Here is a 56859-nt window from a genome sequence, read left to right on the forward strand (position 1 = left end):
GATTACAAAAGTATTGCACGAAAAAGGATACATTCAGAATTACAAGTTTGAAGAAAACGGTCCACAAGGATCCATCAAAATTGCTCTGAAATTCAATCCTGTTACAAAGCAAAACGCAATTGTAAGCTTGAAGAGAGTTAGTACGCCAGGTTTGAGAAAATATGTGAAACATACGGAGCTGCCAAGAGTAATCAACGGGCTCGGAATAGCAATTGTTTCTACCTCTAAGGGGGTAATGACTGACAAGGAAGCCCGCACTGAGGGTGTAGGTGGAGAAGTTATTTGCTACGTATACTAATTTACTATCATGTCTAGAATAGGTAAAAAACCAATAAATATACCCAGCGGTGTTACTGTAGACGTCACAGACAAAGGTACTGTGACTGTTAAAGGTCCAAAGGGTACCCTGACTCAGGATGTGAATCCCGATATTCAGGTGAAAGTAGAGAACAACGAAATCGTTGTTGCAAGACCTACCGATTCCAAGAGACATAAGTCTATTCACGGTCTTTATAGATCTTTAATCAACAATATGGTGATTGGAGTTTCTGAAGGATACAAGAAAGACTTAGAGCTTGTTGGTGTAGGTTTTAAAGCGTCTAACCAAGGACAGATTCTTGAATTGAATCTTGGTTACTCTCACAATATCTTTATGATGCTTCCTGATGAGGTAGCTCTTAAAGCTGAGACTGCAAAAGGTAAGAATCCAATCATTACCTTAGAATCGATAGATAAAGAATTGATTGGACAAGTGGCTGCAAAAATCAGATCTCTTCGTAAGGTTGAACCTTACAAAGGAAAAGGTGTGCGCTTCGTTGGTGAACAAGTTAGACGTAAGGCTGGTAAAACTGCCGCTAAAAAATAATAGGTTATGGCATTTAATAAGAATTCCAGAAGACTTAGAATCAAGCAGGGTATCAGAAGAAAGATTTCTGGTACTGATTCCAGACCTCGTTTGTCAGTTTTCAAAAGCAATACTGGCATCTACGCTCAGCTTATCGATGACCTTAAAGGTCAGACTTTGGCTCAAGCTTCTTCCAAGGAATTGGGAGCAAAGGCTAACGCTAATGTGTCAGTTTCTAAAGAAGTAGGTAAAAAACTTGCTGAAAGAGCTGTTGCAAACGGAGTAGAATCCGTAGTATTTGACAGAAATGGCTACTTGTATCATGGGAATGTGAAAGCTTTGGCAGATGGTGCCAGAGAAGGAGGCCTTAAATTTTAATAAGCTATGTCTCAACTAAGAAGAAAGCCTATCAGGGCTACAGATACAGATTTAAAGGAAAAAGTAGTAGCTATCAACCGTGTCGCCAAAGTGGTGAAAGGCGGTAGAAGATTCTCTTTTTCAGCAATTGTTGTAGTGGGAGATGGCCAAGGTGTTGTTGGTTACGGATTGGGTAAGGCCAATGAGGTAACAGATGCAATCACTAAGGGTATCGAAGATGCTAAGAAGAATTTGGTGAAAGTGCCAATTTTGAAAGGTACTATCCCTCATGAGCAGATTGGTAAATATGGTGGAGGTTTTGTTTTGATCAAACCAGCAGCAGCAGGTACAGGCGTTATCGCAGGTGGTGCAATGCGTGCAGTTTTGGAGAGTGCCGGCGTTACCGACGTATTGGCAAAATCTAAAGGATCATCTAATCCTCATAACGTGGTAAAAGCTACTATCGAAGCTTTGACTCAGCTAAGAGATGCAATCGCTGTTTCACAACAGAGAAGCATTAAAATGTCTAAAGTTTTTAACGGATAATCGAAATGGCTAAGATCAAAATCACGCAAACCAAAAGTACCATTGATAGACCAAGTGATCAAAAAGCTACTATTACAGCTTTAGGTTTAGGTCGTATCAGCAAATCAGTGACCGTAGAGAATACGCCTCAGATTGCCGGTATGGTAAATAAAGTTAATCACCTTGTAAAAGTGGAGGAAGCTTAATTATGAAACTGCATACATTAACACCAGCTGAAGGATCTACCAAAAATCGTAAGAGAATTGGTAGAGGTACAGGTTCAGGTAGAGGTGGAACTTCTACAAGAGGTCATAAAGGAGCGAAATCTAGATCAGGCTACAAGTCTAAGTTAGGTTTTGAAGGTGGTCAAATGCCACTTCAGAGAAGAGTTCCTAAATTTGGATTCAAAAGCTTGAATAGAGTAGAGTTCAAACCAGTAAATTTGGATACATTGCAAAGCATTGCTGAGCAATACAATCTTGAAGTAGTAAACATGGAAGCGTTAGTTTCTCATGGTATTGCTTCCAAGAATGACAAAATCAAAATCCTCGGTGGAGGTGAATTGAAATCCAAATTAGACGTAACTGCTCATAAATTCTCAGCAACTGCAGCAGCAGCTATTGAGAAGTTGGGTGGAACGGTAAACACAATTTAATTTAATGAAAAAGTTTATTTCGACAGTTAAGAACATTTTCTCTATCGAAGACCTTAGAGTTAGAATCATGAATACGATCGGATTTTTGATCATATTCAGATTAGGGTCGTTCATAGTTCTTCCTGGTGTTGATCCTTCTCGTTTAGGAGAAGCTCCAGAAGGGATCTTTGGATTGATCGATACCTTCCTTGGTGGAGCGTTCAGTAACGCATCTATCTTCGGTCTAGGCATCATGCCATATATATCTGCATCTATTGTGTTGCAGTTATTGACTGTCGGAGTACCATATTTTCAAAAAATGCAAAAAGAGGGTGAATCTGGTAGAAAAAGAATCAACCAGATCACTCGAGTTTTGACTATCCTAATCACTATAGCGCAAGGTATCGGATATGTTTCCGCTACTATAATGCCTACAGGAGCTGTGATGGTTAGCTCTACTTTATTTATGTTTAGTTCTTTGGTTTTACTATCTGCTGGTACTATGTTCTGCATGTGGCTTGGAGAGAAAATCACTGAAAAAGGTATAGGTAACGGTATCTCAATGCTTATTATGATTGGTATCATATCTAGATTCCCTGGTGCGATTATCGCCGAAGGTCTGGAGAAAGGTACTTCAGGTATGTTGCTTCTTCTTATTGAAGCCGCTGTATTGTTCTTCGTGGTAGTTGGGGTGATTGCCTTGACTGAAGCGACTAGAAGAATCCCTGTACAATATGCAAAACAAGTAGTAGGTGGTAAAGTGTATGGTGGACAACGACAGTATATACCTATCAAGGTAAATGCGTCTGGTGTTATGCCAATCATCTTTGCACAGTCGTTGATGTTTGTTCCAGCTTTGATCGCTCAGATCTGGGCTTCTGAAAATGACATCGCCAACTACATTGGAGCTACGTTCAGTGATTTCACTTCTTGGCAATACAATCTGCTTTTCGCAGCAATGATCATTCTTTTCACTTTCTTCTACACTGCTATTACAGTTAACCCTGAGCAGATCGCTGAAGATATGAAGAGAAATGGAGGTTTTGTTCCAGGTATTAAGCCAGGAGCTCCTACATCGGAATTTATTGATGGAATTATTTCCAAAATTACACTTCCGGGATCTATTCTCTTAGCTGCAGTAGCTATTCTTCCTGCTCTCGCAATTATTTCCGGAGTGGGTGGAGAGTTTGCTCAGTTCTATGGTGGTACCTCTCTATTAATTATGGTAGGTGTGATCATGGATACGTTGAGACAGATTGAAAGTTACTTGTTGATGAGACACTACGAAGGCATGATGAAAAGCGGTAATGTGAAGAATAATCCTTCTAATTACCAAGTTGCCTAAGATGATCAATTACAAGACTTCGGAAGAAGTTAAGTTAATAAAAGAAAGTGCCGACATATTAGCAAAAGCCCATGGGGAAGTAGCGAAGTATGTCAAGGAAGGGGTAAAGACCTCTTATCTAGACAAAATTGCTGAGGAGTTTATCAGGGATCATGATGGAGTACCTTCATTCAAGGGCTACAACGGTTTTCCTGCTTCACTATGTATTTCTGTGAATGAAGTAGTAGTACATGGTTTTCCCAGTGAATATGAATTGAAAGATGGCGATATAATCTCAGTAGATTGTGGAGTCTTTCACCAAGGTTTTCATAGCGATTCCGCTTATACATACCCTATTGGTGAGGTCTCTCCTGCTGTAAAAGCATTATTAAAAGCCACTAAAGATTCACTTTACATTGGAATTGAGCAAGCTGTCTTTGGGAAAAGAATTGGCGATGTGGGCAATGCAATTCAGAAGTTTGTAGAAGCCAAGGGCTACACCGTAGTCAGAGAGCTTGTTGGACATGGATTAGGCAGAAGTCTACATGAAGCACCTGAAGTTCCTAATTATGGAAAAAAAGGGAGCGGTCCTTTACTTAAAGATGGAATGGTGATCGCAATTGAGCCCATGATAAATCTTGGAACACGAAATATTGTACAAGAGCGAGATGGTTGGACTATTCGCACAGCGGATAGAAAACCTTCAGCACATTATGAGCACACAGTAGCGATATTTGAAGATAGAACAGAGGTGTTAACCTCTCATAAATACATAGAAGAGAATTTTAAATTCTAATATGGCCAAGCAAACATCAATAGAGCAAGACGGTACGATTAAAGAGGCATTGTCTAATGCGATGTTCAAAGTGGAACTAGAGAATGGGCATCAACTGATTGCTCACATATCTGGTAAGATGAGGATGAATTATATCAAGATTCTTCCTGGTGATCGAGTAAAGTTGGAACTGTCTCCCTATGATTTGAGTAAAGGCAGAATTGTATATCGATATAAATAAGACTGAGATGAAAGTAAAAACATCCATCAAAAAAAGAAGTGCTGACTGCAAGCTAATCCGTAGAAAAGGGGTTTTGTATGTCATCAATAAGAAGAATCCTAAGTTTAAACAAAGACAAGGTTAAATTATGGCTAGAATTGCAGGTGTAGACATACCAGACAATAAGCGTGGTGTAATCGGACTTACCTATATCTTCGGAATAGGTAGATCTGCAGCCAAAGCTATCCTGACCAAGGCCGGTATCTCTTTCGATAAAAAAGCAGGTGAGTGGGATGACGATGAGTCAACAGCTATCCGTAACATTATCGCTGAAGAGTTCAGAACCGAAGGTGTATTAAAGTCAGAGATCCAATTGAACATCAAGCGACTACAAGATATTGGTTGCTATAGAGGTTTGAGACACAGAAAAGGACTTCCAGTTCGTGGTCAACATACCAAGAACAACGCCAGAACAAGGAAGGGTAAGAGAAAGACAGTTGCTAACAAGAAAAAAGCGACTAAATAAAACCTGATTAGATTATGGCTCAGAAAAGAAACGATAAAGCAAAAGGTAAAAAAAGAGTAGTAAAGGTTGAGGCTGTAGGCCAAGCTCACATTAGAGCATCCTTCAACAACATCATTATCTCTCTTACCAACAATGCAGGTCAAGTAATATCTTGGGCTTCTGCCGGTAAAATGGGTTTCAGAGGTTCAAAGAAAAACACTCCTTACGCAGCACAGATGGCCGCGCAAAACTGTGGACAAGTAGCATATGACTTAGGTTTGAGAAAAATCGAAGTATTTGTAAAAGGTCCGGGATCTGGTCGTGAATCAGCGATTAGAACATTGCAAAATGTAGGATTGGATGTGACTACGATCATCGATGTGACTCCAATGCCGCACAACGGTTGTCGTCCACCTAAGCGTAGAAGAGTTTAATCATAAAATTGTAATACAATGGCTAGATATACAGGTCCTAAAGCAAAGATTGCCAGAAAATTCGGCGAAGCTATAGAAGGACATAGCAAAGCACTTGCAAAGAAAAACTACCCTCCTGGCATGCACGGAAGAGGTAGAAGAAAAAAGCAGTCTGAATACGCAATCCAGCTTGCTGAGAAGCAAAAAGCAAAATACATCTACGGAGTATTGGAGAGACAATTCGCTAAGATGTTTGATATTGCTTCCAGAAAATCTGGAATCACCGGAGAGAACCTTCTTCAGCTTCTAGAAGCTAGATTGGACAACACGGTATACAGAATGGGAATCTCCCCTACCAGAAGAGGTGCTAGACAACTAGTTTCTCACAAGCATGTGCTTGTAAACGGTGAGGTAGTTAACATTCCTTCGTTTACACTTAAGCCAGGTGATGTAGTTTCTGTAAGAGAAAGATCTAAGTCTCTAGAAGCAATCACTAATAGCTTAGCAGGTAGAGGTGCTAATAAATATTCCTGGTTAGAGTGGGATGGCACATCATTGACCGGCAAATTCGTCAGTGTTCCAGGCAGAGATGATATTCCAGAGAATATCAAGGAGCAACTCATTGTCGAACTTTACTCTAAGTAATATTTTAATATTTTCAGCTTTTAAAAAAGAACGAGATATATGTCCATACTAGCATTTCAAATGCCCGAGAAAGTGGTGATGGAAAAAGCCGATGATTTTCATGGCTTATTCACTTTCAAACCACTCGAAAAAGGCTATGGAGTTACAATTGGTAACGCCCTGAGAAGAATTTTGCTTTCTTCCTTGGAAGGTTATGCCATCACTGCGATTAAGATCCCTGGTGTAGTGCATGAGTTTTCGACCATCGAAGGTGTAGTTGAAGACGTTACAGATATTATTTTGAACCTTAAGCAAGTGAGATTCAAGAAAGTGCACGAAGCATTTGACGGAAAAATCACTGTAGAGATTAAAAATCAGTCTGTCTTCACTGCAGGTGACATTGCTAAGTTTACTTCTTCTTTCGAAATCCTAAATCCAGAGTTGGTGATTTGTCACATCGACGAGACCAAAAACTTTGAGATCGAATTGACGATGGAAAAAGGAAGAGGCTATCTACCAGCTGAAGAATCCAAACCAAAAGAGCAAATCTTCGGTACTATCGCTATCGATGCTGTTTTCACACCTATTAAGAATGTGAAATATAGTGTTGAGAATACACGAGTAGAACAGAAGACTGACTTCGAAAAATTGATCATGGAAGTTTCTACTGATGGCTCTATCCACCCGGAAAAAGCACTTCAGGAATCTGCAAAAATCCTTATCCAACATTTCATGTTGTTCTCAGACCAGACTATGGTTCTTGATTCAACAGGTATCGCGGAGCCGGAGCCAATTGACGAAGAATTCTTGCACATGAGAAAGCTTCTTAAGACTTCTTTGGGTGACCTTGACCTTTCTGTTCGAGCATTCAACTGTCTTAAAGCTGCTGACGTGAAGACTTTGGGTGATCTTGCCAAACTAGAAATTTCTGATATGATGAAATTTAGAAACTTTGGTAAGAAATCCTTAGCGGAACTAGAGCAACTTATCCAAGAAAAGAGCCTAACCTTCGGAATGGATATTTCTAAGTATAAACTTGATGAAGAATAAATAATAATGAGACACGGTAAGAAATTTAACCACCTTGGAAGGAAGGCCGCTCATAGAAAAGCAATGCTTTCTAATATGGCAACTTCGCTGATTCTTCACAAGCGTATCTCAACCACGCTTGCCAAGGCAAAAGAATTGAAGAAGTACTTGGAGCCACTGGTAACAAGAGCTAAAGAAGATACTACACACAATAGACGTATGGCTTTCGCTTATTTAAAAAATAAGGAAGCTATCATCGAATTATTTGGTGAAGTAATCTCTAAAGTAGCTACTCGTCCAGGTGGATACACCAGAATTATTAAAACTGGTTTCAGATTGGGTGATAATGCAGAAATGTGTATCATCGAATTAGTGGATTTCAACGAATTAATGTTGAAAGATGCTCAGCCTGCTAAGAAAACTACTAGAAGATCTCGTAGAGGTTCTGGGAAGTCTACTGCCGCTGAGGAAACAAAAGCATCTGCTGCACCAGCTGTAGAAGAAACTCCTGCAAAGGATGTTGAGGAGCCTAAGGCACCTGAAGCTTCTGCTGACTCTGCTGAAGAAGAAACTGATAACAAATAAGTTGATCAGTGGATTCACGATATTGAAAGGATTGAACATTTGTTCAATCCTTTTTTTATACCCTTTTCATTTCTCTTCCTTCCCAATAAATATTTAACTTTGGGCAATTATTTAGCAAAATGATCAAACAAAAAGCAACTTTACTCTTGGCCGATGGTACGGTCTTTCACGGTTCATTAATAGGTAACCCAGGAACTAATGGTGGTGAGATTTGCTTCAACACTGGAATGACAGGTTATCAGGAAATCTATACCGATCCATCCTACACCGGACAAATCATTGTAACAACTACTTCCCACATTGGAAACTATGGTGTGATAGATGAAGAGGTAGAATCTGACCATCCTACAATAGGTGGAATAGTGGTAAACACATTTTCGGATGTCTACTCTCGTCTAGACGCTTCTGGTTCTTTGCAGGATTACTTGGTAAAGAATGGCATCACAGGGATTGCTGATATCGATACTAGGCAGCTGGTAAGGCATCTTCGCTCTAAGGGTGCAATGAATGCTATTATTAGCTCTGAATTTGAAGATAACCTGGATGGCTTGCAAGCTGAGCTTGAAAAGGTTCCAGATATGGATGGCCTTGAGCTTTCTTCCACCGTATCCACTCAAGAACCTTATTTCTTTGGAGATGAAAACTCTTCAATAAAAGTAGCCTGTATGGATTTTGGGATAAAAAAGAATATCCTGAGAAGCTTGGCTGATCGTGGTGCATATTGCAAGGTTTTTCCTGCCAAAACAACTCTTTCAGAAATGGAAGAATGGGCACCTAATGCATATTTCTTGTCAAATGGTCCTGGAGACCCAGCAGTAATGGAATATGCGGTAGATACTACTAAAGATATTTTAGAGACGGGAAAGCCTGTTTTCGGAATATGTTTAGGTCACCAGCTTTTGGCTGAAGCCTGCGGAATTTCAACCTATAAAATGCATCACGGGCATAGAGGATTGAACCACCCTATTAAAAACGTTTTGACCGGTAAGAGTGAAATCACCTCCCAGAATCATGGTTTTAATATCACTCGTGAGGATACGGAGAAAAACCCAGATGTTGAGATCACTCATGTTCATTTGAATGATAACACTGTTGCTGGAATTCGTCTAAAAAATAAGCCTGCATTTTCTGTGCAATACCACCCAGAATCATCTCCAGGTCCACATGATTCTCGCTACCTTTTTGACGATTTTATTTCTTTAATTAATAAAAATTAATACCATTAAACCTTTTAAAACTATGACGTTGATTCAATCAATTCATGCAAGACAAATCCTCGATTCTAGAGGTAACCCTACTATTGAAGTAGATGTGTATACAGAAAATGGAGCTTTTGGCCGTGCAGCTGTACCAAGTGGTGCATCTACAGGTATTAACGAAGCAGTAGAGCTTCGCGATGGAGACAAAGGTGCATATATGGGCAAAGGCGTAATGAAAGCTGTCGCTAATGTAAATGACATTATTGCGTCTGAACTAGTAGGTTTTGACGTGTTTGAGCAAAATATGATTGACCAGATTATGATTGATCTGGATGGTACACCTAATAAGGGGAATTTAGGAGCTAACGCTATTCTTGGTGTTTCTTTGGCAGTGGCTAAAGCAGCGGCTATGGAATCTAATCAGCCACTTTACAGATATATTGGTGGAGTAAATGCTAATACCCTTCCTGTTCCGATGATGAATATCATCAACGGTGGATCTCATTCTGATGCGCCTATCGCTTTTCAGGAGTTCATGATCCGTCCAGTTGGTGCTCCTACTTTCTCAGAAGCAATGAGAATGGGAACTGAGATCTTCCACAATTTGAAGAAAATTCTTCATGACAAAGGTCTAAGCACTGCTGTGGGTGATGAAGGTGGATTTGCACCTAATTTCTCTGGAGGAACTGAAGAAGCTCTTGGTAGTATCTTGGATGCTATCGCTAAGGCTGGATACAAAGCTGGTGATGATGTTACAATCGCATTGGATTGTGCAGCATCTGAGTTCTTTGTAGATGGCAAATATGACTATACGAAATTTGAAGGTTCTACTGGCGTAGCAAGAAGTAGAGAAGAGCAAGTTGCTTACCTAGCTGAGCTTACTGAAAAATACCCTATCGATTCTATCGAAGATGGTTGTGCTGAAGAAGATTGGGAAGGTTGGGCTATGTTGACTGCCAAAATTGGCAATAAGGTACAACTAGTTGGAGATGATCTTTTCGTTACTAACGTGAAATTCCTTAAAAGAGGAATTGAAGAGAAATCTGCCAATTCAATCTTGATCAAAGTAAACCAAATTGGTACATTGACTGAGACCATCAATGCAGTTAACCTTGCTCACAAAGCAGGTTTTACAGCTGTTATGTCTCACAGATCAGGTGAAACTGAAGATTCTACTATCGCTGACCTTGCAGTGGCATTGAATTGTGGACAGATCAAAACTGGTTCTGCTTCTAGATCTGACCGTATGGCTAAGTACAATCAGTTACTTAGAATCGAAGAACAATTAGGAGATTCAGCTGTTTTCAACGGAAAATTCTAAGAGGATCATAACATACAAGTGATTTTTGAGATAGCTCACTTCGGTGGGCTATCTTTTTTTTGCATCATTTTTGTACCTTGAATTCTAATACCACTCCTTTCCTATGAGCAAATATCTTAAGTACACCAAAAGCTTTTATTTTCTAGGCCTTGTTTTTTTTGCTGCATGGATGATTTTTATTGACTCAAACAATGTAGTGAATCAAGTGAAATTGAGCAGTAAGCTAGGTCAACTCGAAGACCAAAAGGAGTTTTATCTTGAGAGAAGAGAGAAAATTAAAGCAGAACGAGAGGAATTGATGAGTAATCCTGAACTCTTAGAGAAGTTTGCCCGTGAAAAGTACTTAATGAAGAAAAATTCTGAAGACCTCTATGTCATCGTTAAAAAGTAAATCTCTACTCCTTTTTTTTATTGCCTTTGGACTATTTCAAACTTACTCTTTTGCACAGCGTGAGATTTATGAAGGTGATTCCATACCATTTAAAGAGCGATTATATTATGGAGGGAATTTCGGGATGCAATTTGGCACGGTTACTTTAATTGATTTTTCCCCTTTGGTTGGTGTGATGATCACCCCGAAGTTCTCATCGGGTGTTGGAATTACTTACCAGTATTTCAATGACAGACGCTATATAGGTGGAGAGACGTCTTCTTATGGAGGGAGGCTTTTTAGTAGATATAATATTTTCCCAAATATTTTTGCTCATGCCGAATATGAATCCATAAATTTTGATAACTATAATCTATTGACAGACAGGTTTGAACGGATTTGGTCAAATGCACTCTTTTTGGGTGGAGGCTATTTTGCTCCTTTTGGAAGCAGGGGTGGCGCCAATTTCACATTCCTCTACAATGTGTTGCACGACAATCTTCGTTCGCCCTATGGTGAACCATACGTGATCCGTGTTGGTTTTGTGCTGTAGATATACCTAACGCATTTTTAATGGAATCTTTCATTTCAAAACTATACAAAGCTCATCAGGATTGTTCTGAATGTCCCTCACCAAAGGTGATTCAGAAGTTTTTCGAAGACATGCTTGGGCTTCTTTTTCCAGAATATACAGTAGAAAAGATTCAAGATAAGTCACAAATAGAAGCTGCTTTAATTGTCCTTCAGAACGATCTTACCTTTATCTTGGAAAGAAATCCACAGTTACATAAAGGGAAAGGATTAAAGATCGCTGATGACTTTTTTGGTAATCTAGAACAGATTTTTGATTGGATTAATCAGGATGTGGATGCCATGTTTGCTGGCGATCCAGCAGCCAAATCCAGAACAGAAATTTTAAGAAGTTATCCTGGTTTTTATGCCATTGCAGCTTATAGAATTGCCCATTTACTATTAGGGTTAGGTGTTAATCTAATTCCAAGAATGATTACGGAATTTGCGCATAGCCGAACAGGAATAGATATTCATCCTGGAGCTACGATCGGCAAGTATTTCTGCATAGATCACGGCACCGGAGTGGTGATTGGTGAGACGACCATCATAGGTGATCACGTAAAGATTTACCAAGGCGTAACTCTGGGCGCATTAAGTGTAGATAAAGCTGATGCGGATAATAAGCGACATCCTACGATAGAGGATGATGTCGTGATATACTCAGGGGCAACTATTTTGGGTGGTAATACGGTCATTGGAAAAGGTAGCGTAATTGGAGGGAATGTTTGGTTGACCAAAAGTGTAGCCCCAAAAAGCAAAGTGTATTATCAGACACAAATGTATCATGCGGATACTGCGGTGACAGATATGTATGTTTTCAAAAACGATCAAGATGAGGTTATTTGAACTAATAGGGAATACGCCACTGATACAACTGGACCATATTCCAGTAAATCCTAAGGTTAAGATTTTTTGTAAACTGGAAGGGCAGAATCCCGGTGGTAGTGTAAAGGATAGGGCTGCGTATAATATGCTCCGAAGTGCCATGGATCGGGGTGAAATCAAGAGAGGGGATAAGTTAGTAGAGGCAACTAGTGGTAACACTGGGATTGCTTTAGCGATGGTAGCGAAAGTCTTGGGATTGGATATGACCTTGATCATGCCGGATAATTCTACCAGAGAGCGTGTGCTCTCTATGGAAGCCTATGGTGCGACGGTGATCCTTACTCCGGCTGCAAAAACTATTGAGTATTCTAGGACTCTTGCGGAGCAGATGAGCAAAGAAGGGTATTTTATGCTTGATCAATTTGGGAATCCTGATAATTACCTGGCGCATTATAAGACCACAGGTCCTGAAATCTGGGAAGATACTGATGGTGAAGTCACACACTTTGTGTCTGCGATGGGAACAACGGGTACGATCATGGGAGTTTCCAAGTATTTGAAGGAAAGAAATCCGGATATTCAGATCGTAGGAACTCAGCCTACGGATGGTTCTAGCATTCCTGGTATTAGAAGATGGTCTCCCGAATTTTTACCTAAAATTTTTGAACCAAGCCGAGTAGATCAAGTAATAGATGTGAGTCAGGATCAGGCCACTGAAATGACCCGCAGAATGGCGAAAGAAGAAGGTATCCTTGCAGGAATGAGTAGTGGAGGAGCATTACATGCCGCTATTGAGCTTTCTAAAACTTTGAAAGAAGGAATAATCGTTTGCATCACTTGTGACCGTGGGGATCGTTATCTCAGCTCTGATCTTTTCGGGTGATAGGCAAGCCTAGGAATGAATTTCCCTCATTGAGGTATTATTGCAGGATAAATCTGCGCTGTGTTTTTATCGAGAGAATATTTCAGTATTCTTAAATCGAGCTCTTGCGAGCCTTAAGGCCGTTTTTGTGTAGGCTTTTGGTGTATTTAGTTTTGTGAAACCTTCTTGGGCAAAGGGTTTGCGTTATTCTTACCAAACCCTTCAGGGGTAGAAATTGATAGACTAAACCAACTATACCATGAACTCGATTGATAAAAACCAAGAAGAACACACTAGAGAAAATCTCGCAGGAAAGGAAGCCGTGGAGAAAATCCGAGAATTGATTGATAAATCAGGGTCCTGCTTTTTTGTGACTTCTACTAGCCTCAATAACTCACACAAGTCACGTCCCATGTCTGTCCAAAAGACTGACGAAGCTGGCAATATTTGGTTTCTAAGTGCTAAGGATAGCATGAAAAATATGGAGATCGCAGCAGATACTGATGTTACTCTCTACTTTCAGGGTTCATCCTATTCAGACTTTCTGGAGCTAAATGGTCATGCCTATATTACCGATGACAAAGCAAAAATTGAAGAGCTTTGGGATCCAACTGTCAAGGCTTGGTTTACAGAAGGAAAAGATGATCCAAGAATCTCGGTGATTCAATTTATCCCAGATAGCGGGTACTATTGGGACAACAAGCATGGAAATACCGTCGCAGGAATCAAGGTATTAATCAGTGCAATTTCAGGAAAAACAATGGATGATTCTATTGAAGGAACTTTGAAAGTGTAGTTGGGACACTTTAAAGTTCTAAGGTGATCCGTAATAGGATCACCTTTTTTATTGCCTACCAACTCGCTAAATTCTAAAAAATATTTTCTTTTTATAGAGAAAATAGCAGAGGTACCACATTACCCCCAAGGTCAGAAAAGCCGTAATAATGGCGATGGTAGTTTCTCTCATTCCTATGGCATTCAGTACTCCGGTGCTAAAAATATCTACAAATCCATACAACCAACGATGCCCTAAAATCTCGGCGAAAAGGTAAATGAAAATGGAATTCATCCCCACGATTACAAAAGGGAAAACCCATGAGTTTATCTTTTTAACATCTACTATCCAATAGGAAATTGCTAACGCCAGAATTGCCCACCCACCTGCCGCAAATGCAAAAGATGAGGTGCTGATTCGTTTTATGATTGGGGTGATCTCTACGAAATCCAAGCCATATCCTATGACCAAACCAATAACTCCTGCTAATACAAATAACTTTATTTTATCACTTTCTGATTTTTTAGAAAGTAGCAGATTTCCGCAGATAGCACCCCAGATCGTGTGTGCTGCAGTTGGAATGCAGTTGATAGCTACCCAGCCGCCATTATTAATCTGCCCCATCAGGATCTGATCCATATAATTCCCAAAGTTAGTTCCATGCTCATAAGGCATCTCAGGATTGTATAGTCTGTACATGATTTCTGTCAAGGCAAGAAGCCCGATTGAAACGCCTAATTGAATTTTCCACGATCGATCGAGCAGGAAATAAGTAACCAAAATGGTGAAGGATAATTGAGTCAGAACATTCCACAGCTCAAAGACTAGTTTGCCTGAGTAAACACAATGTAATCCTGTACCGAAAAGGAATAATAGTAAGCATCGCTTCAGGATGTGCCGCGTCACTTTTCCTCTGTCGCTTCCGACTGCCATTCTCTTATTCAAAGAAAATGGCATCGCAACGCCTACAATAAACATGAAAAAAGGTTGGATCAGATCCCAAAATCGAAGTCCATTCCAAGGGTGATGGGTAAACTGGAGAAAGAAGGGATGTAGAAAAGTGCCTTCTGGATTGGCCTCCAATAATGTATGATAAAAAGAAGCTGCTTCCGCGATAAGTAAAAACATCGTCAAACCACGAAATAAATCAAGGGAAGCCAATCTGTTTTGGCTAGGAATTTTTAGTTCACTCATTGGCATGGGTTTAAAGTCAGCGGTTTTCTAATATAGAAAAATCAGGAATTTAAAGTGCCCTAAACTTGACTAATGGGGAATGAAAGAATAAAAAGCACTTTCGATGTATTCGTTTATTTATTAGTATTAATCCCTAACCCATTTTTTCATTTTTGGAAATTCAGTTGGATCACATCAGATCATATAATATGACACTTTTGTCAATTTTTATTCTAGGTAGGAAGGTGCTCTCAAGCTGTTGGTGTCTTGTAGGAATACCGATTTCCCCTAGGAAATCAAGGATGATGTTAATGTGCCTGGCATCCTCTTCTGGAATAATTTGAGCTGCTTTTCATTTAATCCCTCCAAATGCTCCGAAGCACATATTTTTATGAAGGATTTCTACTTTGCTGAACCCTACAGATTTCATTAGGTCTAGCTGATAATTCATTGATCTGGGAGAATCTTCCTTCGCTACATAATCCAATACCTTTTGACGATATTCTTTTCCACCCTGTTCTTCTAGGTAATCCCCATAGCGTTCCCATGTGAACTCATTGAGCAAGTCAGTGTCCTGCGTAATTAAATCGGAAATCATCAGGCATCCTCCAGGTTTTAGAAGTGAGAAGAGCTTAGCAAATGTCTTTTCCCAGTCTTCATCATCTCTCAAGTGATGCAAAACAGCACCAGCTAAAATGATATCGAAGCTGCCTTCAGGGAGTACTATATCTCTTATGTCTCCTTGGTATATAGATACTTTACTTTGCGTTTCAGCCGAGACCCTTTCCGCTGCTTTCTCAAGCATTTTACCACTTAAATCCACTAATGTGCAGGAAAGATTAGGGACTTTGGTAAGCATTTTCAAGGTGTAATTGCCCGCTCCGCACCCCACATCCAGAACATTTTCTGCTTTAGGAACGATCCGCTTGGCTGCTTCGGTAATTAGTTCCAGAGAAATCGTAGCATCAATGGTAGCTACTTGGCCGGTATCTAGGTTTGAAAATCGTTCTACATCATTATCGAATCTTTCGCGGATTTCTGCGACACTTGACTTATTCATTTGGTAAGGTTGTGTGATATAAAATTGAAATAAGGATTTACAAAATCTATTTATAGATGCTGATCAAAAAGGATCATATTTCCATCTGGATCTTTGACCACAAAGCTGGCTGGGCCTGTTGTGTCCTCATCAGCTGGGTTGATGATTTCAATGCCGGTAGATTTAAGCTGCTGCTGGATTTTTCTCACATCCTGAAAATCTGCCACTTCCTTTGCGTTTTCATCCCAGCCTGGATTGAAAGTCAAGATATTCTCTTCAAACATACCTTGAAATAAGCCTATCAAGGTACTTTCGTTTTTCATGATCAGGTAATTACTATCCATTGCTCCACCAAACTGGGTAAAGCCTAGGTTTTCATAAAATGCTTTTGAGGCTTCAAGGTCCTTAACGCTTAGGCTAATAGAAAATGCTCCTAGTTTCATAGCTGTATAGTTTATGTTCGTAGCTGTATTTTGAGATTTGGATTCGAGAAAAGAATTTAACAAAAAACCCAGGCTAAAGGAGGTAGAGATTGCTGCTGCGAAAAGTGTAAGCCTATTCATCGTAGAGGTGGTTTAAGTTATTTAAGGAATTTAACCAGGCCAATCATTGTACCCAAATGCATGCCTTCATGGTAATTGTTGTAATTGATGGCCTCTGAAGCATTTGCCAAATGAAAACCTTTGGAAGTAGTAAGTTCATTATAACGCTCAAATTTTCCCAACTTAAAATCAGAAATGGTTTGATCTATTGAAGACATAAGAAGCTCCTTGAAAAGCGCGACAGTTTCCTGCGGTTCATTTGCTTCTGGCTTGGTTCCTGGCTTATATTTCTGAAATAGTGTGTCTGAAACATGCATTGATAGATCAGACAAACCATAGACAAGCCTTTGTTGCACGACTATGACATGGCCGATATTCCAGATCAGATTATTGCTGAAGCCTTCAGGTACTTGATTTAATTGTGCAAGTGAATACTCAGTCAGGTATTTCAAGTAGATGCTTCTATTCGTTTTCCAGATGTCGAAACTATACTTCATAAGTTGTGCAATTGGATTATTCGTCTTCAAGTTCGTATCGCTTGAGTCTTTTTTTTGCGGCAGCTAATTCGCTTTTCAATTCATCTACTTTCCGAAGTAAATTAAAAATTACGTCTATACCTTCTGGGTTTACCTGTAGATCTTGGTGGATCCGAATCATTCTTTCTAAATCTCCTACTTTGTCCTCAGGTATAAACTGTGTTTCTTCCAATGTGTGTACTTCGATTAAACCTAGACTGGAAAGCGTGTCGACAAAGGAAACTTCGATCTCATAGTGCGTACAAAGCGTTTCAATCAATATCATTTCTTGCTGTGCCATCTTATCGTAGTTTTTGGAGTTCTTCGAATAACTTTTTCTCTTCTGCTGTGAGATTTGTGGGGTTTTTAATCGAGAAGGTAAGGATCAAATCTCCGAATTCGCCTTCTTTTTTATAGACAGGAAAACCTTTTCCTTTGAGTCTCACCTTTGTGCCATTTTGTGTTTCCGGAGCTACTTTGAGTTTTACTTTTCCATCAAAGGTGTCAGCTATAATATCACCTCCTAACATGGCGGTGTATAGATCCACTTCAACAGTGGAATACAAATTGTCTCCTTCTCGAGTGAACTTCGTGTTATTTTTGATCACAAATTTGATGTATAAATCCCCGTTGGGGCCACCATTTATCCCTGGTGATCCTTTGCCTTTGATCTTGATGGTTTGCCCATCTTCTATTCCCGCAGCTATAGTAAGGCGGATATTTTCACCATTGACATTGAGCACTTGTTTGTGCGTTTTGTAAGCATCGTGAATGTCGAGTTCCAGCTGTGCATTGAAGTCCTGACCTTTGAACTTAGTACTTCTGCCACCTTGCCGAAAACCTCCTCCAGATCCACCAAACATGGATTCAAAGAAGTCCGAATAGTCAGCTCCTCCGAAGTTTTGCCCACCAAAGCCAGCTCCAGGATTTCCTTGGCTCCTTTGCTGCCTGCCAGCACCTGCCTGTTCAAATTGATCTGCATGCTTCCAGTCCTTGCCGTATTTGTCGTATTTCTTACGCTTCTCCGGGTCACTGAGAACCTCGTTCGCCTCATTGACTTCCTTGAATTTTAGCTCAGCTTCTTTGTCATCAGGATTGACATCTGGGTGGTATTTTCGCGCCTGTTTACGATAAGCTTTTTTGATGTCAGCTTGAGTAGCATTTTTATCTATGCCTAGTACGCTGTAGTAATCTATAAATGCCATATTTCTAACTGGAATTTATGTTGTATTGGAAAAATAAGAGTTGAAAAACCTAGCTGGTTTTCCATTTCATCAATATACTTAGAATGGCGCTAGAATGGAAGATGAGATAGCTATTACTCTTGAAATTCCTTGATGAAAAGCAATCCGTCTAGATTTTGAAGTAGGAATGTTTCTTCTGAAATTGTTAGTGTCAATGATGTGATCTGTAGGATTATTTCCATGTCGTCATATTTTTTTGAAATAATCAATTCCTCTGAAGGCATATTGTGATAGCCTCCTCCATATAAATTATAGTAATCTCTCAACTCCATGGAAAGGTCAATAACTTTTTGTCCTTCAGTCCATTTCAGGGTTAAATTTGATTTGTTTTCCTCGTCAATTTCTAAAAGGTACTTCTTTTCCAAAAGGAGTTCTTCTTCTTGATTCCAAATGGTACTATTGAAACTTCGGATGTAATCAAAATCTGAGATTTCGAGTTGAAAATTGCCGTCTGTTACCAAGGTCATGTCCTTCAGAACATTAACCTCAGCCAGCATTTCATAGTAAGGTACATAAGTCAGGCCCATTGATTCTATGATGACTTTACTTGGACTTATTGAGGCAAGAGAACGTTGATTTTCTTTGGCCTCACTCATCAGGCTTTTCAAATCTTGTGTAAACCACGGGTAGATCGATTCCATTCCATGATAATCTTCTAAATATTGAAGAATAGAATTTACCTCATTCAATTCATCTTTTGGAAGTGATTTCGTGCGAAGTTCACCGATAGGTTTTAGCTTTCCTTTTTGATCTATTTCCCAGTTCACTTCACCTTTGATTTGTTCATTTACCAAGATGTTGTTTTCTGTCAAAATGGAAATTAGACGCTTTCTCTGTATTAGCTCGCTCAGACTGAACATTCCCCAGGGACCAAACGAAGACAGAATCATAAATAGGGCGAGGGATATCGGAATGGTCTTGATATTTCTTTTGCCTAAAGAATAATAAATGGAAATAAAGGCCAGCCAAATCCCCATTAAGGTGATTATGTATCGATTTACTGTAAGGCCATAATCTTGGATACGAATGCCAATAGCTAAGAAAAGTAGAATGACTAATGGAATGAGGAAGACATAATATCCCCGATGAAACTTATTGATCCAGCCACTTTCTTTCCACTGCTGGTAAGGGTAAAGTAGGAGGTTAGTGAAAATCCCCAAGACCGAAATGGCTATAATCATATAACTCACTATGCCTTTTGGCCATTCTCCTGTTATGATGATTTTAGCCCCGTAGAAATACAGGATGCAGAGATAAACCAGCAGGAGCGGTATCAGGATAAACTGGGTGAAAATCTTCAGCCCTTTGGGATAATCTTCCAAAGAAAGTTCGCTTTCAAAAGTCTTAGGAATGCCAGCTAAGAAAAACCAAGTATTGAATATACCAAAGGTGATTGCAAAGATTTGGGCATATATTTTTCCTTGGATGTTGGCGTCGAAAAGTGCATTTATAGCTAGAAGTGCGAGGCTTATGCCAATAAAAATCACCAGTGAATAATACACTCCTAGGACGAGCCGGATGAATAAGTTCTTGTTGTAATTCCAAAAACCCTCCTGATTATCAGATCCGAAATAGGGTAGAAAGGCGACCATTAAGTGAATTGCCAGATTGTAAATGGCATATCGGATGTATGGTACTCGGGTATTAGTGAAAGTGTCCTCCGAAGGGAAGCTGAAATAGATTAAGCCTAAAATGACTAAGCCGACTATCCATGAAATCTGCTTTTGGAAAGAGGTGAAATTTTTCCGCTCTGCAAATACAGCAATACAGAAGTAAAGTGGAATCCCTAATGCAAAAGTGAGTAGAAGATTGAGCATTCTGAGATCTTCAATGGGATCTGCCTCAATCATCCAACAGCTTAATCCAGCAGCCAGAATCCCAAAAAGTAAACTAAAAGGAAAGCGCAATGCAGCATGGGTTCCATCTTTTTGCAGCTGAGAAATTGAAGGGAATTTCATTAACGTTTGTCAGGTAACTATGAGTTTTCCTAAGATAGTAGATAATTGGAAAACTTAAAGTTCAAGTTTCCTTTAGTTATGGAAGAGGAGATTTAGAATGGATAGCCAATCGCAAAATTGAAGATCAGGTTTTGCTTTCTCCAAGTCTTGCTACCTACATCAAAGCTGTTTCCCCAACGCTCCCCTTCCTCCAAATAAGGAATGCGAAGAGGCGTAGCCAAATCGAAGCGAATCACAAAAAACTCAATATCAACACGTAGCCCAAATCCAGTTCCTACGGCTAACTGGTTCCACCAATCAGATGTGAATTTGCCACCAGGTAAGGCTTCGTTTTCATTCATTAGCCAGATATTTCCTGCATCCATAAATAGCGCTCCTTTTAGCAAAGAGACTATAGGGAATCTATACTCGATGTTACCTTCAATGCGGACATCTCCAGATTGATCGAAGAATGAATTGACGTCGAAGTTTTCAGGTCTATACGTTCCTGGTCCTATCGATCGGATTCTGAATGCTCTGACGCTGTTTGGTCCGCCTGAGAAATACTGCTTGATATAAGGTAGGGATTGAGAATTGCCAAAAGGGAATCCGAAACCAGCAAAAAGCCGGGTTGCAATGGTTTGCTTCTTGTCTATATTCAAATGATAACGCAGATCCAGATCCATTTTGCCATATTGAGCATACTCGAGTCCTAAGAATTTGCCGTCATTTTTCCCTGTAATTTTATTGATAAGATTGATCGTGTTTCCTGCAAAATCTAGCCCCACTCCTAAGAAATAACCATGAGTTCGAAATCTGTCATTTAACTTGTTGTAATTAAAAGTGTAATTGATTCCTGCAATAAAATTCTGCTCAAAACTCCGTCTCAAGAATGGGTTATCGTCCAAAATCTGCTCAAATTCAGGAGAGGTTTTGCTGAGGTTTACCACACTTAAACTGATTGGATTGATCTCGTGGTAGGCAAACTGGTTTGCATTCCAGAAATAGCCATATTTTGCCGAAATTGAATTAAGCCGATAAAGTCCACCACGGCTTAGGTATTCTGCACTTAATCCCATTTTGGTTTTCGGGACTGAATAACTGAACTTCTCCTTGATAGGTACAAAGAAGATGACACGAGGGAAGATCAAATCTGCCCCTAAACCTAGTTCTAAGGATTGAAGTCCCTTCCGGTTTTCACCGCCCGCTATTTGAAATTCATATCCTACTTTTCCAGTCAAATTGAGTGTTTCTCCTCCCTTGAATAGATTCCTATTTCTATAAACCAAATTCAATGCTGGCCCAGCAAAATTGTTGGATTTGGATACCGCCAAAAGTTCTGCTCGCACAGATCGTTTGGTCATCGGAGATAAATAGAAGTTAGCAGTTAGGTGACCAAGTGAATCCGAAGTTTCTAACTCCTTATAGCGTAGGTTTACAAACTTATAATTACCGATTGAGCTTAACCTGTTACTTGAAAGTCGGGAAAGGGTTGGGTTATATCGTTCATTCTTTTCGATCAGGATATAGTCGTTCAAAAGCTTTGGTTTGAAGACTTTTTCATTCTGGATAAAATTTTTGCCAGCTAGAGAAACAGTATCAGTTTTCGTTTCATTTTCATCTATTGAATAATTTGGAAAAACGTTGATGGTGTCAACGGTGTATGGAATAATGCCTTTGGATGGTACATTGTTTTTTAGTCTTAGATAGAGCTTGAAGATCCTAGCGCTATCAGAGATATTGGTGTCTGCTTCGAAAATGAGGTAGTCACTGTTAAAGTTGTAATACCCCTTTTCTTTGAGCGCTGAATCAATTCTGTTTCTTTCGAAGGTCAAGATGTTAAGATCAAACCTGCTTCCAGAATCTAGCTTAGTATCCTTCATCAGTTCGATGATCTCTTTTTCCACTTCCAGGCTATCTCTATCTACGACTACCTCGGAGAGTTTATAGGGTTCCGAAATTGTAGCCGTGTAGTCAACCTTGGCATAGATGTCTTTTCGAGTCACTTCAGAGCTAGTCGTACTGTAAAAGAAGCCCCGGTTTTCTAATCTATTAATGATGAGTTCCTCCGTTCGACTTGGAGCAACTTGGCTGAAATAGACAGGCTCTTCACCGATTTTTTTATTCAAAAATCTATTGATGAATCCAGGCTTATCTTTAGTTCCCTTAAAATAAGCCCAAAGACCGACGTACATTCCTAAGAATTTTGTATTTGGTTCAGGCCGGAGAAGTCCATTCAGTTCCTCCTCTATGTCATCCAATCCTTTAATGCCTTCAACTTCTGTTTGGAGTTTAAGATCAGCGCCTTTGTATAGGAATTCATCCTCTGGTATATACTTCTTCACGCTGCAGCCAATTACAGTTGCAAGGGTAATAAAATAGATAGCCGGTATGAATCTCTTAATCCTCATTTTCTTCTTTTTTCTCCAATTCATCAACTCGGTTTTCCTTGTTTTGATCTGGATCTTTCCATAATTCTGAAAATTGATTGAACTCCCGATTGAAAATTAATCCTCCACCAGTCACTACAAGTTGACCGTCTATAATACTTTCAAATTGATTCTTACGAAAAGCGCGGATTCTCCAGCGCCCATCTTCGGTGAGGAGGTATTCAAAACTTATGTTTGCCAGAATTGAATTCGCTTGCTGGGAATTTTGAGAGCTTCCTTCCAAGTCAACCTGACTCCCGACCTGCACCACTAACCGGTCATCAAAAAGAGTCTGCTGGGCATTGATGTTCAGGTCAGTTCTGTTTTGCGCACTGCCGGACTGATAGTCTTGGTAGCTGTCTACATCGAATCCTACTTGAAATCCACTATCACCAAATAGTTTGCTTGAAAGTGCATTCATCTGGTCCGAAAGCACCTGGCTTACTGAATTTCTCGCAATAGCTTCTGCTCCTCCATTGGATCCATCGCTACCAGATGAAGGGAAAAATCTATTGAGTACAAGTAAAGAGAAAACTTGTTTGTTCAGTTCATCTTCCTGCTCATTGATTTGTAGCACGCGGGAGTAGACATTTCCTCCAAAAGCGCCTCTTTGATTTTCAGGCATATCAAGGGTAAAGGATATTTCCGGCCGTAGCAATTCACCACTTACATTCAGATAAACCAGGAAGGGCAACTGTTGCTTGTACTGAGTTTGTGTTTCATTAGTGCTTCCAGTAAGCTGAGCAGACATCAGTTCTGAAGCTGCAGTCTCTACTTCATAGATAGCGCGGATGTCCAAATTAGCGTCCATCGGATCACCATTCCATGATATTCTGCTTCCAGGATTTATGTCAAATTTCCTACTTACGAGATTATAAAGAGACATTTCATAATGCCCGTCTGAGATTTCGTAGTTACCACTTAGTGTAATTCTTCCATTAGGATTGATGTCCATTTGTAGATCGGCATCCCCTGCGATCTGAAGATTGTCCCCCGTAGCAGGATCGATTACAATCGTGAACAATGCATCTGGGTCAGCTCTTAGGATTGCTTGAATGTCAAAGCCTGCAAATGCACTCGTCGTTTCCTCCGACTGGCGGGTCAATATATCATCAGGATTGTCTTTGTTTACGAACAAGACTACTCCTTGTCTTTCTACTAAGTCTAGCTCGGACTCTGGGATTATCACGGTCAAGTCTGTACTTTCCTTAATGCTTAAGGTAGCTTTCACAATCGGCAGCACCAGATCTCCTTGTACTCTTACATCTGCATCAATGCTTCCTTTTCCATAGATCAAATCATTTTCCCCGTCGGTGGAATTTACCGCCATAAAATTTTTGGCTGTAAGAGATAGGTCAAAGGTGGGGTTGAGATAGCTTTCAGTACCAACTGTCCCATCAATCTCAAAGGTGTTGCTTTCTACGTCTCGAATAGTGAATTGATCGAAATAAACTCCAGCATTATCCACCTTGATCGTTTCATTCGATAGGATATAGGTTGTGTTTAATTGAGCAGGGACAAAAGAGGTCTCATTGAACTGTATTTCACCCTTGTATTTTGGATCTGCAGTGGTGCCATTAGCTGTAATTGTACCAGTGAGGAAGCCATCTGCATTTAGGATTTGGTCTTGTGAGAGTGCGGCTATTTTATCCATTTCGATTTTATTCAGCTCGAGTTTCACGTCAAAATCACCCCCAGCTTCATTGGCCACAAAATCTCCATTAAGGTCTAAATCAAAGCCACCATCTTTAAGATTAAGCTCTAGAATATAATTTCCTAAGCTTTTGGCAGTAGCTTCAAGGTTTAAATTGCCAAGCGGTACATTCACGATTTTCAGACTATCTACTTTTAACTCACCCATCAGGCCTGTCGCTCCAAATGGATTCTCCACCACCAGTCGTCCATCCATTTTTCCTCCAGCGATGATTTCCTGTGGATTCAGCAGACTGGTAATGGTAGAAAGTCTAAAATCTCTAAATACCATCGCAATGTTCTCGTCTGTAAAGCCTTCTACATTATTTACAAAAGAGAGTTCCTGATTGCCTTTGGAGAAAACGAAATCTTTGAATTCTAGACTTTCACCTGAATATTTCACCTGATTTTTTTCAGGGACCGTCCATTTATCCCCCTTCAGAATTAAGTCTATGGATGATACATGGTAGCTCAGCGTGTCTCCATTTAATCCTATGTCCGAAGAAATATGATAGGTACGTGTCTCTTCTTCATAAGAATGAAAATCAAAATACATTCTGGAGTCGGCTAGTTGCCCGGTCATGAAAGTTTTACCGATGGCGAGTGGGCCGGATGTTAAGTCCTGAAAGCCTACATACATTCTTAGAATTTCTTTATTTGATCGGATTCTGAGCCCCAAACTATCGACTTCTGTCCCTGAATAATTGATATAAGGGAAGTCTATATCTGCTGTGAGAGAATCAATGTCCTGAATGTAATTAGCTTGGATTCTAGCTGAATCAAACTGCTCCATACCTTGAAGCAGCACTTCGGTAAGCAATGGATCGTCTGAAATCTTCATATCCATATTCATCACAATACTGCGATCACCGGTCTGATACACTGAGTCGGTTTTGTCTATGTACTGGGTGAAATGTTCGGAAAGAGCAGTAGCCAGTTCACTTGGGTTAGTGTTTGTTCGGACAAAGCCATTCAATATTTTACTGGCGATATCTAAACTGGTGGAATCTTCGCGAACATTTGCTGCTAGCGTTAATTCTCCGATAGGGTAGTTTCTATCGTCGTATAATAATATGCCTTCTTGAACCAAGGCATTGAGGTCAAATTCATCCAGATTTCCTTCAAAATTTGCATCTAGTTTAAGTCTAGCTCTGGAGTTTTTTGCCGTTAAGCCAAGTGCGTAGAAGTCGGCTCCAACTAAATCCAGCTTCAAGTCGATTTTTGAGTTTGATGAATCTAGGGTCAATTCAGAATCTAACTCAAAATCCAAATACTCTGAATCCAAGCTTGCCCGTAAATTTCCTTTTCCATCAGTTACTTTGCCTGTCAAATTCAGTCCTGAGTAATCCGAACCATACAGCCGTAAGCGCTCAAATGTGGAGGATAATTCTGCATTAAGTTCATTTAGGTTAGAACCAGAGCCATGGGCACTGATTGCGAATGTTAGTGTGTCCAGCTCTGGTTGCTTGAGAAGATTTCCAAGTTGGAGCTGATTAACAATGAGATCTGCGGAGAAAGCCAGCTGATCCTTGTCCTGGTAGGTGCCGTCGAGAAGGATATTCCCCATGTCAGTCTCCACATTCAACTTTGCTAATAGGTCATCCAGCGTTCCACTGATAGTGGCCTTTAAATCTAGTTGCTCTGGGAATTTCATCCCATAATCCTCCTCTTTTATAAATTTCAGGAGAGTTTCCCGAGTGGTGAGCAGGTTGATTTCTGGAAAGTCAAAGGAAAGTTTTTCTACATCCAATGGGCTTTCCACTGTTCCATTTGCAGAGAAATCGCTTTCTCCCCATTGAACATTCAGGCTAGGGATAGCCATGGCATTGAAACTTCCTCTCGCAATCAAATCCAACCTAATCGGATTGTTAGCGAGCTCTCTTATAAGCGTGTCTTGCGCCAGAGTAGGGTCAAAGAAATAACTGTCTTGCACATCCAGTCTGGATTCATTGACCTCCATATCAAACTTTAGACTTTCATAATTATCGATGAACGCTTGAATGGATGGATATTTCAAGGAGAATTCAGCATCGAGCTTACTACGATTGGTAGCCAATATCAAGTTTTTAACCAGTACGGATTCATTTCCTGCTTTCAGGTCAAACTGAAATTCGTTGAGGTCAAAACCACGTCCTTCCTGGAAATGAAACGCCTGAAGATTCATTCCTGCTTTTTCATCTTTTAGGAAAATATCCTTAGCATCAAATAGTAAGTTGCTGAGCACAACGGCTTCAGGATTGAATTCACCTTGTTTAATGGAGGTGTCTGCAGATTTATATTCGATGTCAGTTGAGTCAATAGCTATTTTATCAGCTTCCACTACCCAAGCTGGCCATTCAAATGGAGCAGAAGGACTTGCTGGGCTGCCCCCATTTTGCGTAGCAACCGAGAAATCATGGAAAAGAATACTGGACTTCTCTAATGCTAAAGTTTTCAGCTTTATAGTTTGAGTTTGAAGGTTCGCTTCCGGAAGTTCTATCAAGAAGTTACCGATCTTGACTTGGGCCTCCTGACTATCGGGTACATTGACATAATCTGCACTCACATTAGTTAACCTCATTTTATCCAAATTCAGAATTGGAAGAGGTGATTCCTCTGTAGATTCTTTAGATGGGGGAAATGGCTTTGTCTGATGGTATTTGATTCTGGTGTCTTGGATGGATACTTCTTTGATGTCAAACTCATACTTTTCCAAATCCAATCCGGGTATTTCTACATCCAGTTCACCCAAAACTATAGCTGCATCAATCCCCATGACTTCGTCCTGATAAGTAATATCGAAATCCCTAAGCGCTATTGGAGATAATTTAATAGATAGCGGGTCGGAGACAGTAGTGTCGGCAGCCACAGTTTGAGTGGAGTCCGCATCTTGGGAAACGAATGCCTCAATCAAAAAGTCGAAATTGAATTTCTCAGTGGTTGCGCTTCGATTTACTCTAGCTATTAGACCTTCCCATTCCAACTTCGTTACACTAATATTTCCTGTGGTCAGTAGGGGGGCAAAAGCTACTCCTGCTTCCAGATTTTTGGAATAGAGCAACGTGTCACCTTGGGTGTCTTCCAGATATAAATCTTCCAAATAGATATTTCCTGCGAATGTGATGAAAAGCCGCTTTATTGATATTTCAGTGCCTGTTTTATCAGAAACATAGGAAGTTGCTTTGTCCACAATGATCCCCTGACCCCATGGGCTGCGAATGAAAAGAATCAAGGCTCCTACGACCACCAGAAGAGTGGCAATAGTTATACCCAGAATCTTTAAAAATTTAGCTAAAAAGCGTTTAATGGAATTGAGCGTTTAAATAATGGATGTAAATGTAGATGTTCCTAAGGCTATATTTGGGCAATAAATAAGCCAGTTTACCTAACTTTTAACCTATCCGCTCTATGTTTTGTTAGGATATGGTATCCTGCACAACTTTATTCATTTCCCTTTTTATAGGTACGCATGTACTCAGCCATTTCTTCAGGAGTCATTTTCTTATCCGAGCCAGGGGTTAGCTCTATTGCTTCTTGGATTGCTTTATCAGCTCTATCAATGAATTGTTTCGGTTGAACTCCATCCTTGATAAGGTCAAATGCATCGTACAAATCTCCGGTAGCTGTGTACGCTCCATAGCTTAATCGATCTCCTTCTATGCTGATCAGTTGGTAAAGTTGTGTATTGGAAGCTGCCCGATCCATCCACTTATCGAAAGTGAGGTTGTACATCTTAGGCCCACTAACTGACACTACATAGACAGGGCCTTGAGCAGCTGGATCTTGATTAGCCACGCCAGAAGGTAGATTTCTTCCTCTTCCGTAAGAATGATCATGCCCCTGAAGCACCAAATCCACTTTGTATTTGTCAAAAATAGGCTTGAAAGCCTCTCTAAATTCTTTGTTGTCACGGCCAGTTCCCGAGGAATAAATCGGATGATGAAAAGTGATGATTGTCCATTTTTGGGTGTTTTCAGCGAGTACTTTTTCTAACCAGACTTTTTGGGTCTCCATAGATTTTTCGTTCTGTACTATCTCCTGGGAGTTCAGGGAAATCAAACGCAAATCTGAATAATCTATGTAATAAACAGTTTCCGAAAACTCATTTGGGCCATTTCTAGGAAATGTAAATTGCTTTTGCCAATGGTAATCCAAGACCAAAGTCCCATCTTCTTCGCTGTCGTATTCATGGTTACCAGGTGTGCTGACAGATGGAATCATCGCGTTGATAAATCCCCCAGCATAGTTCCACTCACCCCATTCGGAGTCGGATTGTGTACTATTGATTAGATCACCAGCGTGAACCATAAATGCCGCTTTCGGTAGGTTGGAATAAGCCTGCCGAATAATCCTTGACCACTGAGATTTGAGGTTGTTTTGCGCATCGCCAAAGTAGGCAAAAGTAAAGGGTGTTCCTTTTTTTGGTGCGGTGGTGAATTGAAACCACTCTGACCAAGTATCTTCATTTCCTACACGATAAGCATAAGTTGTTGCTGCATTGAGGTCGCGAAACGTTACGGAATGGTAGTTTGCTGCTACATTATCCACCTCGAGAGATTCAGTACTTGCAATAATAGTCTCTACACTGTCTAGATAAATCGGGGTATTCGGCGCTAAGATGAACTGAGCTTTTGAAACCGATACATCAGAAGAAGTTCTCCACGTAACAGATTGGGTGGACATAGGGTCGTCTGACCAAGTCAGAATTATCCGGTCAGGGAATTCTGAAGGTTTAAAATTTTGAGCTATAAGATTAGAGTAGGATGCTGCAAGACACAGAAAGACAAATGCGATCTTAATTGAGGTATTCATTAAGTCAGAGTTTTAGTAAAAATATATGTAAAGTAGCCCATAAAAGACATGATCTTTTCAAAAGCCGTATTAAGTAATTCTTAAATCATGATTCTTAGTCAAAATTCTGTCTACATAAAAGCTTAACCCAGATAGAACAAGCCCCATCAAAACTATCCCGCAAGCCACTATCCAATTCCAATAGGAAACTTGAATTGCAGAAATCTGGAGGGCAAGTCCTGCTAGCCAAGCGAGGTGACCGTTTACAGTGCGTGTTTTTCGAGTCTTGATATCATATTTGCTTTTGCTTTCATCGATCAAGGGTCTGAAAAAATCTCTGTATTGCCAGAGTAATATCAGGTCTAAGAATAAAAGAAATGCTAAAACAATCGGAGTTCCACTCCATTGCAAGGAGATCGTTACCATTAAAATATTGCCGATCAAAGGAATCATCATAATGCTACCAAGCAATTTGTAGCGGGTGGTGACTAAGAGGTATCCAATTATTAGTTGGCTAAAAGCTATAAACCTTCCGTAGAAGCCCAAACCATAGGGTTCCAATTCTTCGATTAGCCAAACTGGCCCAATCCATCCAAAAAACTGGTGATCGTGAAAAAGTTTTGCCATACCAGCTCCCCAAAAAGTGAAGCCTAGGAAGATAGAAATGCTGGCTATAGTCAGTTGAGGAAGTTTTTTCATAAAAATTATGCTGAGCGATTCTGCTTCAATTTAAGTATTTCCAAATAATAAGGTAAAAGATATGGAGTTGACCCGGCAATGCAATTAAAGCTAAAGGGAAGCAAAAAGCGGACTCTTAACTTTTTTTAGATTAATTCTAAATAACTGTTGTTTAGAATTAATCTAAGTAATAAGTTTGTGAAATATTTGAAAACCAAACCAACATGAATCGTAAAATTCTACTCTTATCCACCCTATTTTACCTTTGCGTTTATGGCGTTTTTGCCCAGTCTGCCAGCATCAAAGGATTTGTAAAGACATCGGATGACCAGCCGATGGAATTTGTTAATGTCGGGATCAAAGGCCTTGCGAAGGGCAATGCAACTGACAGAAATGGTTTTTTTGAAATCAAGAACATCGCTCCGGGTAGCTATACTGTTTATGCTTCGTTTGTAGGTATAGAAAAGCAGGAGAAAAATATCCAGTTAAGTGCTGGAGAAATACTTTCTGTGAATTTCACTTTGTCAGAAAGTTCTACTGATCTCAATGAAGTGATCGTTACAGATATGAGTACCAATCGCTTTTATTCTGACAGCAACTTTACTGTAGCTAAACTTCCTCTGACAGATTTGGAAAACCCGCAAGTCTACAACTCAGTTTCTTCCAAACTTCTGAAAGAGCAAGTGGTAACGAATATGAATGATGCACTGAAAAATGCGACTGGAATTACCCGACTTTGGGAATCCACAGGGCGTGGAGGTGACGGCGCAGAATACTATTCAATGAGAGGTTTTTCAGTCCAGCCAACTATGGTCAATGGCATGCCAAGCTTAAATAATGGTGGACTTGATCCTGCAAATATCGAAACTGTGGATGTGATCAAAGGTCCGTCAGGCACGCTTTTCGGTAGCTCAGTGATTTCCTATGGAGGCTTGATCAATATCACCACCAAGCGTCCCACTGATTTCTTTAAAGGAGAAGTTGGTTTTATCACAGGAAGTTATGGGTTAAATAGAATCACAGGAGATGTGAATGTTCCTTTGAATGAAAATGCTTCTATGCGTGTAAATACAGCATATCAGTCCAACAATACCTTTCAGGATGCCGGAAACAGAAATTCATTTTTCATTGCCCCTTCATTTAAGTTTCAGGCTAGCGAAAGGCTTTCCTTCCTGATCAACACCGAGTTTTTGAACACAACTTCAGTGAATGCGCCGATGATCTTTTTGAACAGATCAAATCCAATCACTTTTGATTCGATTGATCCTTTTGAACGTAATTATGAGCGTTCATTTACTGGAAATGAGCTGAGTATCAACAATGCTTCGTATGCACTTCAAGCTCAGGCTTTCTACAAACTTTCCAATAGCTGGACTTCTCAGACGGTAGTTTCCAGAAGCTCTACCAAATCTGACGGATACTATCACTACCTATTTGATGGAAGTGATGGAGACTCTTTCTACCGATATATTTCGGATAGAAATGCGCAAACGATTTCCACTGACATTCAGCAAAATTTCATCGGTAATTTCCTGCTGGGAGCTATGAAAAATAAAATGATTGTAGGTGTTGATTATTACGATCAGGATTTGATTAATAGCAGCACAGGTTGGGTTGGAAATGGCGTAGTGACACTTTCTGATGGAAATGACACAGGTGTTTTGACCCAAGCAGGAGTGGATGAATTGCTTAAAGATACGTTCGAAGGAAATACTACAGGCAATACGAGAGTTTTGAGTGCTTATGTATCTGATGTATTGGAACTGACTTCGCAGCTTTCTGTGATGGCAAGTCTACGGGTGGATAACTTCAAAAATGAAGCCTGGGGTACTGATAACAACGAAAACACGCAAACAGCTGTTTCTCCTAAATTCGGTGTGGTTTACCAGCCAATGAAAGACAAGGTTTCCATCTTTGGTAACTACATGAATGGCTTCAAAAACATAGCACCAACCACCGTGACAGATGCCGACGGCACCAATTCACGTTTTAAAACTTTTGATGCTGAGAAAGCCAACCAATATGAGTTTGGTGTGAAGACCAACTTGCTAAACGACAAAATCTCTGCAACTGCCAGCTACTACAATATCACAGTGAGCAATCGTGTCATGACTGATCCTACCAACGTGAACAATTCTATCCAAGGTGGTGAGGTAGTCAGCAAAGGATTTGAGTTTAGCGTGATTGCAAGTCCAGTGGACGGATTGAGTTTGGTGGCAGGGTTTAGCCACAATGACGCAGAGGTGACCAAGGATTATGCTGAAAGTGGGTACTTGGGACTACGCCCTGAAGAAGCAGGACCAGCAGATTTGTTCAATTTTTGGGCAAGCTATAATTTCTCAGCGGGCGCATTGAAAGGCTTTGGACTTGGCTTCGGTGGTAACACTGCCAGTGAATACCTTACTATAAACAGAGATGTGATCGGCTCATTTGAGCTTCCATCCTATCAGGTTTTTAACGCGTCACTATCTTATACAGGCTCACAATATTTCTTAGCCTTGAAGGTCAATAATCTGACAGATCAAAAGTACTATTCAGGCTGGTCCACAGTGACCCCGCAGAATCTAAGAAATGTATCACTTAGTCTCAATTATAGATTTTAATGAAACTAAAGAAGGCAATAAATAAACTTCATCTCTGGCTCGGACTTTCATCCGGGCTAGTGGTGTTTATTGTGGCAGTTACTGGTTGTATCTACGCATTTCAGGCCGAAATCAAAGAATTGACTTATCCATTTCTATTTGTGGAACCTCAGGAAACTGCCGTTTTGACACCGAGTGAGATCACTACGATTGCAGAGAAGGCTTTTCCTGAAGGGCATTTACACGCGATTCTTTATCCTACCAAAGAAAAATCTGTTCAGGCTATATTCTTCAGCTATGGGGAAGGGAATGACCACTACCAAATCGCATACATCAATCCTTATTCCGGTGAGGTTCTCAAGCTAAAGGATGAGTATGCTGACTTTTTTCGAATCGTATTAGACGGACATTTTTACCTGTGGCTTCCACCGGAAATAGGTCAGCCAGTAGTGGCATCATTTACCTTAGTATTTCTATTTATGGTGATTTCGGGTTTGATTCTTTGGTGGCCAAAGAAAAAGAACTTGAAGCAAAGCCTGAAGGTCAAGTGGTCTGCTCGATGGAGAAGAACAAATTATGATCTGCATCAAGTCTTAGGATTCTATGTAATGACTTTTGCCTTGGTTTTTGCAATTACAGGTTTGGTCTGGGGCTTCTTATGGTTCAGAGATACTTTGTATTTTGTCGCTTCGGGTGGGGAGAAATTTGTAGAGTATTACGATCCAATTTCGGATTCCACCCAGAATTATCAGGGAGAAATCCCGGCTTTGGATGCGGTGTGGGTGAAGATGAATGTGGAGTATCCGAATGCGGATTGGATAGAAGTTCATCCTCCGGGCTTCGAAGGAGCTGCAATCGCAGCCAACTCAAATCCGGACGCATCTACTTATTGGAAGTCTGACTACCGGTATTTTGATCAGAATACCTTGGAAGAACTTCCTGTGGAGCATTTTTACAACCGATTCGAAGAGGCAACTGTAGCCCAGAAAATTATGCGGATGAACTATGATGTGCACGTGGGCGCCATTGCTGGTTTGCCGGGTAAAATCTTAGCTTTTTTCCTAAGTGCGATTATCGCTTCACTTCCAGTGACTGGATTTTTGATCTGGTGGGGAAGGAGAAATAAGGCGAAGAAAGAATCTGAGGGTGAAGCTAAGGAGAAGATGGTGTTGCCGGAAGCTTGAATTTAAGTTTAGAGTTGTAAGGTAGAAAGGTTGTAAGGTTTTGCAGCCTTTCTGCATTTTAGGAAGGATTTATCATTCGCTATCACTAGTATCTGTTTGTAAGTAAAGAATGGAAGTTCCTTTTGTCAGGCTGTGGACTGTAGTTTATGGACTCTAAACTTTTACACTTACTTTTTCTTCAAAAAAAAACCTTTAAATAATTCCAGAGATCCTTGCCAGACTGGCTCTCATGGCTTAGATTTGTTTTAATTTAAAATTAATCTAAATAAAAATAAAACGAGTCAAATGATTTAAACTCACCCAGTACTAGTTGGGTTTTGAGTACTTCATAGGCCTTAAGAGATAACCTTATCTGTATAACTAAGCCCTGGGAAATTGGCTGCATTTGGAAACTAAACCGACCTTAGCTTTTATCCCAGGCACTATTTTCCTTTCATTCAAACAAGAAGCTTATGTCCTCATGTAAAACAGAAATAGTCTATCAAACGGAAGATTTTGTTTTCACTAAATGTGCCGATTGTGACAGGATGGGGCTTATGTATAAGCAAGCGATGATGAGCTTCGATGCGCTCAATTATAATGCTTTCTGCAGCTATCTGGACCGGATGGAATTTGAATTTGAAAAGTATCCCTTCTTTGATGGATTTGACCGGGTTGTGATTGAGACCTATCATCCTGATGTACAGTTTACGCTGCTTGAAGAGGAGTTTTACCGGCTCAAGGCAAATGTAATTGAAGCAAACGCCCAGCTGGAGTTGATTGAGATGATTCGCAGGTTGTGAGGAGTCTGGTCTTGGGAGCCACTTGGTGAAAGACTATAGCCGAGAGGCATATTGTCGAAGAGGAAAGACGGGGGGCTGGAAACCAGCTGAATAGGCCGGCCATCACCAAGCTAATTAATATGATCTCTGCTAATTCCTCAAGGATTTGATTGGGTTATTTTTTAAAATGCTTTTCAAGCTATGAGCTTACCTTTTTCAACTCTTATTTTTCCTGCGTCAGGGGAATTTTTCTTGCTAGATTCTCCTGACGCTTCCTTATCGGGTTTAATAGTGGGGTGGGCTAATTTTTTTTGGTGAAATACTATCAGTCATACTGCAAATGGAAAGTAAATAATCCTCTGATTATCCCGTCGATTTTTATAAATATCTGCCGAACTTGAAGAAGCGTTTGGCAAATTGTTCGACTTCTTAGGTGTCTTAACTTATGACTTACCTCATTTAATCTGAAGGAGATTCTTTATCTGCTCCTCTTCCTGGTCATTTTCCAACATGATCATAAGCTCGTCCAATTCTTCCAGCTCGGTTTGGCCATTTGGCGTGATAAATTTTCCGTTTCTTTTCACAAGTACGATTAAAGAAGTATTTGGGAATCCCAATTGCAAAATTTTCTTCCCTGCAATCATGCTGTTCCTTGGTAGCTGAACTTCCAGAATCGCATTCTTAAAATCATCAGAAAGCTCGATGTCTAACATAGATCTTCGCTTCAAGGAAGCTGGTAGAGAGAGGTGCAGGAGTTTTGCAGCTATAGGAAGAGTAGTCGCCTGAATAGCAACTGAAGCCAATACGATGAAGAAGACGATATGGAAAATCGTAGAAGCCATTTCTATATTTTCGATCAGGGGTAGTGTCGCAAATACGATAGGAACTGCTCCTCTGAGTCCCACCCAGGAGATAAAAGTCTTTTCGCGAAGCTTGTATTTGAAAAAGGAAAGTGAGATGAACACTCCTAGCGGTCGTGCAACGAAAATCAAAAAGAGTGCAGCTAAAATTGCAATTCCTGAGACAGGGAAGAGTTGCTTAGGAAAAACCAAGAGACCTAAAGTGATGAACATGATCACTTGCATCAACCATGCGATCCCATCAAAGAATTTCATGAGGCTTTTCTTGTGAGCCATATTGGCATTCCCAACAGTGATAGCACTGATGTAAACGGCGAGAAATCCGTTGCCCTTCAATAGATCCGTCGTCGTGTAGGTAATCAATACTAAAGCAAGAAGCATCACAGGGTAAAGCCCCTCAAAATCCAGTTTGATTTTATTGATTAATAATACGGTAGCTCTCCCAAACAGCCAGCCTAATAAACCGCCAACAATCATCTGAATAAAAAACAGAGGAATAATTTCCCAGATCGAACCCGTTTCTAAAGTGATCAGTCCGAGAATAGAGACCGTCAGGAAATATGCCATGGGATCATTACTTCCGCTTTCCAATTCGAGTAGCGGTCTCAAATGCCCTTTTAATCCTATGCTTTTTGCCCGTAAAACAGAGAAAACAGCAGCGGCATCTGTAGAGGAAACGATAGATCCGAGTAATAGGCTTTCAAGAAAGCTTAGCTCCGAAATCATGTAAACGAACCCACCCAGAGAAAAGCTTGTTAGCAAGACGCCTAAGGTAGAAAGTGTGATTCCGGGTTTGAGTACAGGTTTTATGCTTGGCCACTTGGTGTCTATACCTCCTGAGTATAGAATATAGGTGAGCGCTATGATTCCTAGGAACTGTGCGATGGCAGGATTGTCAAATCTAATCCCGCCAATCCCGTCTGAACCAGCCAGCATCCCAACTCCTAAGAAAATCAGAAGCATAGGAATGCCGGTCTTACCAGCAGTTTTGCTCGCCAAAACACCTGCTAAAAGTAAAAGAGAACTGATTAAAAGAATATTTTCGGCCGTTACAGACATAAGCGAGAATTGGGAATAGATCAAAACTAACGAAGATTCACTTACTTTTGTGCGGCTTTGGTGCTATAAAGAGCCTTCTTTTCGTAAAAAAATGAAAAAAATAATTTCACTTGTTTACCTCGTTTTCTATTTCCTGCTGTGGGTGGTTTTGCCCTCTACAGGATTGGGAGCGCAGGTGTACGCAAGTGAATTTGGGGATAGAGGTAATTATAGCATTACGAAAGAAGATGCAAATTTCTCTGATTTTCAGCCTTGTGTTAATCCTGATTGGAATAGGATCAGTAGGCAAAGTTCCAATGAGAATTTGGGTTCCGGAACGGGACATTGGCCAGTTCTTTTTTCGTCAATTTTAGACCCAAAATTTGGTCAGGATACTAATTCCTTATTGGATCTAATCTATTCGAGCTCGCCATTTTTAGGCTCGCTTACTGCACCAATAATAATTTTTCCCTTCCATTATTTCTGGTAAAACGGATAGCAATTCAACTTGACTTTGCTAAATCCTTCTGGCTTCTCTAAGTCAGGTAGGACAAATATTCCATTTATCCATCCAAAAATAATGAGTGAACTAACATTAATTACCTTATCGGTCGCTTTGACAGTAATGGTATGCCTGCCATTAATTCTAACAAGTTTAAAACAAAGGAATAAAAGCAATCTGCTTATGGAACAACTCAAGTCTGAAACACAAGTAAGTCATCTGAAATCAGGGGATTTTGATACCTGGCGGGAGGCTTATTGCATTGGCTTGGACCAAAAAAATGGCCAACTGCTATTTCTGAATTCCTTGGAAAAAGGGAACCAAGTTCAGAAAATAGACTTACGTCAGGTTCGACTTTGTCGTCCTATCAGAAACTTTCGTGAAATGAAGGTAGGAAAGGAGAAGAGGCAGATCATTCAAAAAGTCAGCTTAAAGCTAGATCATTATGATGAGCAAAGTAAGCCGGTTACTATAGAAATCTATGATGAGGAGAGAAGTGACTATATGATAAACGAATGGGATCTGGCACAGGCTTGGTCTCAGAAAATAAATAATCTGAAAAATTAATTTTAAGGGGGTGCTAAGTTCCCCCTTTCTTTTTAGGTAGTTTTCATTGTAGCTAATTCTCTTTTAGTAAAATTCCTTATTTTGGATCCCTAAATCTTTTTAAAAATGGCACAAGCAAGTGAACTGGCACCAGGTAGCAAATTGGTGCATCCCAAATTCGGGACAGGTATGATCCTTTCTCTCGATGAGACTTATTATAAAATCTACTTCTATACCACTGAGGAAGTGAAGACGCTCGCAAGGGACTATGAGGGATTTACTGTGGAGGAAGCCAAGGTTCCTGATTTCCCAATGCTGACAATGAAGGATGTAGAAAAGGCCATTCGAGAAGCGCTGATACAGACCTCGGAGCGCGCACCGATTGTTCCTTTAGGAGGGAAATGGATGGGTGGCAATGTGATTTTTGAACCAAACGATGAATCGCTTCAAACCAAGGAAATCCCGATGTCTGCGTTTTTTCATAAAATCGTAATGGTGAGGGAAAAACTGAGAGTGCTGGAGCAAAATATCAACAATCACCCAAAATTGGACGATGAAGACCGGATTCACTTGCAACAGTACATTACCAGAGCATATGGCTCATTGACTACTTTCAATGTACTTTTTGCTTATAAAGAAGATCAGTTTAAAGGAAGTGGGGGTAAAGATTAAGCATAAAGGCTAGCCGTTGGGAGTTAAATCTTCGCCCGAATTCTACTGAGTGTTTCTATAGTCATGTCGAGAAAGGAAGCGATTTGACCCACGGAAGCTTTGTGAATTACTTTTGGCCGGTATTGCATCAATTCGAGGTACCTTTCCCTAGCAGTTTTAAACTTGGTGAATATCTGTTGTTCCTCTAGCACTATATAATATTGCTCCAAAATCATGCGGTAAGCGCGCTCGAGTTCAGGAAATTCAAGAAAGCAGGCCTGAAGGTTATCATAGGAGATTTTGAAAACCTTACTTTTCTCCATGGTTTCAATGTTTTCATAGGAAGGTTTTCTTGTAATGAACGAGTGCATCGCGGTGACAAATTCCTCATCTAGGGTAAATGAGACCGTAATGTCACGGTTATCACGGATGTAGTAACTTCTCGCAGAACCTACAGCAACGAAGTAAAGGAATTTGCTTATTTGACCTTCCTTTTCCAATAAGTAGCCTTTTTCTACTTCAAATTCTTCTAAGTGACTTGCAAAGGCTCGTTTTGCTTCATCACTTATGGTAGGGAATTTGCTGAAAAGACTTGAGAAATTTTCCATTTGTTCGTTACTAAAAAGTTGTGGTAGCGAAAGGTTGACTATGCGCTAGCCTAAATTTTATCCAGTTAATTTAAAAAGAAGTGCCCTAAGTGTCGTAGTGATAGTAGAAATATCACTGATTTTAATTGATTATTCATCGAATTCTACTCTTAATACTCTATCAACTAATTAAAAACTTATGAAAAAACTTTTGGTTTTAGTATTCGCTCTTGGGTTGTTTGGAACAGCTCATGCTCAATTTGGTATTCGCGCAGGTTATTCCAGTGCAAATTTCTCAGACTTTGATTCTAAGGCAATCGGAGGGTTTCATGTTGGAGGTTTCTATAAAATTGGTGCCGGATTTATAGCTGTTGAGCCGGGTATTCAATATTCCCAAAAGGGTCACATTAGGACCGGCGATACTGGCACTCCTGCAGTTGATCAAGATCGTTTGAATTACATAGATGTTCCTGTACTACTTAGGGTGAATTTTCTTCCATTTTTAAATGTTTTTGCTGGACCGCAGGGCTCAGTTTTGGTCTCTAGAAAATTAGAGTACGCGGATGGCAGTACTGATACCAGCACAGAGGCTATCAAAGGATATGAAATAGCCGGTGTGGTAGGTGTTGGAGTAGATTTGCCCTTAGGATTTAATGCTCAGGCCAGTTATGATTTAGGGATACAGAGCACAAATTATTACAATCAAGACGTCAAAAATAATGTGCTTAAATTGTCTGTAGGATATACTTTTTAGAAAGTTATTTGATCAACAAAATATAAAACCCGGTTTATTCCGGGTTTTTATTTTTTGAGACGGTCTGGGTTTTCCTCTATAAAGGATTTCCATCCGGCATTTCTTCCTTTTGTTTGGATTCTTCCCTCATGAAAATGATGGCACAGCGCTACTGCCAAGGCATCAGTAGCATCCAGCATTTTTGGAAGCTCAGTTAAGCTAAAAAGCGTCTGAAGCATAGCTGCTACCTGTTCTTTGGATGCATTTCCATTTCCAGTTACTGATTGTTTTACTTTTTTTGGGGAATATTCGGTGATCGGTATATCTCTAGCCAAAGCTGCCGCCATGGCAACTCCTTGGGCCCTGCCAAGCTTCAGCATGGATTGTACGTTTACTCCAAAAAATGGAGCCTCCAAAGCAACGCTGTCAGGTAAAAATTCCTCCAGTATTCCTGTAATTCGTTCAAAAATTTTCTTGAGTTTCAACTCATGGGTTTCATATTTTTTTAGATGAATGACCCCGTATTGTAAGAGTTTGTATTTTTTGCCTTCTGTCAAAATCACCCCGTAACCCATCACGTTTGTTCCAGGATCTATACCTAAGATGATTTTTTCCTTTGGTGCTTTTTCTTGTTCTTTGCTCACCCCCGCAAGTTAGCCCAAAACATGCTAAGTTTTTACCTCATTTGGTCCCTGAGTTACTTCACATTGCTTTGGTGGATGGGTAGATTTTGGGATCCAAAATCGGATCAAGCTCTTAATCATACATTTTTTCCAGCTGTTTCATTGCTTATTCCATTCAGAAATGAGGCTAAAAATATCCCAAGTCTCTGTTTTAATTTAATGAAGCTCAGGTATCCAAACCTTCAGATTCTGCTGATTGATGACAATTCTGAAGACGACTCTTTCGAGCTTTTGCAAAGGGCTTTTAAAGAAAATCAAAAGGTCCAAGTGTTGAGAAGTAGGGATGAGGGCAAAAAGAGAGCGCTGGAACTTGGAGTGAAGGTAGCGACAGGACAAATCATATTTTGTTCTGATGCAGATTGTGAATTTTCGGAATATTGGATAGAAAGGATGGTTTTACCTTTTCAGGATCCAAAGATTCAGTTGGTAGCAGGGACTGTCATGGTGGAGGGAAAGGCAGAATTTCTACATGAGTTTCAATCATTGGATTGGGCAAGTATTTTATTGCTTACTAATTATTCCTTTTTCCAAAAGAATCCTTTAATGTGTAGCGGTGCAAATCTTGCCTACAGGAAGGCGGCTTTTGATCTAGTGAACGGATATGAAGGTAATCGAGAGTTTGCTTCAGGGGATGATGAGTTTTTGTTAAAGAAAATCCACAAAAAATTTGGCAAAGAAGCTTGTCACTATTTAGTCTCACCAGGTTCCTTGGTAAAAACTCAGCCAGAATCCACTTGGGATTCTTTGATCAATCAACGCGTACGATGGGCAAGTAAATGGAAGATCCATTTTTCTTTTTCACATGCCTTATCTGCTATTGCTGCTTTCTTTGTCCAACTGATTTGGATCGGAAGCTTTTATTTAGTTTTTCTTGGAGCAAAGGGAGTTGTTGCTTTTGGATTAGTTTGGCTAATTAAAATCGCTGCTGAAAAAATGAGTTTGGGAAAAGTTCTTAAAACGATGGGAAGGCAGCCAAATAATAGTTTCCTGCTACAAACCTCTCTAGTGCACCCATTCTATGTTTTGAGAGTTGGGATTGCAGCTTTGAGTGGAAAATTCACTTGGAAGGGTAGGGAGAAGTAGAGAAATGTTAATTTAGAATTTGAAAATTAGATCATGAGCGACCAAGAATTTGACTTGATGGACGAACTCTATTTTGTCCAGCCCTTTACCTACCTTTTGGAAACTTTAGCTTGGGAAGATGAAGTGCTATTAGCAACTTTACAGAGTTTGTTTGCCCAAGGCTATATAAAATGCCTCGATGACCCCGATACAGAGCGATTTGGAGAAGTGGATATCAAGAGAGAAGGAAAAGATTTACATTTTTTGGCAACGAAAAAAGGCCTGATGGCCCATAATACACTTTAGAATTGATCAAAGAAACACACAAATTCCAACGGAAGGAACTGCAGCTTAAATCTCTACTCGAGATCACGCAGGCTATTAATGAAAATCAGTCTGAGGCAGTTTTGCTCAATATTTTCAAGTTTACCTGCTTAGTCCATCTGAATATCAAAGCATTGATTCTTTATGTGGCAAAGCAAGGTGCTTTTGAAAATAAAATTTCTCATGGAGTAAAAGGGAATGTGCCTAAGCTGATTTCTGCTGATCAGGTGGTGGACGAAAAAGCTACGGGTGAATTGAGATTGGAGTTGGAAGAGCAGTACTCTTTTGCGGAGCTCGAAACATATCTACCAGTCTATCATAAAGACAAAATGCTTGCGATTCTATTTCTCAAGCGAAAGGATTTGAGCCTGGATTTAGATCTGAATTTCACCCAAGCCCTAACCAATATTCTGGTGGTGGCTTTGGAAAATAAGCGGTTCGCTAGAAAGCAGTTGGAGCAGGAAATATTGAATCGTGAAATTGCCATAGCTTCCCAGGTTCAACAGATGCTTTTCCCAGCCGAGCTTCCTATTGACAAAGAGTTGAAGGCAAAAGTCACTTATTTGCCTCACAGCATGGTTGGTGGTGATTATTACGATCTGATTCGCAAGTCAAAAGATGAGGTTTATTTCTGTATTGCGGATGTTTCGGGTAAGGGAATTTCTGCGGCATTGCTAATGTCCAATTTTCAGGCTGCTCTTCGTACGCTTTTGCGGAGCGATGCTGATTTGGAAATGGTTGTAAAGCAATTGAATTATACTCTGTTTGAAAATACCAATGGCGAGCGTTTCATTACTTTTTTCCTAGGGTATTTCAATTTCAAAACCCGAAAGCTTACTTATGTCAACGCGGGTCACAATCCGCCATTGCTCTATAGAGATGAGGCAGAAAAAGCCGAGAATTTGGATGCTGGAACAACTATTTTGGGAGCATTCGATGAGTTACCTTTTCTAGAAATTGGAATGCGTGAAAAACTGACTGATTTTTCTTTGCATCTGTATACGGACGGATTGACTGAGGCGATGAATCCATCTGGAGAAGAATTTGGTGAGGAGCGGCTGGAGAAATTCATCTATAAAAATGGGGGGCTGGACCCAGATGATTTTCACCGTAAGTTTTTGAAGAAGATTAATACCTTTTCAAAAGATGTTCCATTGAGAGATGATTTGACCTTGCTCAGTTTAAAGTTCCAATAGTATGATTTTGCATACGGTTCCGAAGCTTTTTCAGATGCTTTATCCCAAGAGGATTTGGAAGAAAAGTGAACCTGAGAATACGATTTTTTTGACATTTGATGATGGTCCCGTGCCTGGAGTTACGGACTTTGTTTTAGAGGAATTAGCCAAACGGAATCAGAAGGCGACTTTTTTTGTGGTCGGTGATAACGTTAGAAAAAACCCACTTTTAGCCCAAACCATTATCAGTTCGGGGCATAAACTTGGCAACCATACCTTCAATCATTTGAATGGTTGGAAAACAGAAAAGTCGGTTTACCTAGACAATATAGAACTTTGCGATAGAACCCTTCAGGACGTTTTGGGAATAAAGACTAAGCTTTTTCGTCCGCCATATGGGTTGATTAAATCAAGTCAAGCAGTGGAGGTTTCCAGGTTCCATGAGATAGTGATGTGGACTATGCTGTCGGGAGATTATGATCAAAGCTTGAAGTCTGAATTGGTTTTGAGGAAATCAATCCAGCATACCAAAGAAGGGTGCATCGCAGTATTTCACGATCAAATAAAGACTAAGGCTCTTTTGCCAAAAATTTTGCCACAATACCTGGATTACATTCGGGAGATGGGCTGGAAAACCGAGTTGTTATGAGTGATTGGATTGCGTATTTTGTAATGCTTGGGCTGGTAACCTTAGCGCTACTTTATATTCAATTCCTACTTGCGTGGATTCGTCTTCATTTTTTCTGGAAAGACCATTCAAAGCCACTGAACGAGGAATTGCCAAAGGTGTCAGTACTGGTAGCAGCAAGAAATGAGGAAAGGGATCTCCCGGACCTTCTGAGATCTTTTGAAAAATTGGATTACCCATCGGATCGAATTCAGTTTCTCTTTGTCGATGATCAAAGTTCAGATGCTACCACTGCGATCTTGAAGGACTGGTGTGAGAAGAAGCCTAACCGAAGTTTTCTGACTATTTCCCCATCGCAAACCGGGCTATACAATAGAAATGGTAAAGCAAATGCGTTGGCGATTTTGGGAGATCAAGCAACTGGTGAATTTTATTTTTATACTGATGCAGACTGTGAGGTAAACCCAAATTGGATTCAAGAAGGAGTTTCTTGTTTTGGTGAAAAAACAGGTGTGCTAATCGGGATTACTCAAGTCAAGGCGCAAAAATTACTGGAGAGATTTCAGGAGATCGATTGGTGGTTGACACTAGGTTTTGTCAAAGTAGCCACTGATATGGGGATCCAGACAACTGGCCTCGGAAATAATATGGTCATTAGTCGAGAGGCCTATGAAAAATCGGGAGGGTTTAAAAAGTTGCCTTTTTGCCTTACTGAAGATCTCGAGATCTCACGAGCGATTCGGAAGTCAGGTTTCAAAATAGCGCATCAAGTAAGTTCAAGGATGCTTGCTATAACAAAACCTGAAATAAGTTTTCGAGCCTTACTTGTGCAACGAAAACGTTGGATGAGTGGAGTAATGACTTTGCCGTTTTATTGGAAGTTTATTCTGGCTCTTCAGGTGATATATTTTGTAGCGATTATTGGGTTAATACTATTGAGGCCGTCACTTGGGCTGAGTTTAGCATGGATTAAAATCTTTTTACAAAGCATATTTCTTATTGGGTTAACCAGAAAAAGCGGTGTTAAAATAAGTTGGTTTCCCTTGCTGCTTTTCGATTTTTATAATTTCAATACCATCCTCCTTACTATTCTTTACTATTTTTGGCCTTCCAAGACCAAATGGAAATCCAGAATATACCCATGAATTACATAGAAACACACGCCCATATCTATTCTTCTAAGTTTGATTCAGATCGCGATCAGGTCATCCAAGACATTAGAGATGCTGGGATTGAACGGGTCTATATGCCGAATGTGGATGTGGAGACGATCGCTGCGATGCTTGACTGTGAGGAGAAATATCCCGGGTTATGTATCCCTATGATGGGGCTACATCCTTGTGATGTGAAGGAGGATTTTCATGAGCAATTGGTTATAATGGAAGACTGGCTGAACAAACGTCAGTTTGCAGCTGTGGGTGAAATTGGATTGGACTTATATTGGGACAAGACATTTTTTGAGCAGCAAAAAGAAGCCTTGAGAATTCAGATAAATTGGGCTAAGGAAAGAGATTTACCGATAGTGCTTCACTGCAGAGATTCTATGGATGAAACAATCTCCATAGTTAAGGAGGAGCACGATGGCAAGTTGAAAGGAGTTTTCCACTGCTTTAATGGCACCTTAGATCAGGCAAATCAGATAATTGAAATGGGGTTCTTACTTGGTATAGGTGGTGTAGCAACTTTTAAAAACGGCGGTTTGGATAAAGTAATTCCAGAAATCAATATTGATAATTTGGTGTTGGAGACTGATGCGCCATATCTTGCTCCAGTACCCTATAGAGGAAAAAGGAACTCTCCAGCTTATTTGCCTATTATAGCAGAGAAAATAGGAGATTACCTCCAACTGTCTAAGGAGGAAGTTGCTCTCAAAACAAAACAAAATGCCCTTAACCTATTCCGTGAGATTGGATCATGAATTATAAAATAGTACGATTAAATACCGCAATGCGGACAAGTAAGACTTCTTCAGTATTGATCATCTATACTGGGGGAACACTTGGTATGGCGTATGATGATAGCGGAGCTTTGGTGCCATTTAATTTTGGGCAGATACTAGAAAAGATCCCTATTCTTTATACTATGGATATTGCTATTACGGTAATTTCCTTTCCTGAGCCCATTGATTCATCTAATGTCACTATGAGTCATTGGAAGGATATGGCCTATATCATTTATGAAAATTACGATAGCTACGATGGCTTTGTGGTACTGCACGGTACGGATACCATGGCCTATTCAGCTTCCATGCTCAGCTATATGCTTCAAGGTTTGAATAAGCCAGTAATTTTTACTGGGGCACAATTACCGATTTCAGCTATGCGTTCTGATGCTCGTGAGAATCTCATGACTTCCCTAGAAATCGCTACCGCAAAAATCAATGGAGAGCCGATAGTGCCAGAGGTTTGTATTTTCTTTAATCATCTCCTACTTCGAGGAAATCGCTCCAAGAAGGTTCAAAGCGTGCACTTTGACGCATTTGAATCGGAGAATTATCCGCCTCTCGCTGAATCAGGAATAGTAATAGACTATAACACCCAGGCTATTCGTCCTTTGGAAACGCACAAGAAATTAGTGAATAGAAATTCACTTGATAATAATGTGCTTATTCTCAAGTTATTTCCTGGCATCACACAGAATGTGATAGATGCTACCTTAAATATAAAGGGACTTAAGGCGATTGTTTTAGAAACTTACGGTTCGGGAAACAGCCCCAGCGAGTCATGGTTTATGGAGTCACTACAACGAGCTATTAAAAAGGGGATAATTATCCTTAATGTATCTCAGTGTAATGGTGGTAGGGTGATTCAGGGGAGATATGAGACAAGTAAGGAGCTACTGAGTGTAGGTGTGGTGAGTGGTACAGATATGACCACCGAAGCAGCGGTAACCAAATTGATGTTTTTATTGGGTCAGGAAACTCGGCATTCAGAAATCATCGCGAAGCTGAAAGCGCCATTAGCTGGCGAGATGAGTGCTTAGGATTAATTTCATCGGCTATTTTCCAGGATAATTTGGAAACTGGATTAATAATAATTTTCTTTGCACTCCGATTCGGAATACTGGATCGGAAGCCAACCTAGAGAGGTGGCCGAGTGGCTGAAGGCGCACGCTTGGAAAGCGTGTATACTCGTGAGGGTATCGAGGGTTCGAATCCCTTCCTCTCTACAATTAAAAGCCAGCTTTAGCAATAAAGCTGGCTTTTTCTATTACATCTTATCCCAGCAAAAAAATGGATGAGTTGGGCCCTCGGGTTTGTGATAGACTATTACGAGAATCGTGAGATCCTGTTTGGCATGGTAGTGGTTTGGGTAAAGTGAGCCGTTGCAAATAGTTTTACCGTTATTATACATCTTTTCCCTTCAGCATTTTATTCCAATAAAGGTAAGGAAGCCCGTATTTTTTCAACATCCAAAGACGCCAGTGCTCTTTTGAGCTATCTTTAATTAGCATGGATTTTAGTTTGGGGTCAGGGGTGAAATTGTTTTTGTAGTCAAACTCCGCCAAAACCATTTTTCCATAATCTGTTACAAGAGGGCAGGAAGAATATCCATTGTAAGACTTGGTTCCCATCTGATGGTGCGAAATCAAAAGTGCGATGTTATCGACTACTATTGGGACTTGTTTTCTGATAGCAGCACCAGTTTTTGCAGTTGGTAGGGCAGCTACATCTCCGAGACCGAATATGTTAGGGTGTTTCTTGTGCTGCAGCGTGTGGATGTCTACGTCTAGCCATTTGGAATCGTTGACTAGTGGAGATTCTTGGATGAATTTTGGGGCTGTTTGTGGTGGCGCCGTATGAATCATGTCATAATGAATGCCATATAAATTCCCTTTTACAGAGACTTTGACATCTTTGTAATTGTATTGGAAGTCTTTGTCAAGTAGATTCTTGTCTTCAGGTTTGGTCATAATTATGCATCCACCTTCCGATATCTCCTTGTTGAGCTCATACCAGGCTATTTGTTTCTCAGCATCTATGCTTACTAACTTATGGTGGAATCGAAGGTTGATATCTTTTCTGTCAACAACTTTCATTAGGGTTTCTGCAATTTCTTTTACTCCAAATATGATTGTGCCTGGAGTGGCAAAGATTACATTGGTTTTGTCGCGGACGCCAGATTTTCTAAAATAGCTCTCCGCCAAATACATTATTTTCTGAGGTGCTCCCCCACATTTAATTGGAGTTGCCGGTTGAGTGAATAAAGCAGTTCCTCCTTTGAAGTTTTTAATTACTTCCCATGTGTGGTTCGGATCAGTGTAATTGCTACATACTACCCCTTTGTCCAATGCATCTCCCAGCCCTTTTACTAGGCTGTTATCATTTACTAGACCTGGAGCCACGACTAATAATCATAAGTTATGTCCCCACTATTTTTGGTGTGGACCAAATTGTTTTCAGGTTCAAAGCCGGTAGCCCTATCCTTTATCCATACGGCATCTTTTGGGATCACATCAGCCATTGGCTTGGCAGTACTATCGAAATCGTAGGTGCCCGCTCCTACCAAAGTCCAAGCAGGTTGATAAAAATGGGTGCTTGCAGGCTCGATGATGGCTATATCTTTGAGATTCTTTTGCTTGATAAATTGAGCAGCTGTCATAATACCAGCAGTGCCACCACCAATGATTAGGATTTGATAATGTGATTTCATGATTTTTAGGGTCTATTAAATTCAGACCAATCTAAATCTATATCACACAATAAAAGGTAACATTTGTTACATAAGAAGCTTTTTGAAAAAGTGACTCAACAAATATGCGTTGATAGGGGGCAATTTGAATTGGTTCATCAAAGTATTCGCATTTTTTTAATTCGTCTATAGCACAACCGTGGTCTTTTAGGCTTTTTGATATTTTATACTAAGTTTTTTTTCTAAGCATTCCCATGTTTTTAGAGAGGCAGAGTTAGTTGTGGGATGCGGTTAGAGAACGTAGTAAATTCACTCATTTCCGCTTTCGCTTCATTCACTTGGTATTTTCCTTAGCTCGTCGGAATCCATTTCTTCCACTCCTAGCTCATGAGTAGGTTTGAACATCAATTAAAACAAACACTACTCACATGAACAAGGAACTTATCTTTCTTAGAACTTTTGCCGTCACCACAGGATTGGCCGTTTCCACCTTTCTATTTTCTTCATTTCGGGAGAATGGAAATCAAACCTTCGAAACCATTGATGTGCAAAGAATTAATATCGTTGAGGCAGATGGAACTGTCAAGATGATCGTGACCAATGCCGGGCTTTTCCCTAATGGTACAGATCAAATCAACGGTAGAAACACGAATTCCGACCGGAAAAAGCGTGCGGGAATGTTGTTCTTCAACGAAGATGGGATAGAATGCGGTGGCTTAATCTACGATGGAGAAAAAAAGGAAAATGGGCATAGTTCTGGGCTTTCTTTGACGTTTGATCAGTACGACGGTGATCAGGTGATGCAATTGTTGACGACTGATTCCCAGCGGGGTGATGAGCGATTTGTAAGTTCCAGTTTGGTTTTTAATGATCGTCCTGCCAAAGAATCTCAAGAGAAAACCAGAGAAATCATGGCTGAACTCTCAACATTACGAGCTTCTGACCCAGAAGCATTTAAAGCCAAATACGCGGAATACCAAAAAATGGAGTTGCTCGGTGGAGCTCCAAGAATTATGCTTGGAAAGTCTAGAAGTCAAAACAACGGACTATTTTTGTTTGACGACCAGGGGAGGCCTAGGGCTATGTTTTACCTAGATAAGGAGAATAATCCAAAGCTGGAGGCTTTCGACGCCGAAGGTAATGTAACCAGCACTTGGCCAGAAAAATAAGATAATCAGACGGTGGTAGATATCTACCACCGCTTACTTTTCACACATGAAGCAACTTTTACACAGATTACAGTTATCGCCGGGTTTTCTACTTTTTATAGTTGCTTTTGCATATTTAGATTCCATTAAGTCTAGGGTAGCTCCTGGTCAACTAGTGAATGCCTACACTTTTACCCCGGAGGCAGTATTTGTCGCGATTTTCAATATCTTCCTTATAGTCTTAGTGCTTCGCTTTTCCTTCAAGCATATTCATGGGGATCAGTTTCCTTTGAACTGGAAGCGGGGAGGACTTAGTTTTTTGACAGGTTTAGTTCTCTGGGTTTTGCTGAGTAATGTGGTGGCATTTTTGTTCTCTTGGACTTTCGGTACCATTGATCGCAACTTTCTGCCTGAGTTAATAATTAGCTCCAATCTTAACTATATCCTCAATTTTATTATTTACGGAGGCTTTTATTTTGCCTATTTATTGTTTCAAAAGTATCAATCACATCAACAGGAGCTTACTGCCTACGAGGTAGCGTTTGCGGATTCGACTATTCAGCAATTGAAGCAGCAGCTGAATCCTCACTTTTTATTCAATAACCTGAATGTTTTGGATCAATTGATTGAAGAAGATCCTAAAACAGCCTCTAGGTTTCTCCATGATTTTGCTGATATATATCGCTATGCCTTGGATACCTCAGATCGAAAACTTGTCACCTTAGCCGAAGAAGTTGATTTTGCCAAGAATTACTTCCGGCTGCTTAGCCAGAAGTTTGGAAACGGGTACCAGCTTTCTATAGCTCTTACTGGCGGGGAGTATCAGCTTCCTCCGCTCAGTTTACAGCTTTTGGTAGAAAATGCGGTGCTTCACAACCATGCAAGAGCGGGTTTTTCAATTGCTATTCAAGTGACTCAAACAGATTCCATTCTGACAGTTGTCAATACAAAAAGCCCCTATAAATATAAAAAGAAAGGAAATGGGAAAGGTTTGGATAACCTTAAAAAGCAATTTCAATTACTGAGTACACAAGAAATAACTATTGAAGAAAGTGAGGCATTATTTACAGTTAGGTTGCCCTTGATTAAGTCAAAAAATATATGATTCGAGTAGTGATAGTGGAAGATGAGCTTCCTGCGAAAAATAAGATCAGACGCTTTCTGAACGACCTAACAGAGGAAGTGCAAGTGGTGGGAGAATGTGATTCTGTGGAATCTGCTGTGGCTTTTTTCGAGCAGGGACCTACAGTGGACCTGTTGATTTCAGATATAGAACTGCTGGATGGAAATGCTTTTCAGATCTTTCAGGAAGTTACGCTTTCTTGTCCAATTATTTTTACCACTGCGTATAGTCAGTTTTGGATGCAAGCCTTTGAGACCAATGGCATTGAGTATTTGTTAAAGCCATTTGATTTTGAGCGGTTTCAAAAGGCTTGGAATAAATTTAAGCTTCTTAGTAATTCAAGTGACTCTCAAGCCGAAGCTATGTTGAAATTAGCTCAACTTTTCGAAGGTAAGTTGGCCACTAAGCCTGTGCATAAGAGTCGGTGGATTATTCCATATGCCAAAGGATCTTATCTGTTGGCTAGTGATGAAATCAGTTACTTTTCTGCTGAAAACGGAGTGGTTTGGGCTTATGACCAGCAAGGAAAGCGTCATTTGCTCCAAGAAGCTACGCTCAAAGTTGTTGAAAATCAACTGGACGTTTCACAGTTTTTCCGAATCAACAGAGGCCAACTGATCCATCAGAAATATGTGGAGCGTATTGAGCGATACAGTAAAAATGCCGTTTCAGTAAAAATGAAGGGTGCAGAAAACCTGCTAATGTGCAGCCAAAGTACGACACCTGCTTTTATGAATTGGATTTCCACGGGTTGAAGGGATTCCCTTTAATTTTCATTAAAATTTTGAATTAAAGTAGCCTCAATTTGGGGCTTGGGGTAAATTCTTAACGGAGGCATTTGAACTTTTATATAAATTCAAGCTATGGCAAAATTAAAAATTGACAAAATTAGGTTTTTGTCGGTGATGCTTCTACTTGGCGTTCCGGCAATTTTGCTTTCAAATCGTTCGTATGGACAGGAGACAAATTCTCATGAATCTTCTGAGGTGCCAATACAAATAAATTTGACCTCTAATGCGAGGTACCAGTTGATAGAGCATTTTGGAGCTTCGGATGCTTGGTCTACCCAGTTCGTAGGGCTATGGCCGGATCAAAAGAAAAATGCTATCGCAGAACTTCTTTTCAGTATGGAAAATGATAGAGAAGGAAATCCAAAAGGAATAGGCCTTTCCCTTTGGAGATTTAATATAGGTGCAGGAAGTGCGGAGCAAGGCAAAGAGAGTGGGATTCGTGATGAGTGGAGGAGAGCAGAATCTTTTTTGAGTGAAGATGGATCCTATGATTGGTCCAAACAGGCAGGACAGGTTTGGTTTGCTAATTCTGCCAAAGCTTTTGGCGTTTCTAAACTGTTGGTATTTCCCAATAGCCCTCCTGTTTCAATGACGAAAACAGGGAAAGCTTACGCTAAAGATGGACAGCCAAACCTGGCTGAAGAACAGTTTGGAGAGTTTGCGAATTACTTGGTGGAGGTAGTTAAAGGTCTTTCAAAGAAAGGGCTGTCGGTTGATTACATTAGTCCAGTTAATGAGCCACAATGGGATTGGTCAGATGGAGGTCAAGAAGGAACCCCATTTTGGAATGATCAAATAGCAGCAATCGTAAGAGAATTAAATTCTGGATTGGGTGAAAATAATCTATCCGCGAAAATTGACATTGCCGAAGCAGGTAAAATTAACTACTTGTATTCCCAGGCTGATAAAAGTGGGCGTGGGGATCAGATAAATACTTTTTTTAACCCAGAATCTCCCAACTTTATTGGTGGTTTATATAATGTAAGCCAAAGTATTTCTGCACATAGCTATTTTACTACCTCCCCCTACAAATCGGCAATAAGTACAAGAGAAAGTCTTAATTCTACCTTAGAAAAATTTGCCGGGCTAAACTATTGGATGAGTGAGTACTGCATTCTTGGAGACAACGCAGGGGAAATCAATGGAAATGGGAGAGATTTAGGCATAGATCCGGCACTTTATTTAGCTAGGGTTATTCATAATGATTTGACAGTGTCGAATGCTAGCGCATGGCATTGGTGGCTTGCCATTTCTCCTTATAACTATAAAGACGGATTAATTTATATTGATAAGCAGAAAGATGACGGTAATTTCTATGAGAGTAAAATGCTTTGGGCTTTAGGTAACTATAGTAGATTTATTAGGCCTGGTTTTCAGAGAATCTCCTTAGAAATCACTAATAATCAACTGCAAGGCTCAGAGCTATTGATATCGGCCTATCAATCCCAGGATAAGCGTGAGACTGTTTTAGTAATCGTGAATTCTAGTAGCAAACCAGTGACGGTGAGCCTAACTGAAGATGAGCTGCCTAAATTGCTTGACAGTGTTTACGTCACCTCAGAGACTAGCAATTTAGAGTTTATAGAGAAGGAGGGAGTGAATGAAGAAAGTTTTCAATTAATCCCGGCACGGTCTATTGTTACTTTGATTGCCAATTAATTTAGTTGGTAGTTGCAAGCCACACCAGCAATTACTCGTTCCAATTATTATAGGATCACAGAAATTAATAGAGTTTGGTAATAAAACTACGTTTTAAATTGAGGCGTTTTCTTTTGATTTCATCTGGGCTTGGTTAAAAGATTTATTAATTCTTAAAATCGATAATTAGAGGAGGACGAGCATGGTAGTAAAAAGTTGGATAGTAGAATCACCCTTGAATTGTAAGGAGAGTTCATTAATATATTTAAACTTTGTTAATTACAATGATGAGAATAGTTAGTTTCTTCTAAGATTTTTGCAACTTATAGTCTATTAGAAAATTACTTTGTGGACCATTTGTGAAATGTTTCAGTGTGTAATAATCGTTTAGTGAGTGTTTTCTAAATAAAAAGAAGAAAGCTTGGCTCTCTGATACATTTTAATTTTTCTTTCTGAGAAAAAATAAGAACCTTACCATCGAGTTTTGGAGATATGTGATCTTTTAAAATGTAAAAGGAAATACGTCCGTTCGTGTAAAAGCTTGCTTAATCCTGAGATATAAGCCTGATTTTTCACAAAATTCTAAAAGAGTCGTTTGTTTTTTGAATTTAAAAAATGATAACTTTAAAACTCGATTCTAGAGTAGAAACCATTTAACCTTTATCAAAAGTCTATTTAAAATCCACATTATGAGAAAGTTAATCGCTTTGTTCATGCTTGCAGGCATCCTTTTCGCACCTGTCATCGCTAACGCACAAGATGCAGAAGATACCGCAGCACAAGAAGAAACAACCCCAGTAGCAGTTGAGCCTGCTGCATCTCCTACAATTGTTGACGATGAAATCGTTGAAGAGGAGCTAAGTTTCCACCAAGTTGTAAAAGAGAAGTTCATCGAAGGTGATCCTCTTTACATGACCCCAGTATTGATCTGTTTGATCTTGGGTCTTGCTGTTGCATTGGAAAGAATCATCACCCTGAACCTTTCTACGACCAACACTAAGAAATTGTTGACTAAAGTGGAAGATGCTCTTGAATCAGGAGGAGTAGAAGCGGCTAAAGATGTTACTAAAAACACTAAAGGTCCAGTAGCTTCTATCTTTACTCAAGGTTTGATGAGATACTCAGAAGGAATCGAAATGGTAGAGAAGTCTATTATTTCTTACGGTTCTGTAGAAATGGGTAGATTGGAAAAAGGTCTAGTTTGGATCTCCCTTTTCATCTCTCTAGCTCCAATGTTGGGCTTCATGGGTACAGTAATTGGTATGATCGGTGCATTTGATTCTATTGAAGCAGCTGGTGATATCTCTCCATCTCTAGTTGCGGGTGGTATTAAAATCGCCCTTTTGACTACAGTTGCTGGTTTGATCGTAGCGATCATCCTACAGTTGTTCTACAACTATTGTGTAGCTAAAATTGATTCTTTGGTTAATGACATGGAAGATGCTTCCATTACATTGGTTGACATCTTGGTTAAGCACAAGTTGACTGGAAAGTAATCCATCAATTTTGTTGAACCTGAATATAAACGTTAACCTCAAAGAAAAACTACATTATGGATACTTATGACATCTTATTATACGGAAGTTACATCCTAATCGCAGTTGGTGCTGTAGTGGCTGTTTTAATGCCATTAATCAAGTCTTTGGATAATCCAAAAAGCTTGCTTAAAACTGCAGTGGGAATTGTTGGTATAGTTGTATTGTTCTTCATAGCTTATTCAATTTCAAGCAATGAAGTACTTCCAAAATTTGAAGCTTCTCCATTTAACTTGACTCCTGCGGGATCTCAATTAGTTGGCGGAATGCTTATAACCACCTACATTCTTGCAATCGTTGCTTTAGCGAGTATCGTATTGACAGAATTGAATAAAGCGATAAAGTAATATGGCCAGAAAGAAAAATAGAATGAGTACGGAGGTCAATGCAGGCTCTATGGCAGATATTGCTTTCCTGCTACTGATCTTCTTTCTCGTCACCACTACGATCGCATCGGATAAGGGTATATTGAATATTCTACCTCCGAAGCTTGATCCGGATAATCCTCCTCCGAAAATTGATTTGAATGAGCGAAATATCTACACTATTCTACTTAATGCTAACGATCAATTGTTGGTAGAGGGTGAGTTCAGAGATAATCCTGATGGGTTAGATGAAGATATTAAGGCATTCATCTTGAATTTTGGTGCTCCAGATGAAGAGGGAGCAGCGCTTTATAATACGCTTCCTGCTTCTTTGAAAGCCTTGTCCGCAAAACTACCTGAGTCTTCAGATGATCCAGGAGAGGCAGTTGTTTCGATAAAAACTGACCGTGGTACCAGTTATGATAAATACCTAGAAGTATTTGATTTAGCTAAAAAGGCATACTTTGATATTTATGCTGCTAGAGTTAACCTAAGTACAGACGAGTATAGAGCCTTGACTGGTAAAAATGATGCTGAAGTAAGTTTACAGGATAAAGGCAAGGAAGGAATTCCAATGGCTATATCTATTGCAGAACCTAATAAGATAGGAGGAAATTAAAATGGGAAAGTTCGGAAAGAAAAATAAAGTCTCGGAGAATATCCCAACCTCAGCGTTACCGGATATTATCTTTATGCTTCTCTTCTTTTTCATGGTTACAACCGTGTTAAGAGATCAGGAGATATTGGTGGAGCAGAAAATTCCTCAAGCTACCCAGCTTCAAAAGCTTCAGAAAAAGACGCTTATTTCTTATATCTTCATTGGTAAGCCTAAGAATACAGCTCTTTATGGTACAGAGCCAAGAGTTCAAGCGAATGATGCTTTGTTGAATACCCCTGACATTGTTCAGTGGGTGAATCAAGAGCGTGATTTGCTTCCTGAATCTGATCGTGGCTTGATTACGATCTCCATGAAAGCTGATAGAGATGTGAAAATGGGTCCTATTTCTGATGTTCAAACTGAACTAAGAGAGGCAGATGCTAGAAGAATTCTTTACGCTTCTACAGGCAAAGTAAATAAAGATTAAATTATTCTATTGAATATATTAAAGCTATCCCGATTTCCGGGATAGCTTTTTTTTGTAGTTATATATGCTGTCATCTCTTAAAAGCACGAAGAAAGTTCAAAATGCCTGGGCGATGTATGACTGGGCAAATTCTGTTTATAGTTTAGTTATTACTTCTACCATTTTTCCAGTCTATTTCAATAGTGTCACAAAAGGGTTGAAACCTGATGATAAGGTTGGTTTTTTTGGATTTGAAATAGTAAATACAGTTTTGTACTCCTATTCAATATCCTTTTCTTTTTTGATAATTGCCCTGATTTCGCCAATACTTTCAGGAATTGCAGATGCAAGTGGGAAGAAACTTCAGTTCATGAAGTTTTTTGCTTATACTGGATCTCTTTCCTGTATTGCCCTTTTCTTTTTCAAAGGAAATAACCTAGAGTGGGGCATTTTTTTTAGTGTTTTAGCGAGTGTAGGTTATGCAGGAAGTATTGTGTTTTATAATGCGTATTTGCCTGAAATCACTACTCCAGATAAGTACGATTTACTCAGTGCCAAAGGCTTTGCTTTAGGGTATATAGGCAGTGTTATTTTACTTATTGTTAACTTGCTTATGATTCAGTTTCCTTCGTGGTTTTGGCTTTCTGATGATGGAATGGCTGCGCGGTTTTCATTTCTGATTACCGGTTTATGGTGGGCTGGATTTTCTCAGATTCCTTTTAGGATTTTGCCTCATAATCCCTTTGGAAAGGATATTAAAAGAGAATTTTTACTCAAAGGCTATCAGGAAATACGTAAGGTATGGAATGAAGTAAAGCAGATAAAAGTGATGAATCGCTTTCTTGCTTCCTTCTTTTTTTATTCGATGGGTGTCCAAACGGTTATGTATCTAGCTGCTACTTTTGGGGATAAAGAACTTGGGTTGCCCGGCGACCAGCTAATTATGACCATATTGATTATTCAGATAGTTGCTATCGTAGGTAGTTATTTGTTTGCATTTATTTCAAAGAAATTCGGTAATAAATCGAGTTTGGTAATTATGGTATTGATATGGGTAGGAATATGTGCAGGTGCGTATTATGTCTATACTGTTTATGAGTTTTTTGCATTAGCCTTTGTAGTTGGGTTAGTAATGGGTGGGATTCAATCTCTTTCACGATCTACCTTTTCCAAATTGATTCCAAGAGATACCACAGACCACGCTTCGTATTTTAGTTTCTATGATGTAACTGAAAAAATGGCGATTGTCTTAGGTACTTTTTCCTATGGATTTATAGAACAAATCACCGGAAGTATGCGGAACTCTGCCCTTTCCTTAGGGATATTTTTTCTTGTTGGCTTAGGATTCTTACTTTTAGTTACAATCCCTAAAAAAGGGCTTGAAATTGAAAGTGTATAGTTATGCAAAAGATATTGTTTGGGAGCCAAGTCAAAGAACTTGATGCGCTACATTTAAAATTGAGTGGCCA

The 56859-nt window shown here is 39.9% G+C and carries 62 protein-coding genes and 1 tRNA gene (2 of these 63 running past the window's edge); 47 read left to right on the forward strand and 16 right to left on the reverse strand.

The annotated features are described in order from the left end of the window. From rpsH to QOL76_RS16965, 22 genes are all read left to right on the forward strand, one after another. On the forward strand, window positions 1–298 hold the 3' portion of the coding sequence (rpsH, locus tag QOL76_RS16860; RefSeq protein WP_283414139.1) for a 30S ribosomal protein S8. 98 nt of this gene lie to the left of the window's left edge; the window shows 298 of its 396 coding nt (coding positions 99–396); its start codon lies beyond the left edge, outside the window; its stop codon occupies window positions 296–298. A 9-nt stretch (window positions 299–307) separates the two neighbouring features. Next, window positions 308–865, forward strand: a complete 558-nt coding sequence (rplF, locus tag QOL76_RS16865) for a 50S ribosomal protein L6 (RefSeq protein WP_283414140.1) — start codon at window positions 308–310, stop codon at window positions 863–865. A gap of 6 nt (window positions 866–871) precedes the next feature. Beyond that, complete coding sequence (rplR, locus tag QOL76_RS16870) at window positions 872–1222, forward strand: 50S ribosomal protein L18 (RefSeq protein WP_283414141.1); 351 nt, start codon at window positions 872–874, stop codon at window positions 1220–1222. 6 nt (window positions 1223–1228) lie between these two features. Continuing rightward, entirely contained in the window at window positions 1229–1747 is a 519-nt protein-coding gene (gene rpsE / locus QOL76_RS16875; protein ID WP_111611459.1) for a 30S ribosomal protein S5, read from the forward strand. Window positions 1748–1752: 5 nt separating this feature from the next. Next, window positions 1753–1932, forward strand: a complete 180-nt coding sequence (rpmD, locus tag QOL76_RS16880) for a 50S ribosomal protein L30 (protein ID WP_283414142.1) — start codon at window positions 1753–1755, stop codon at window positions 1930–1932. 2 nt (window positions 1933–1934) lie between these two features. Next, window positions 1935–2381 (forward strand): 50S ribosomal protein L15, encoded by a 447-nt coding sequence (rplO, locus tag QOL76_RS16885; protein ID WP_111611460.1) that lies wholly within the window; start codon window positions 1935–1937, stop codon window positions 2379–2381. A gap of 4 nt (window positions 2382–2385) precedes the next feature. Beyond that, window positions 2386–3705, forward strand: a complete 1320-nt coding sequence (gene secY / locus QOL76_RS16890; RefSeq protein WP_283414143.1) for a preprotein translocase subunit SecY — start codon at window positions 2386–2388, stop codon at window positions 3703–3705. Window position 3706: 1 nt separating this feature from the next. Next, window positions 3707–4480, forward strand: coding sequence for a type I methionyl aminopeptidase (gene map, locus QOL76_RS16895; protein ID WP_283414144.1), 774 nt, complete (start codon window positions 3707–3709; stop codon window positions 4478–4480). Window position 4481: 1 nt separating this feature from the next. Next, window positions 4482–4700 carry a translation initiation factor IF-1 gene (gene infA / locus QOL76_RS16900; RefSeq protein ID WP_057939437.1) on the forward strand — a complete coding sequence of 73 codons (219 nt, stop codon included), beginning with the start codon at window positions 4482–4484 and terminating at the stop codon, window positions 4698–4700. A gap of 7 nt (window positions 4701–4707) precedes the next feature. Then, a complete protein-coding gene (gene rpmJ / locus QOL76_RS16905; protein ID WP_082632371.1) occupies window positions 4708–4824 on the forward strand; it encodes a 50S ribosomal protein L36 in 117 nt (38 codons plus the stop codon). 3 nt (window positions 4825–4827) lie between these two features. After that, window positions 4828–5205, forward strand: a complete 378-nt coding sequence (gene rpsM, locus QOL76_RS16910) for a 30S ribosomal protein S13 (protein ID WP_091692107.1) — start codon at window positions 4828–4830, stop codon at window positions 5203–5205. A gap of 14 nt (window positions 5206–5219) precedes the next feature. Further along, a complete protein-coding gene (gene rpsK, locus QOL76_RS16915; RefSeq protein WP_057939435.1) occupies window positions 5220–5618 on the forward strand; it encodes a 30S ribosomal protein S11 in 399 nt (132 codons plus the stop codon). An 18-nt stretch (window positions 5619–5636) separates the two neighbouring features. Continuing rightward, window positions 5637–6242 carry a 30S ribosomal protein S4 gene (gene rpsD / locus QOL76_RS16920; protein ID WP_283414145.1) on the forward strand — a complete coding sequence of 202 codons (606 nt, stop codon included), beginning with the start codon at window positions 5637–5639 and terminating at the stop codon, window positions 6240–6242. 39 nt (window positions 6243–6281) lie between these two features. After that, window positions 6282–7271, forward strand: a complete 990-nt coding sequence (locus QOL76_RS16925) for a DNA-directed RNA polymerase subunit alpha (protein WP_283414146.1) — start codon at window positions 6282–6284, stop codon at window positions 7269–7271. A gap of 6 nt (window positions 7272–7277) precedes the next feature. Next, window positions 7278–7835, forward strand: coding sequence for a 50S ribosomal protein L17 (gene rplQ, locus QOL76_RS16930; RefSeq protein WP_283414147.1), 558 nt, complete (start codon window positions 7278–7280; stop codon window positions 7833–7835). Window positions 7836–7954: 119 nt separating this feature from the next. Continuing rightward, on the forward strand, window positions 7955–9052 hold the full coding sequence (gene carA, locus QOL76_RS16935; RefSeq protein ID WP_283414148.1) for a glutamine-hydrolyzing carbamoyl-phosphate synthase small subunit: 1098 nt from the start codon (window positions 7955–7957) through the stop codon (window positions 9050–9052). A 22-nt stretch (window positions 9053–9074) separates the two neighbouring features. Further along, window positions 9075–10355, forward strand: coding sequence for a phosphopyruvate hydratase (eno, locus tag QOL76_RS16940; protein ID WP_283414149.1), 1281 nt, complete (start codon window positions 9075–9077; stop codon window positions 10353–10355). A gap of 103 nt (window positions 10356–10458) precedes the next feature. After that, entirely contained in the window at window positions 10459–10746 is a 288-nt protein-coding gene (locus QOL76_RS16945) for an FtsB family cell division protein (RefSeq protein ID WP_283414150.1), read from the forward strand. Continuing rightward, complete coding sequence (locus QOL76_RS16950; RefSeq protein WP_283414151.1) at window positions 10727–11278, forward strand: hypothetical protein; 552 nt, start codon at window positions 10727–10729, stop codon at window positions 11276–11278. Before QOL76_RS16945 ends, QOL76_RS16950 begins: the two co-directional genes overlap by 20 nt. Window positions 11279–11298: 20 nt before the next feature. Continuing rightward, complete coding sequence (locus QOL76_RS16955; protein WP_283414152.1) at window positions 11299–12144, forward strand: serine O-acetyltransferase; 846 nt, start codon at window positions 11299–11301, stop codon at window positions 12142–12144. Beyond that, window positions 12131–13006 carry a cysteine synthase CysM gene (gene cysM, locus QOL76_RS16960; RefSeq protein ID WP_283414153.1) on the forward strand — a complete coding sequence of 292 codons (876 nt, stop codon included), beginning with the start codon at window positions 12131–12133 and terminating at the stop codon, window positions 13004–13006. Before QOL76_RS16955 ends, cysM begins: the two co-directional genes overlap by 14 nt. Window positions 13007–13244: 238 nt before the next feature. Next, on the forward strand, window positions 13245–13781 hold the full coding sequence (locus QOL76_RS16965) for a pyridoxamine 5'-phosphate oxidase family protein (RefSeq protein ID WP_283414154.1): 537 nt from the start codon (window positions 13245–13247) through the stop codon (window positions 13779–13781). A gap of 66 nt (window positions 13782–13847) precedes the next feature. On the opposite strand, the gene QOL76_RS16970 is transcribed toward QOL76_RS16965, so the two are convergent. The 11 genes from QOL76_RS16970 to QOL76_RS17020 all read right to left on the reverse strand — a co-directional run bounded on the left by QOL76_RS16970 (window position 13848) and on the right by QOL76_RS17020 (window position 29800). Next, window positions 13848–14954: an acyltransferase family protein gene (locus QOL76_RS16970; RefSeq protein WP_283414155.1), complete on the reverse strand. Its 1107-nt coding sequence runs from the start codon at window positions 14952–14954 to the stop codon at window positions 13848–13850. Window positions 14955–15285: 331 nt separating this feature from the next. Further along, the gene (locus tag QOL76_RS16975) at window positions 15286–15993 is read right to left on the reverse strand and encodes a class I SAM-dependent methyltransferase (RefSeq protein ID WP_283414156.1); all 708 of its coding nucleotides are present in this window, start codon (window positions 15991–15993) and stop codon (window positions 15286–15288) included. 50 nt (window positions 15994–16043) lie between these two features. After that, window positions 16044–16535: a VOC family protein gene (locus QOL76_RS16980; RefSeq protein ID WP_346771417.1), complete on the reverse strand. Its 492-nt coding sequence runs from the start codon at window positions 16533–16535 to the stop codon at window positions 16044–16046. A 17-nt stretch (window positions 16536–16552) separates the two neighbouring features. Next, entirely contained in the window at window positions 16553–17011 is a 459-nt protein-coding gene (locus QOL76_RS16985; protein ID WP_283414157.1) for a DinB family protein, read from the reverse strand. Window positions 17012–17027: 16 nt separating this feature from the next. Then, entirely contained in the window at window positions 17028–17330 is a 303-nt protein-coding gene (locus tag QOL76_RS16990) for a chaperone modulator CbpM (protein WP_283414158.1), read from the reverse strand. A gap of 1 nt (window position 17331) precedes the next feature. Then, complete coding sequence (locus QOL76_RS16995; RefSeq protein ID WP_283414159.1) at window positions 17332–18234, reverse strand: J domain-containing protein; 903 nt, start codon at window positions 18232–18234, stop codon at window positions 17332–17334. 113 nt (window positions 18235–18347) lie between these two features. Beyond that, window positions 18348–20231: a DUF4153 domain-containing protein gene (locus QOL76_RS17000; RefSeq protein ID WP_283414160.1), complete on the reverse strand. Its 1884-nt coding sequence runs from the start codon at window positions 20229–20231 to the stop codon at window positions 18348–18350. A 92-nt stretch (window positions 20232–20323) separates the two neighbouring features. Next, window positions 20324–22645, reverse strand: a complete 2322-nt coding sequence (gene tamL, locus QOL76_RS17005) for a translocation and assembly module lipoprotein TamL (RefSeq protein ID WP_283414161.1) — start codon at window positions 22643–22645, stop codon at window positions 20324–20326. Further along, a complete protein-coding gene (locus QOL76_RS17010) occupies window positions 22611–27542 on the reverse strand; it encodes a translocation/assembly module TamB domain-containing protein (RefSeq protein WP_283414162.1) in 4932 nt (1643 codons plus the stop codon). The genes tamL and QOL76_RS17010 overlap by 35 nt, the downstream gene beginning before the upstream one ends. A 209-nt stretch (window positions 27543–27751) precedes the next feature. Next, the gene (locus QOL76_RS17015) at window positions 27752–29122 is read right to left on the reverse strand and encodes a purple acid phosphatase family protein (RefSeq protein ID WP_283414163.1); all 1371 of its coding nucleotides are present in this window, start codon (window positions 29120–29122) and stop codon (window positions 27752–27754) included. A gap of 69 nt (window positions 29123–29191) precedes the next feature. Next, window positions 29192–29800, reverse strand: a complete 609-nt coding sequence (locus QOL76_RS17020) for a hypothetical protein (RefSeq protein ID WP_283414164.1) — start codon at window positions 29798–29800, stop codon at window positions 29192–29194. A 203-nt stretch (window positions 29801–30003) separates the two neighbouring features. On the opposite strand from QOL76_RS17020, the gene QOL76_RS17025 reads away from it, so the two are divergent. From QOL76_RS17025 to QOL76_RS17035, 3 genes are all read left to right on the forward strand, one after another. Beyond that, window positions 30004–32382: a TonB-dependent receptor gene (locus QOL76_RS17025; RefSeq protein ID WP_283414165.1), complete on the forward strand. Its 2379-nt coding sequence runs from the start codon at window positions 30004–30006 to the stop codon at window positions 32380–32382. Further along, the gene (locus tag QOL76_RS17030) at window positions 32382–33545 is read left to right on the forward strand and encodes a PepSY-associated TM helix domain-containing protein (RefSeq protein WP_283414166.1); all 1164 of its coding nucleotides are present in this window, start codon (window positions 32382–32384) and stop codon (window positions 33543–33545) included. Before QOL76_RS17025 ends, QOL76_RS17030 begins: the two co-directional genes overlap by 1 nt. 452 nt (window positions 33546–33997) lie before the next feature. Further along, window positions 33998–34327 (forward strand): DUF6686 family protein, encoded by a 330-nt coding sequence (locus QOL76_RS17035; RefSeq protein ID WP_283414167.1) that lies wholly within the window; start codon window positions 33998–34000, stop codon window positions 34325–34327. 434 nt (window positions 34328–34761) lie between these two features. On the opposite strand, the gene QOL76_RS17040 is transcribed toward QOL76_RS17035, so the two are convergent. Next, window positions 34762–36225, reverse strand: coding sequence for a potassium/proton antiporter (locus tag QOL76_RS17040; RefSeq protein WP_283414168.1), 1464 nt, complete (start codon window positions 36223–36225; stop codon window positions 34762–34764). 91 nt (window positions 36226–36316) lie between these two features. Here QOL76_RS17040 and QOL76_RS17045 point away from each other — a divergent pair, with 91 nt between their 5' ends. The 3 genes from QOL76_RS17045 to QOL76_RS17055 all read left to right on the forward strand — a co-directional run bounded on the left by QOL76_RS17045 (window position 36317) and on the right by QOL76_RS17055 (window position 37924). After that, window positions 36317–36694: a hypothetical protein gene (locus QOL76_RS17045; protein ID WP_283414169.1), complete on the forward strand. Its 378-nt coding sequence runs from the start codon at window positions 36317–36319 to the stop codon at window positions 36692–36694. A 195-nt stretch (window positions 36695–36889) separates the two neighbouring features. Further along, a complete protein-coding gene (locus QOL76_RS17050) occupies window positions 36890–37273 on the forward strand; it encodes a hypothetical protein (protein WP_283414170.1) in 384 nt (127 codons plus the stop codon). A gap of 105 nt (window positions 37274–37378) precedes the next feature. After that, on the forward strand, window positions 37379–37924 hold the full coding sequence (locus QOL76_RS17055) for a hypothetical protein (protein WP_283414171.1): 546 nt from the start codon (window positions 37379–37381) through the stop codon (window positions 37922–37924). Between the two features lie 23 nt (window positions 37925–37947). On the opposite strand, the gene QOL76_RS17060 is transcribed toward QOL76_RS17055, so the two are convergent. Continuing rightward, window positions 37948–38511, reverse strand: coding sequence for a Crp/Fnr family transcriptional regulator (locus QOL76_RS17060; RefSeq protein ID WP_283414172.1), 564 nt, complete (start codon window positions 38509–38511; stop codon window positions 37948–37950). Between the two features lie 178 nt (window positions 38512–38689). Between QOL76_RS17060 and QOL76_RS17065 the strand changes: the two genes are divergently transcribed. Then, on the forward strand, window positions 38690–39244 hold the full coding sequence (locus QOL76_RS17065) for a porin family protein (protein ID WP_283414173.1): 555 nt from the start codon (window positions 38690–38692) through the stop codon (window positions 39242–39244). A 47-nt stretch (window positions 39245–39291) separates the two neighbouring features. Here QOL76_RS17065 and ruvC read toward each other — a convergent pair whose 3' ends face one another. Next, the gene (ruvC, locus tag QOL76_RS17070; protein ID WP_283414174.1) at window positions 39292–39867 is read right to left on the reverse strand and encodes a crossover junction endodeoxyribonuclease RuvC; all 576 of its coding nucleotides are present in this window, start codon (window positions 39865–39867) and stop codon (window positions 39292–39294) included. A gap of 21 nt (window positions 39868–39888) precedes the next feature. Between ruvC and QOL76_RS17075 the strand changes: the two genes are divergently transcribed. From QOL76_RS17075 to QOL76_RS17110, 8 genes are all read left to right on the forward strand, one after another. Further along, the gene (locus QOL76_RS17075; protein ID WP_283414175.1) at window positions 39889–40989 is read left to right on the forward strand and encodes a glycosyltransferase; all 1101 of its coding nucleotides are present in this window, start codon (window positions 39889–39891) and stop codon (window positions 40987–40989) included. 33 nt (window positions 40990–41022) lie between these two features. Continuing rightward, window positions 41023–41274, forward strand: coding sequence for a hypothetical protein (locus tag QOL76_RS17080; protein ID WP_283414176.1), 252 nt, complete (start codon window positions 41023–41025; stop codon window positions 41272–41274). A gap of 2 nt (window positions 41275–41276) precedes the next feature. Continuing rightward, entirely contained in the window at window positions 41277–42488 is a 1212-nt protein-coding gene (locus QOL76_RS17085; protein ID WP_283414177.1) for a PP2C family protein-serine/threonine phosphatase, read from the forward strand. A gap of 1 nt (window position 42489) precedes the next feature. Then, complete coding sequence (locus QOL76_RS17090) at window positions 42490–43116, forward strand: polysaccharide deacetylase family protein (protein WP_283414178.1); 627 nt, start codon at window positions 42490–42492, stop codon at window positions 43114–43116. Further along, window positions 43113–44240: a glycosyltransferase gene (locus QOL76_RS17095; RefSeq protein ID WP_283414179.1), complete on the forward strand. Its 1128-nt coding sequence runs from the start codon at window positions 43113–43115 to the stop codon at window positions 44238–44240. Before QOL76_RS17090 ends, QOL76_RS17095 begins: the two co-directional genes overlap by 4 nt. Next, entirely contained in the window at window positions 44237–45013 is a 777-nt protein-coding gene (locus QOL76_RS17100) for a TatD family hydrolase (protein ID WP_283414180.1), read from the forward strand. Before QOL76_RS17095 ends, QOL76_RS17100 begins: the two co-directional genes overlap by 4 nt. Next, window positions 45010–46077, forward strand: a complete 1068-nt coding sequence (locus QOL76_RS17105) for an asparaginase (protein WP_283414181.1) — start codon at window positions 45010–45012, stop codon at window positions 46075–46077. The genes QOL76_RS17100 and QOL76_RS17105 overlap by 4 nt, the downstream gene beginning before the upstream one ends. Window positions 46078–46176: 99 nt before the next feature. Then, a tRNA-Ser gene (locus tag QOL76_RS17110) sits at window positions 46177–46263 on the forward strand. A 177-nt stretch (window positions 46264–46440) separates the two neighbouring features. On the opposite strand, the gene QOL76_RS17115 is transcribed toward QOL76_RS17110, so the two are convergent. Together QOL76_RS17115 and QOL76_RS21240 are read right to left on the reverse strand one after the other, a co-directional pair. After that, on the reverse strand, window positions 46441–47439 hold the full coding sequence (locus tag QOL76_RS17115) for an NAD(P)/FAD-dependent oxidoreductase (RefSeq protein ID WP_346771418.1): 999 nt from the start codon (window positions 47437–47439) through the stop codon (window positions 46441–46443). Window positions 47440–47441: 2 nt separating this feature from the next. Beyond that, entirely contained in the window at window positions 47442–47747 is a 306-nt protein-coding gene (locus QOL76_RS21240; RefSeq protein ID WP_346771419.1) for an NAD(P)/FAD-dependent oxidoreductase, read from the reverse strand. Between the two features lie 407 nt (window positions 47748–48154). Between QOL76_RS21240 and QOL76_RS17120 the strand changes: the two genes are divergently transcribed. The 10 genes from QOL76_RS17120 to QOL76_RS17165 form a co-directional block, all read left to right on the forward strand. Then, entirely contained in the window at window positions 48155–48895 is a 741-nt protein-coding gene (locus tag QOL76_RS17120) for a hypothetical protein (protein WP_283414182.1), read from the forward strand. 46 nt (window positions 48896–48941) lie between these two features. Continuing rightward, entirely contained in the window at window positions 48942–49979 is a 1038-nt protein-coding gene (locus QOL76_RS17125; RefSeq protein ID WP_283414183.1) for a sensor histidine kinase, read from the forward strand. Then, the gene (locus QOL76_RS17130; protein ID WP_283414184.1) at window positions 49976–50752 is read left to right on the forward strand and encodes a LytR/AlgR family response regulator transcription factor; all 777 of its coding nucleotides are present in this window, start codon (window positions 49976–49978) and stop codon (window positions 50750–50752) included. Before QOL76_RS17125 ends, QOL76_RS17130 begins: the two co-directional genes overlap by 4 nt. 108 nt (window positions 50753–50860) lie before the next feature. Further along, window positions 50861–52447, forward strand: coding sequence for a glycoside hydrolase (locus QOL76_RS17135; RefSeq protein WP_283414185.1), 1587 nt, complete (start codon window positions 50861–50863; stop codon window positions 52445–52447). A 668-nt stretch (window positions 52448–53115) separates the two neighbouring features. Beyond that, window positions 53116–53922, forward strand: a complete 807-nt coding sequence (locus tag QOL76_RS17140; RefSeq protein ID WP_283414186.1) for a MotA/TolQ/ExbB proton channel family protein — start codon at window positions 53116–53118, stop codon at window positions 53920–53922. A gap of 56 nt (window positions 53923–53978) precedes the next feature. Beyond that, window positions 53979–54308, forward strand: coding sequence for a hypothetical protein (locus tag QOL76_RS17145; protein ID WP_283414187.1), 330 nt, complete (start codon window positions 53979–53981; stop codon window positions 54306–54308). Between the two features lies 1 nt (window position 54309). Further along, the gene (locus QOL76_RS17150) at window positions 54310–54945 is read left to right on the forward strand and encodes an ExbD/TolR family protein (protein ID WP_283414188.1); all 636 of its coding nucleotides are present in this window, start codon (window positions 54310–54312) and stop codon (window positions 54943–54945) included. Window position 54946: 1 nt separating this feature from the next. Further along, the gene (locus QOL76_RS17155) at window positions 54947–55411 is read left to right on the forward strand and encodes an ExbD/TolR family protein (RefSeq protein ID WP_283414189.1); all 465 of its coding nucleotides are present in this window, start codon (window positions 54947–54949) and stop codon (window positions 55409–55411) included. Between the two features lie 64 nt (window positions 55412–55475). Further along, complete coding sequence (locus QOL76_RS17160; protein WP_283414190.1) at window positions 55476–56789, forward strand: MFS transporter; 1314 nt, start codon at window positions 55476–55478, stop codon at window positions 56787–56789. Window positions 56790–56791: 2 nt separating this feature from the next. Then, a protein-coding gene (locus tag QOL76_RS17165; RefSeq protein WP_283414191.1) for an NAD(P)H-hydrate dehydratase crosses the window boundary here: on the forward strand, window positions 56792–56859 show its 5' portion. 1402 nt of this gene lie beyond the right edge of the window; 68 of the gene's 1470 nt are visible here — the first part of the coding sequence; the start codon lies at window positions 56792–56794; its stop codon lies off the right edge, out of view.

Source organism: Algoriphagus winogradskyi, assembly GCF_900182815.1.
In the GTDB taxonomy this organism is placed as follows: domain Bacteria; phylum Bacteroidota; class Bacteroidia; order Cytophagales; family Cyclobacteriaceae; genus Algoriphagus; species Algoriphagus winogradskyi.

Excerpts from the sequence above, each read along its gene's own strand:
- rplF (WP_283414140.1), top strand. The coding sequence starts at position 308 with ATGTCTAGAATAGGTAAAAAACCAATAAATATACCCAGCGGTGTTACT.
- rplR (WP_283414141.1), top strand. The coding sequence starts at position 872 with ATGGCATTTAATAAGAATTCCAGAAGACTTAGAATCAAGCAGGGTATC.
- rpsE (WP_111611459.1), top strand. The coding sequence starts at position 1,229 with ATGTCTCAACTAAGAAGAAAGCCTATCAGGGCTACAGATACAGATTTA.
- rpmD (WP_283414142.1), top strand. The coding sequence starts at position 1,753 with ATGGCTAAGATCAAAATCACGCAAACCAAAAGTACCATTGATAGACCA.
- rplO (WP_111611460.1), top strand. The coding sequence starts at position 1,935 with ATGAAACTGCATACATTAACACCAGCTGAAGGATCTACCAAAAATCGT.
- secY (WP_283414143.1), top strand. The coding sequence starts at position 2,386 with ATGAAAAAGTTTATTTCGACAGTTAAGAACATTTTCTCTATCGAAGAC.
- map (WP_283414144.1), top strand. The coding sequence starts at position 3,707 with ATGATCAATTACAAGACTTCGGAAGAAGTTAAGTTAATAAAAGAAAGT.
- infA (WP_057939437.1), top strand. The coding sequence starts at position 4,482 with ATGGCCAAGCAAACATCAATAGAGCAAGACGGTACGATTAAAGAGGCA.
- rpmJ (WP_082632371.1), top strand. The coding sequence starts at position 4,708 with ATGAAAGTAAAAACATCCATCAAAAAAAGAAGTGCTGACTGCAAGCTA.
- rpsM (WP_091692107.1), top strand. The coding sequence starts at position 4,828 with ATGGCTAGAATTGCAGGTGTAGACATACCAGACAATAAGCGTGGTGTA.
- rpsK (WP_057939435.1), top strand. The coding sequence starts at position 5,220 with ATGGCTCAGAAAAGAAACGATAAAGCAAAAGGTAAAAAAAGAGTAGTA.
- rpsD (WP_283414145.1), top strand. The coding sequence starts at position 5,637 with ATGGCTAGATATACAGGTCCTAAAGCAAAGATTGCCAGAAAATTCGGC.
- QOL76_RS16925 (WP_283414146.1), top strand. The coding sequence starts at position 6,282 with ATGTCCATACTAGCATTTCAAATGCCCGAGAAAGTGGTGATGGAAAAA.
- rplQ (WP_283414147.1), top strand. The coding sequence starts at position 7,278 with ATGAGACACGGTAAGAAATTTAACCACCTTGGAAGGAAGGCCGCTCAT.
- carA (WP_283414148.1), top strand. The coding sequence starts at position 7,955 with ATGATCAAACAAAAAGCAACTTTACTCTTGGCCGATGGTACGGTCTTT.
- eno (WP_283414149.1), top strand. The coding sequence starts at position 9,075 with ATGACGTTGATTCAATCAATTCATGCAAGACAAATCCTCGATTCTAGA.
- QOL76_RS16945 (WP_283414150.1), top strand. The coding sequence starts at position 10,459 with ATGAGCAAATATCTTAAGTACACCAAAAGCTTTTATTTTCTAGGCCTT.
- QOL76_RS16950 (WP_283414151.1), top strand. The coding sequence starts at position 10,727 with ATGTCATCGTTAAAAAGTAAATCTCTACTCCTTTTTTTTATTGCCTTT.
- QOL76_RS16955 (WP_283414152.1), top strand. The coding sequence starts at position 11,299 with ATGGAATCTTTCATTTCAAAACTATACAAAGCTCATCAGGATTGTTCT.
- cysM (WP_283414153.1), top strand. The coding sequence starts at position 12,131 with ATGAGGTTATTTGAACTAATAGGGAATACGCCACTGATACAACTGGAC.
- QOL76_RS16965 (WP_283414154.1), top strand. The coding sequence starts at position 13,245 with ATGAACTCGATTGATAAAAACCAAGAAGAACACACTAGAGAAAATCTC.
- QOL76_RS16970 (WP_283414155.1), bottom strand. The coding sequence starts at position 14,954 with ATGAGTGAACTAAAAATTCCTAGCCAAAACAGATTGGCTTCCCTTGAT.
- QOL76_RS16975 (WP_283414156.1), bottom strand. The coding sequence starts at position 15,993 with ATGAATAAGTCAAGTGTCGCAGAAATCCGCGAAAGATTCGATAATGAT.
- QOL76_RS16980 (WP_346771417.1), bottom strand. The coding sequence starts at position 16,535 with ATGAATAGGCTTACACTTTTCGCAGCAGCAATCTCTACCTCCTTTAGC.
- QOL76_RS16985 (WP_283414157.1), bottom strand. The coding sequence starts at position 17,011 with ATGAAGTATAGTTTCGACATCTGGAAAACGAATAGAAGCATCTACTTG.
- QOL76_RS16990 (WP_283414158.1), bottom strand. The coding sequence starts at position 17,330 with ATGGCACAGCAAGAAATGATATTGATTGAAACGCTTTGTACGCACTAT.
- QOL76_RS16995 (WP_283414159.1), bottom strand. The coding sequence starts at position 18,234 with ATGGCATTTATAGATTACTACAGCGTACTAGGCATAGATAAAAATGCT.
- QOL76_RS17000 (WP_283414160.1), bottom strand. The coding sequence starts at position 20,231 with ATGAAATTCCCTTCAATTTCTCAGCTGCAAAAAGATGGAACCCATGCT.
- tamL (WP_283414161.1), bottom strand. The coding sequence starts at position 22,645 with ATGAATTGGAGAAAAAAGAAGAAAATGAGGATTAAGAGATTCATACCG.
- QOL76_RS17015 (WP_283414163.1), bottom strand. The coding sequence starts at position 29,122 with ATGAATACCTCAATTAAGATCGCATTTGTCTTTCTGTGTCTTGCAGCA.
- QOL76_RS17020 (WP_283414164.1), bottom strand. The coding sequence starts at position 29,800 with ATGAAAAAACTTCCTCAACTGACTATAGCCAGCATTTCTATCTTCCTA.
- QOL76_RS17025 (WP_283414165.1), top strand. The coding sequence starts at position 30,004 with ATGAATCGTAAAATTCTACTCTTATCCACCCTATTTTACCTTTGCGTT.
- QOL76_RS17030 (WP_283414166.1), top strand. The coding sequence starts at position 32,382 with ATGAAACTAAAGAAGGCAATAAATAAACTTCATCTCTGGCTCGGACTT.
- QOL76_RS17035 (WP_283414167.1), top strand. The coding sequence starts at position 33,998 with ATGTCCTCATGTAAAACAGAAATAGTCTATCAAACGGAAGATTTTGTT.
- QOL76_RS17040 (WP_283414168.1), bottom strand. The coding sequence starts at position 36,225 with ATGTCTGTAACGGCCGAAAATATTCTTTTAATCAGTTCTCTTTTACTT.
- QOL76_RS17045 (WP_283414169.1), top strand. The coding sequence starts at position 36,317 with ATGAAAAAAATAATTTCACTTGTTTACCTCGTTTTCTATTTCCTGCTG.
- QOL76_RS17050 (WP_283414170.1), top strand. The coding sequence starts at position 36,890 with ATGGAACAACTCAAGTCTGAAACACAAGTAAGTCATCTGAAATCAGGG.
- QOL76_RS17055 (WP_283414171.1), top strand. The coding sequence starts at position 37,379 with ATGGCACAAGCAAGTGAACTGGCACCAGGTAGCAAATTGGTGCATCCC.
- QOL76_RS17060 (WP_283414172.1), bottom strand. The coding sequence starts at position 38,511 with ATGGAAAATTTCTCAAGTCTTTTCAGCAAATTCCCTACCATAAGTGAT.
- QOL76_RS17065 (WP_283414173.1), top strand. The coding sequence starts at position 38,690 with ATGAAAAAACTTTTGGTTTTAGTATTCGCTCTTGGGTTGTTTGGAACA.
- QOL76_RS17075 (WP_283414175.1), top strand. The coding sequence starts at position 39,889 with ATGCTAAGTTTTTACCTCATTTGGTCCCTGAGTTACTTCACATTGCTT.
- QOL76_RS17080 (WP_283414176.1), top strand. The coding sequence starts at position 41,023 with ATGAGCGACCAAGAATTTGACTTGATGGACGAACTCTATTTTGTCCAG.
- QOL76_RS17090 (WP_283414178.1), top strand. The coding sequence starts at position 42,490 with ATGATTTTGCATACGGTTCCGAAGCTTTTTCAGATGCTTTATCCCAAG.
- QOL76_RS17095 (WP_283414179.1), top strand. The coding sequence starts at position 43,113 with ATGAGTGATTGGATTGCGTATTTTGTAATGCTTGGGCTGGTAACCTTA.
- QOL76_RS17100 (WP_283414180.1), top strand. The coding sequence starts at position 44,237 with ATGAATTACATAGAAACACACGCCCATATCTATTCTTCTAAGTTTGAT.
- QOL76_RS17105 (WP_283414181.1), top strand. The coding sequence starts at position 45,010 with ATGAATTATAAAATAGTACGATTAAATACCGCAATGCGGACAAGTAAG.
- QOL76_RS21240 (WP_346771419.1), bottom strand. The coding sequence starts at position 47,747 with ATGAAATCACATTATCAAATCCTAATCATTGGTGGTGGCACTGCTGGT.
- QOL76_RS17120 (WP_283414182.1), top strand. The coding sequence starts at position 48,155 with ATGAACAAGGAACTTATCTTTCTTAGAACTTTTGCCGTCACCACAGGA.
- QOL76_RS17125 (WP_283414183.1), top strand. The coding sequence starts at position 48,942 with ATGAAGCAACTTTTACACAGATTACAGTTATCGCCGGGTTTTCTACTT.
- QOL76_RS17130 (WP_283414184.1), top strand. The coding sequence starts at position 49,976 with ATGATTCGAGTAGTGATAGTGGAAGATGAGCTTCCTGCGAAAAATAAG.
- QOL76_RS17135 (WP_283414185.1), top strand. The coding sequence starts at position 50,861 with ATGGCAAAATTAAAAATTGACAAAATTAGGTTTTTGTCGGTGATGCTT.
- QOL76_RS17140 (WP_283414186.1), top strand. The coding sequence starts at position 53,116 with ATGAGAAAGTTAATCGCTTTGTTCATGCTTGCAGGCATCCTTTTCGCA.
- QOL76_RS17145 (WP_283414187.1), top strand. The coding sequence starts at position 53,979 with ATGGATACTTATGACATCTTATTATACGGAAGTTACATCCTAATCGCA.
- QOL76_RS17150 (WP_283414188.1), top strand. The coding sequence starts at position 54,310 with ATGGCCAGAAAGAAAAATAGAATGAGTACGGAGGTCAATGCAGGCTCT.
- QOL76_RS17155 (WP_283414189.1), top strand. The coding sequence starts at position 54,947 with ATGGGAAAGTTCGGAAAGAAAAATAAAGTCTCGGAGAATATCCCAACC.
- QOL76_RS17160 (WP_283414190.1), top strand. The coding sequence starts at position 55,476 with ATGCTGTCATCTCTTAAAAGCACGAAGAAAGTTCAAAATGCCTGGGCG.